The organism is Brachybacterium sp. GPGPB12 (assembly GCF_038396325.1).
GTDB classification, from domain to species: Bacteria; Actinomycetota; Actinomycetes; order Actinomycetales; family Dermabacteraceae; genus Brachybacterium; species Brachybacterium conglomeratum.
Genome location: NZ_CP149573.1, coordinates 684,725 through 742,395 on the forward strand (window position 1 = coordinate 684,725; position 57,671 = coordinate 742,395).

The following is a 57,671-nucleotide window of genomic DNA, read 5'->3' on the forward strand; positions in this document are numbered from 1 at the left end:
GGGCGGTCCGGCCCCTCCCCGAGGCGGCCGGACGCCGAGGCGCCCGCGGCCCAGCCGGCGGCGCCTCCCCGTCGGCGACGGGGCCGCACCACCGCACCGATCCTAGCGGTCCGACGGCACCGGGCGGGGACGCCGCCCGCCGACGCGCCCGCCCCGGAAGGGATCCGCCGTGCACGGGATCAGCCTCCGCCCGGGAGACCCCGCCCACCTCGAGTGGGACGGCGGAGGCCGGTTTGGGACACTGGGCCCGTGCCTGCAGACCGCTTCGACCGCGCGACCCCGCCCGTGGCCCCCACCTCCCCCGGCCTCGTCGTCGACGAGCAGGGACGGGGCACCTTCGCCGTCGCCGCCCCCCGCGCCCGAGCGGTGGACCTGTGCCTCCGCCAGGGCGCCGCCGAGCACCGCCAGAGGTCGCCATTACGACGGGGGCCTGCACTGGGACCACGTCACCGGCATGACCCCCGGCACCCGCTACGGGTCGCGGGTCGACGGCCCGTGGGAACCCGGCGCGGGATGCTCGCCAATCCCCGCAAGCCGCTGCTGGATCCCTGGGCGCGCGGCGTCTCCCACTCCTCCCCTCTGCTGAGCGCCTTCTTCCCCTTCGAGGTCGACGCGATGCTGGACCGCCGGGACGAGGTCCCCCAGCGCAGCGAGGTCGACAGCGGCGACTCCGCCGTGTGGTCCGTGGTGGTCGACGACGCCTTCGACTGGCAGGACGACCTGCGGCCGATGATCGACTGGGACGCGACCGTGCTCTACGAGCCGCACGTCAAGGGCTTCACCCGGTCGCACCCGGAGTCGCCGCCGGAGCGGCGCGGCACCTATGCCGGGCTCGGCCACCCCGCCGTCACCGGCTATCTGCGGGATCTGGGCGTCACCAGCATCGAGTCGCTCCCGATCCACGCCGCGATGGACGAGCCGCACCTGACCCGGCTGGGGCTGACGAACTACTGGGGCTACTCGACCATGTCGTACTTCGCCCCCGAGCCCTCCCTCGCCACCGCCGCCGCCCAGCAGGCCGGCGCCCAGGCGGTGCTCGAGGAGGTCAAGACCATGGTGCGCCGCCTGCACGAGGCCGGCTTCGAGGTGATCCTCGACGTGGTCTACAACCACACCGCCGAGGGCGGCGGCGACGGCCCCTCCCTCTCGCTGCGCGGCCTGGACAACCTCGAGTACTACTGGACCGACCACGGCGTCCCCCAGGACGTCACCGGCACCGGCGGCACCCTCGACCCCCGTTCCGTGCACACGATGGATCTGGTCCTCGCCTCCCTGCGCTACTGGGTGCAGGAGGTGCACGTGGACGGGTTCCGCTTCGACCTCGCCACCACGCTCGGCCGCGACGACCGCGGCTTCCGCGCCGACCATCCGCTGCTGCGCGCGATCGTCACCGACCCCGTGCCGCGGGACGTGAAGCTCATCGCCGAGCCGTGGGACGTGGGCACCGGCGGCTGGCAGACGGGGAACTTCCCCGCCCCCTTCGCCGAGTGGAACGACGCCTTCCGCGACGACGTGCGCGCCTTCTGGCTGGCCGACCGCGCCGCCCGCGAGCGCACCGGGGAGCCGGGGATCGGCGGGGTCCGCGACCTCGCCACGCGCCTGGCCGGCTCCTCGGACATGTTCACCCGACAGGACCCGCCGGGCCTGCCCGAGGGGCGCGGCCTGCGCGCCCCCTGGGCCTCGATCAACTACGTCACCGCCCACGACGGCTTCACCCTGCGCGACCTCACCGCCTACGAGTCCAAGCACAATGAGGCCAACGGCGAGGACAACCGCGACGGCACCTCGGACAACCGCTCCTTCCACCACGGGCACGAGGGCGAGCTCCCGCCCGGCGACCCGCGCCGCGAGGAGATCGAGGCCGCCCGCCGGCGCACCGCCCGCGGCGTGCTGGCCACGCCGCTGCTGGCGTCGGGCACCCCGATGCTCACCGCGGGCGACGAGCGGGGCCGCACCCAGCACGGCAACAACAACGCCTACTGCCAGGACAACGAGATCTCCTGGGTCGACTGGCGCCGCACCGCGGCGGCGGAGAGGTCGCGCGCGACCGTGGTGCGCCTGCTCCCAGCGCGCGGCGAGCACCCCCAGCCGCGGGCCCCGCACTTCCTGCGCCCGGCGGACCCGGAGCGGCTCGACGCCGGACAGATCGCCTGGTTCGACGCGACCGGGGCGCCGATGGCGCACGAGGAGTGGATGGACCCCACCCGGCACGTGCTGGTCATGTCGCGCCCGGCGGTCCACGGCCGCGAGGGCGCCGAGCACCTGCTGGTGATCCTCTCCGGCGCCGCGGAGCCGACCGAGGTGCGCCTGCCGGATGCCCCCTGGCCGCAGGGCGCGGCGAAGGTGCCGCTGGACACGGCGCTGGAGTCCCCCGAGGACCTGCCGCCCGGACCGGTCGGTGACCGCACGGTCACCGTCGCGCCCGGCGGCGTCGTGGTGCTCGGCATCGCTCCCTGAGTCACGCCGCCCCTCCCCGAGCGGCTATCGTGAGGTCAGTCACCGCGATCGTCGCAGAGCGCCCTGTGACCAGGGAGCGCTCAGGCAGGAGAGGCCATGTCCGAGACCACTTTCCGCACGGGGCTGGACGCCGGGATCGGCCGCATCCCGATCATGGACGTGCGGCCCGTCGTCGACGGCGGGAGGTTCCCCGCCCGATGCGTCGAGGGCGAGACCGTCGCGGTGCGCGTCAACTCCTTCCGCGAGGGCCATGACGCGATGGGCGTGCGGCTGGTGCTGGTCTCCCCCACCGGGGTCGAGACCCGTCGGCCGCTGCGCTCGACGAACCCGGGGCTGGACCTGTGGGAGGCCACGATCCGGCCCGACGAGCTGGGCACCTGGACCTTCCGGATCGAGTCCTTCTCCGCCCCGTACGACACCTGGGCCCATGTGGCCGAGGTGAAGATCCCCGCCGGCGTCGACCCGGAGCTGACCTGCGACGAGGGCGTGCTCGTGCTCGAGCGGGTGCTCGCCGAGATCGCCGAGGGCACGCGACCGGCCTCCGACGGGCCGGTGGTCTCCGCCGCGCTCGAGTCGCTGCGCTCCCCCGGCCTGCCGGTCACCGCCCGGATCGCCCCGGCACTCGCCGCCGACCTGCGCGGCATCCTCGCCGAGCGGCCGGCGCGCGATGGCGTCACCGTCGCCGGCCCCTTCCGCCTCGAGGTGCGGCGCCGCCGCGCCCTGTACGGCTCCTGGTACGAGTTCTTCCCCCGCTCCGAGGGTGCGCACTTCGACCCCGAGCACGGCTGGACCTCCGGCACGCTGCGCTCCGCCGCCCGCTCCCTGGACCGGATCGCGCAGATGGGCTTCGACGTCGCCTACCTGACCCCGATCCACCCCATCGGCTCCACCTTCCGCAAGGGGCGCAACAACACCCTGGAGCCGCGGCCGGGCGATCCCGGCTCGCCCTACGCGATCGGCTCGCCCGCGGGCGGCCACGACGCGATCCACCCCGACCTCGGCACGATCGAGGACTTCGACGCCTTCGTCGCCCGGGCGAAGGAGCTCGGCCTCGAGGTCGCCCTCGACATCGCCCTGCAGTGCTCCCCCGACCACCCGTGGGTGCAGGAGCACCCCGAGTGGTTCGTGGTGCGGGCCGACGGCACCATCGCCTACGCCGAGAACCCGCCGAAGAAGTACCAGGACATCTACCCCCTCAGCTTCGACACGGACTACGAGGGGCTCTACGCCGCGATCCGCGACGTGCTCGAGCACTGGGTCAGGCACGGCGTGACCCTCTTCCGCGTCGACAACCCGCACACCAAGCCGGTGCGCTTCTGGGAGGAGCCGCTGGCGGAGTTCGCGGAGAAGCACCCCGAGGTGATCTTCCTGGCCGAGGCGTTCACCCGGCCGACGATGATGCACACCCTGGGCAAGGTCGGCTACCACCAGTCCTACACCTACTTCACCTGGCGCGAGAGCGCCGAGGAGCCGCAGGAGTACCTCGAGGAGCTGGTCGAGGCGGCGCCCTACATGCGCCCGAGCTTCTGGCCCACCACCCACGACATCCTCACCCCGTACATGAGCTCCGGCGGGCGGCGCGCCTTCGTGCTGCGCGCGATCCTCGCCGCCACGCTCGTGCCGACCTGGGGGATCTACTCCGGCTACGAGCTGGTCGAGGACGTCCCCCGGCCCGGCGCGCAGGAGCAGATCGACAACGAGAAGTACGAGTACAAGCCCCGCGACTACGCCGGCGCGCTCACCCGCGGCGAGAGCCTCGAGCCGCCGCTGGGCACCCTGAACCGGATCCGGCGCGAGCACCGTGCGCCGCAGACTCTCACCACCATCCGCTTCCACGAGGCCGACGACCCGCAGGTGCTGGTCTTCTCCAAGCACCTCGACGCCGATGCGAGCGGCACGGGCCGCCCCGACACGGTGCTGGTCGTCTCCCTGACCGCCCACGACCGCGACGCCTCCACCCGCCTGCACCTCGAGCTCGACGCGCTCGGCGTCGAGGGGAGCTTCGAGGTCGAGGACCTGCTCACCGGCGAGCGGTTCCGCTGGGACCGGGAGCCCTTCGTCATCCTGAGCGCCGCCGACCGGCCCGCCCACGTGCGCGCATCGTCCACCCCGAGGAGAGCTGACATGTCCCACACCACGGAGAGCACCGACCGTCCCGTCCCGGTGATGCCGCTGGGCGAGCACGAGCTCGGCGCGACGGCGACCGGCGACCACCACGAGCCCCATGCCGTGCTCGGCGCCCACGAGTACGAGGGCGGCGTCACGGTGCGCACCCTCAAGCCCTTCGCGAGCGAGGTCGCGGTGCTCCTGCCCGACGGCTCCGCCCACGGGATGGAGCACGAGCACGACGGGATCTGGACCGTCGCCCTGCCGCTCGCGGAGGTCCCCACCTACCGGATACGGGTCACCTGGTCCGCCGGGGAGAACTGGGTGGACCTCGAGGAGCCCTACCGCTTCCTGCCCACGATCGGCGAGCTCGACCTGCACCTGATCCGGGAGGGCCGCCACGAGGAGCTGTGGCGGGCGCTCGGCGCGCACGTGCGCACCGTGGACGGGGTGGAGGGCACCTCGTTCGCCGTCTGGGCGCCGAACGCCCGCGCCGTCCAGGTGATCGGCTCCTTCACCAGCTGGGACGGTCGCCTGCACTCGATGCGCTCGCTGGGCACCTCCGGCGTCTGGGAGCTGTTCGTGCCCGGGGTCGGGGCCGGCGAGGTCTACAAGTTCCGGATCCTCGGGGCCGACGGCACCTGGCGCGAGAAGGCCGACCCGATGGCGCGCGCGGCCGAGGTGCCGCCCGCGACCGGCTCCGTGATCACCGTCAGCGACTTCGAGTGGACCGACGACCACTGGCTCGCCGAGCGCGCCTCGACCGAGGCGGTCTCCTCCCGCATGTCGATCTACGAGGTGCACCTGGCCAGCTGGCGGCCGGGCCTGGGCTACCGGGAGCTGGCCGAGGAGCTCACCGCGTACGTCGCCGAGATGGGCTTCAGCCACGTGGAGTTCATGCCGGTGGCCGAGCACCCCTTCGGGGGGTCCTGGGGCTACCAGGTCACCGGCTACTACGCGCCCACCTCCCGGCTCGGCTCCCCCGACGAGCCGCGCCACCTCATCGACACCCTCCACGGCGCCGGCATCGGCGTGATCATGGACTGGGTGCCGGCCCACTTCCCCAAGGACGAGTGGGCGCTGGGCCGCTTCGACGGCACCCCGCTGTACGAGCACGCCGATCCCCGCCGCGGCGAGCACCCGGACTGGGGCACGTACATCTTCGACACCGGCCGCCACGAGGTGCGCAACTTCCTGGTCGCCAACGCCTGCTACTGGCTCGAGGAGTTCCACGTCGACGGGCCGCGGGTCGACGCCGTCGCCTCGATGCTCTATCTCGACTACTCGCGCGAGGACGGCCAGTGGGTGCCCAACCGCCACGGCGGCCGCGAGGACCTCGAGAACATCGCCTTCCTGCAGGAGACCACTGCGACCGCGTACAAGCGCGCGCCCGGCATCGTGATGATCGCCGAGGAGTCCACGTCCTTCCCGGGCGTCACCCGCCCCACCGAGACCGGCGGCCTCGGCTTCGGGTTCAAGTGGAACATGGGCTGGATGCACGACACCCTGCAGTACCTGGGCCAGGACCCGATCCAACGCCAGTACCACCACGGCGAGCTGACCTTCTCGATGGTCTACCAGTACTCGGAGAACTTCATCCTGCCGCTGAGCCACGACGAGGTCGTGCACGGCAAGGGCTCGCTGTCGCGCAAGGCGCCGGGCGACGACTGGCAAGAGGCCGCGACGCTGCGCTCCTATCTCACCTTCCAGTGGACCCATCCGGGCAAGCGGCTGGTGTTCATGGGGATCGAGTTCGCCCAGGGCACCGAGTGGTCCGAGCAGGCCGGGTCGCCGTGGTGGTCGCTGGAGTACCCGCGCACCGCGGGGCGCAGCAGCTGGTGCGCGACCTCAACGCCGTCCAGGCCGAGTTCCCGGCGCTCTACCAGCGGGACCAGGACCCGGGCGGCTTCGAGTGGCTGATCGGCGACGACGCGCGCAGACAACGTGCTCTCCTTCGTCCGACGCGACGAGGCGGGCGATCCTGTGGTCGTGGTCGTGAACTTCTCGCCCGAGCCGTGGCATGAGCACCGCATCCCGCGCCCGAGGGCGGGGACTGGCTCGAGGTGCTGAACTCCGACGCCCCGGTCTACGGCGGCGGCGGGGTCGGGAACCTGGGGCGGGTCCACGCCGAGCCGCTCCCCCAGCACGGGCGCGACCACTCGGTGCGCCTCTCGGTGCCGCCGCTCGGCGCCGTGGTCCTCGCCCCCGCCCGACTGCGCGAGGGCTGAGCCCGAGAGGGTGCGGCCCGCCGCCAGGGTCGCCGCAACGTCATGAGCCGCTGTGCTCCAGGAGTGGAACACAGCGGCTCATGACGTGCGCCGCGGGGCGTCGGCCCGGCGCGGCTCAGTACAGGAGGTTGGCGAGGCGCTTGCGGGCCGGGGCCACGCGGGGGTCGTCGGCCCCGGCGACCTCGAACAGCTCCAGCAGGCGCGTGCGCACCGCGTCCTTGGTCTCCTGGTCCGCACCGCGCGGCTGGTCCAGCAGGCGGGTGAAGGCGTCCTCGACGTGGCCGCCGAGCATGTCGAGATCGGCGACCAGCGGCTGGGCGTCGAGATCGCCGGGGGCGTCGGCCGCGGCTTGACGGGCGGCGGCGAGGTCAGCGCCCTGGGTGCGGCGCATCAGCTCGACGGTGGCGAGGCCGGCCTTCGCCTCGCCGTCGGCGGGGCTCTCCTGGAGCCGCTTGCGGTAGGCGGCGACGGCGGCGTCGAGGTCGCCCCGCTCGATCGCCTCGTAGGCCTCGGCCAGCAGAGGCGGCGGCGGCTCCTCGGGAGCGGCGGCCTGCTCGGCCTCGCCGCCCGGCGGCTCCATCCCCTGCTGGCGGGCGACGTCGACGACCTGGTTCAGCAGGCCGTCGATCTCCGCCTCGGGCGAAGACAGAGTCGACGATCGGCCGCAGCTGGCCCTGCGCGAGGAGGAGCAGCAGCGTGGGCAGCTGCTGGACTCGCAGCGCGGCGGCGACCCGTCGCTGGGTGTCGGCGTCGACGACGGCCAGGGCGCGCGCGCCGCCCTTCGCGTCGACGCCGCGGCGCAGGGCGGCGAGATAGGTGGGGCCCTCGGACACCCGGCCGCTGGTGACCAGCAGGAGGGTCGGGATCTGCTGCGAGTCGGCGATGAGCCGCTCGAGGCCCTGCTCAGTGACGGCGACCTCGTGCGCCGAGGGCTCCCCCGCGTCGGTCGCCCCGGTGCCGCCTGCGGGCCGCTTGAGCGCGGAGAGATCGATGATGCCGTACGGATCGGACACGGAGGTACTCCTTCGACGGGTGCGTGACCCCACCAGTCTAGGGAGTGGCCGCCGGGAGCGGACCCAGGGCCGACGGGACCGGACGCGGATCACGGTGCCGGCGGCGCCGGCTCTCCCGGACGATCACCGCCCGTGGGTCACTCCCCGCTGGCGGCGAGCGCGGTCTGGGTCGCGCCGATCGGCTGGACCTGGCCCCCGGCGTCGGCCGAGGGGATGAAGAGGGCCACGTGGGTGCCGAACTCGCGGACGTACTGCTTGGTGAACTCGCGCGTTCCGATCACCTTGGTGTACTTGTTGTCCTCCGCGTAGCGCATGGTCGCGCCGTCCTTGATCGCGACCTTGCGCGAGGACATCAGCGTCGCCATCACGATCGCGCCGCCGTCCTCCGTGCGCAGGCCCGCGAGCTCGCCGTCCCGCACGGAGTAGGTCTCGCGGATGGTGCCGGCCTCGTCCCACTCCACGCCCTTGTTGAGCTCCTTGCGCTCGGCCTGGATGCGCTTGTGCGTGCCGGTCTGGAAGGGGTTCGCGGCGAGCTTGTCGTCGGGGTCCGCGGCGTCGCCGTCGGTGAGCACCTTCGCGTAGAGCTCGAGCGCCTGCGCCGGGGTCATGACCAGGCCCTCGGCGTCGGCGGTGAGCGCCTCGGAGCCGACCACGGCGTTGGGGACGGTGGGCATGTCCACGCCGACCGCCTGCTGGGCCCAGCCCCAGGCGGTGTAGCCGGACTTCGCGTCCTTCTGCTGCATCGCCAGGAAATACGGCACGCCGTCCTGCACGGAATCCTCGACCAGCGCGATCGCGACGCGCGGGAACTCGGCGCTGACCGAGCTCATGGGCACGATCGTCCCGGCCCCGGGGACCTTGAGGTCCTCGGCCCACTCGGGGGCCTTCTCGATCAGACCGTAGACGGCCTTGCGGAACTCCGCGGCGGAGCCGGAGACGCGCGGGGCGAGCTTCGCGGCGTCCTTCGCCTCGTCGGCCGCGACCACGGCGGCGTTGACCTCGGGCACGATCTCCTCGATCTGCTCGGTGGTCTGCACGGGCGTGGGCTCGGCGAGCCGCTTGCCGGTGGGCGGCGCCGGCGGTGCGGACGGCTCGGAGCCGCAGGCGGCGAGCAGACCGGTGGCGAGCACACCACCGGCTCCGAGCAGGAGGCCACGGCGGCCGACGGGTCGAGTGCTCATCACGGTGTCCTTCCGCGCGGTGCCGCGCGGCCGTCTGGGGGTCATCGTCGCTCCTGGTCCGCGTCGTCGCCGGAGGGGTCCGCGTCCTGGGAGCCGCCGTCGGAGGCGGTGCCGTCGGCGCCGGTCCCCGCGTCGTCGGCCCGGTCGCCGAAGGACCACACGCTCTGCTCGCCGACCTCGCGGGCGCCGGGGGCGTCCAGGGGGCCCTCGGCGCGCGGGGCGTCGGCGCCGTCGGCGTCAGTATCGGCGTCGGCGCGGTCCCGGTCATCGGACAGGCCGCCTGCCGCGGCGCCGGTCGCGGCGCCGCCCGTGGCGAGCGACGTGCGCGCCTCGCTCGAGCGCGCCTCCTGGGGCTCCTCGAGCGGCTCGTCCTCGTCCTCGTCGCCGCGGCGGCCGATCGAGACGACCAGGAGCACCAGACCGATCACGGCGATCGCGGCGCCGCCGGCATAGGCGTAGGGCACCCACTCGTTCTCGTCGTCCACCGGCCAGGTGATCGAAATCTTGTCGGCGCCGGCGGCGGTGCCGTCGGTCACGATCAGCAGGGAGCGGTAGACCTGCTCGTTCTCGCCGTTCTCCGCGGCCCAGAACTCGCCGATGTCCAGGGTGTAGGGGCTGGCGGAGGTGTCCACGGAGCGCCAGAGGTCCGAGCCGGTCGGGTCGGAGATCTCCGCGGCGCCGTCGGGCTCGACGTCCTCGGTGCTCAGCGTGCTCCAGTCGGAGGCGCCGGTGACGCGGGTGTGGTGGACGCCCTCGAGATAGGCGTCGATGTCGCTGTTCGAGGCGGTGATCACGGAGACGTCGGAGGCGCCCTCGATCACGACCTTCCCCTCCTCGCCGCCCACGTAGAGCACGCCCGGGTCGATCACGACGGCGGGACCCGGATCCTCCAGGGTCGCCGTGGCGGTGGTCTCGGGCTCGGGGGCCCAGGTGGTCTCGCCCAGACGGCCGAGCACGAGCCCGATCAGTCCGATCAGGACCAGCAGGACGGCCAGGAGTCGTTGCACGGTGGATTGCTCCTTCGATGGGGGCCGCCAGGCCCCGGACACGGGACCGCTCCACGATACGAGCACGGCGCGTCGGCGACCAGGCCCCCGTGAGCATGGGCACCTGGGGTGAAGCACCTCTCACACCCCTCTCATCGCCCTCTCATCGGCGCCGGGCCGCTCCCCCGTCGCACCTCTCGGACCGCCCCGCCGGGTCGACTAGAGGCCCGCCACAGGTGTCGTACCCTGTCGGGGTGCGTCTCGTCGTTGCCCGCTGCTCCGTCGACTACACCGGTCGACTCACCGCCCACCTGCCGCTCGCTCCCCGTCTGCTGATCGTCAAGGCCGACGGAAGCGTGCTCGTGCACTCCGACGGCGGCGGCTACAAGCCCCTGAACTGGATGAGCCCGCCCTGCACGCTGACCACCTCGCGCCGTGACGACGCCGAGGCGGAGTCCGATCCCGAGGGCGACTGGATCGAGCAGTGGGACGTGGTCCACGACAAGTCCGGCGATCGCCTCCGGGTGCGGTCGCACGAGGTGCTCGAGGACTCCTCCCACGAGCTCGGCGTCGACCCCGGCCTGCAGAAGGACGGCGTGGAGGCGCATCTGCAGGCGCCGCTGGCCGAGAACATCGAGACGCTCGGCGACGGCTGGTCGCTGGTGCGCCGTGAGTACTTCACCGCGATCGGCCCCGTGGACATCCTCGCCCGCGACGAGAACGGCGGCACCGTCGCGATCGAGATCAAGCGCCGCGGCGAGATCGACGGCGTCGAGCGACTCACCCGCTATCTCGACCTGCTGAACCGCGACCCGCTGCTCGCCCCCGTGCGCGGCATCTTCGCCGCCCAGGCCATCAAGCCCCAGGCGAAAGTGCTGGCCGGCGACCGCGGCATCGACTGCGTCACCCTCGACTACGACGCCCTGCGCGGCATCGACGACGCGGAGTCGCGCCTGTTCTGAGCCCCGTCCCCTTCGATCCACCCCGGGAGTGCGCATGCCCACCGACGTGCCCGTGCCGACCGACCCCTCCGCGCCACCCGCGGATCTCGCCCTGCGCGGCACCGCCGTGCTCGAGCAGGGGCTGGTCCCCGACGCCCTGGTGCTCTGCGCCGGGGAGCGGATCCTCTGGACCGGCCCCGCCGACCACGCCCCTGCCGAGCTCCTGCCCGGAGGGCACCGCGTCCTCGAGCACGACGGACTGATCCTGCCGGGACTGGTGGACCTGCACTGCCACGGCGGAGGCGGCGCCTCCTTCCCCGACTCCGAGGGCGCCGAGGAGATGCTCGAGGCGGTCCTCGAGCACCGCCAGCACGGCACCACCTCCCTCGTCGCCTCCCTCGTCACCGCCGACGCCGCGACGCGCGCGAGAAGGTCGCCCAGCTCGCCCGTCTCCACCGCGACGGGCAGATCGCCGCGATCCACCTCGAGGGCCCCTTCCTCTCCGAGGCCCGCCGCGGGGCGCAGAACCCCGCCCATCTCACGGACGGAGACCCGGCGCTGGTGCGCGAGCTCGCCGAGATCGCCGGCGGTGCTCTCGCGACGATGACCATCGCCCCCGAGGCCGCCGGGGCCGACGAGGTGATCGACGCGCTCGCGGGCAGCGGTGCCGTCCCCTCCCTGGGGCACACCGACGGCGGCGGCGCGGAGATGATCCGCGCCGTCGACCGCTCGCTCGCGGCGCTGCGTCACCATCGCGGGCGCTCCCCGGCGCCGACCGCGACGCATCTGTTCAACGGCATGCGGCCGATCCACCACCGCGACCCGGGCCCGGCTCTGGCGGCGCTGGATGCCGCCTCGCGCGGGGAGATAATGGTCGAGGTGATCGCCGACGGCGTGCACCTGGATGCGCGCACCGTCGCGCACGTCTTCTCGATCGCCGCCGAGGACCACGTCGTGCTGGTCACCGACGCGATGGCCGCCGCCGGGATGGCCGACGGCCGCTACCGGCTCGGGGCACTCGACGTCACCGTCGAGGGCGGCGTCGCCACGCTCACCGAGGGCGGGGCGATCGCGGGCGGGACCGCGCATCTGGTGGACGTCGCGCCATGCGGTGCTCGAGGCGGGAGTCGACCTGGTTGCCGCGGTCCGCGCGGCCTCGACCGTTCCTGCCCGGGTGCTGGGGGGCGAGGACCACATCGGGGCGCTGGCCGCCGGTCGACGCGCCGATGTGTCGCTGGTGGACCGGGCGCGCGCCCGGTCACGGTGCCGCGGGGCGGCCGGGAGGTCTGAGGTCGGGCCTGCCGGGGGTCCGTCCGGCCGGGTCGTCCGGGCCCGGCGCCGCCTGAGTGCGTTCGGCCCCGCCCCCGACCGCTCGGCTCAGTCCGCGTCGCCGATGACAAGGCCGGTCGGCGCGGCCTCGAGCCAGGAGTTCAGCGCCGCGCCCGGGACGAGGTCGACGATCGCGTGGATCTCGCGACGGTCGAGCAGGGTGAAGGCGAGCAGATAGGCCTCCTGCCCGCCCTCGACACGGGCCGGGAGCCGGCGCCGGTTCACCTCGACGATCTCACCGCGGCGGATCACCACCTCGGGACCGAACCGCACCGAGAACGCACGGAACCAGCGCAGGCGGTCGGTGCCGAAGCGCATCATTCCGTGCCGCCAGCGCTCACCGCCCACGATCCCCCGCCGCCGCAGCGAGCACTCGAAGGCACCGCGGGTGCGCGAGCCCAGCGCCTGGCGCTGGGCGACCAGCAAGCACTGCGAGCGCCACCAGAACGACGAGCATCCCGACCCCCACCAGGAGGATCGGGATGCCCTTGTCGTCCATCTGCGGCGCGCCGCCGATCAGATCCGGTCGGCGTGCGGCGCCTGGGCCTCCGCATCGTCGACGCCGATGGTCACGACGTCGGAGTCCACGGAGACGAAGCCGCCCGACACGGAGCGCTCGTCGACATGGCCGTCCAGGTCGTGGATCCGGATGACGCCGTCGCCGAGGATAGCGAGCGTCGGTCGCATCTGCGGCAGGATGCCCATCGAGCCGTCGATCGCGGGCACGACGACCTGCGAGGCCTGCCCGGTCCAGACGGTCCGGTCGGCGGTGACGAAGGTGACCTCGAGCGCACTCACGCGCCGAGCTCCTTGTCGATGCGGTGCTGGTTCTCCAGCACCATGTCGATGCCGCCCACGTTGAAGAAGGCCGACTCGGTGATGTGGTCGAACTCGCCGTCGCAGATGCCCTTGAAGCCCTCGATGGTGTCCTTCATGGGGACGTCCGAGCCGTCCACGCCGGTGAACTGCTTGGCGAGGTGGGTGTTCTGCGAGAGGAACTGCTGGATGCGGCGTGCGCGCGAGACGATGACCTTGTCCTCCTCGGACAGCTCGTCCACGCCCAGCATCGCGATGATGTCCTGCGGCTCCTTGTTGCGCTGGAGGATCTGCTTCACGCGCACCGCGGTGTCGTAGTGGTCCTGGCCCACGTAACGGGGGTCGAGGATCCGCGAGGTCGAGGCCAGCGGGTCGATCGCCGGGTAGAGGCCGCGCGAGGCGATCTCTCGCGAGAGCTCCGTGGTGGCGTCGAGGTGGGCGAAGGTCGTCGCCGGGGCCGGGTCGGTGTAGTCGTCGGCCGGGACGTAGATCGCCTGCATCGAGGTGATCGAGTGGCCGCGGGTCGAGGTGATGCGCTCCTGGAGCACGCCCATCTCGTCGGCCAGGTTCGGCTGGTAGCCCACCGCGGAGGGCATGCGGCCCAGCAGGGTGGAGACCTCGGAGCCCGCCTGGGTGAAGCGGAAGATGTTGTCGATGAACAGCAGACGTCCTGCGCCTGCTCGTCGCGGAAGTACTCGGCCATGGTCAGGGCCGAGAGCGCGACGCGCAGACGGGTGCCCGGCGGCTCGTCCATCTGGCCGAAGACCAGGGCGGTCTTCTCGATGACGCCGGACTCGGTCATCTCCTCGATGAGGTCCCAGCCCTCACGGGTGCGCTCGCCGACGCCCGCGAAGACCGACACGCCGTCGTGGTTGTTGGCCACGCGGTAGATCATCTCCTGGATGAGCACCGTCTTGCCCACGCCCGCGCCGCCGAACAGGCCAATCTTGCCGCCCTTGACGTACGGGGTGAGCAGGTCGATCGACTTGATGCCGGTCTCGAACATCTGGGTGGCCGACTCGAGCTGGTCGAAGTTCGGGGCCTGGCGGTGGATGGGCCAGCGCTCGGAGATCTGCGGCTGATCGGCGGGCTTGTTCAGCGGCGTGCCGATCACGTCGAACACGGTGCCGAGGGTCGCATCGCCCACCGGCACCGAGATCGGGGCGCCGGTGTCGGTCACGGCCTGACCGCGGACCACGCCGTCGGTGGGCTTCAGCGCGATGCCGCGGACCATGCCGTCGCCGAGGTGCTGGGCGGTCTCGAGGGTCAGGGTCGACGCCTCGAGGCCCGAGCCGGTGTCCTCGATCTGGATGGTCAGCGCGTTGTACAGGTCCGGGATGTTCCCCGGCGGGAACTCGATGTCGACGACGGCGCCGGTGACGCGCGCGACGCGCCCGGTGGCGGTCGGCGCCGAGGCGACGGGGGCCTGGCTGTCAGTGGTGGTGGTCATGTGTTCTCTCCATGTCGAGCCGACGCTGGGGCGGGGTCGGCCACAATGTGTCGGCGGATGTCTCAGCGTTCGGTGCGGCCGGATCCCGAGAGCGCGTCGGCGCCGCCGACGATCTCCGTGATCTCCTGGGTGATCTCCGCCTGGCGGGCGGAGTTCGCCAGCCGGGTGAACTTGTCGATCTGCGTCTGGGCGTTGTCGGTCGCGGTCTTCATCGCACGCGCGTGGAGGCGTGCTCGGAGGCCATCGCCTGCAGCAGGATGTTGGTGATGCGCGAGCGGATGTACCGCGGCAGCAGCTCCTCGATCACCGAGTCCGCGTCGGGCACGAACTCGTAGAGCGGGAACGTCGGGGTGTCCTGCTCCTCCCCCGCCTCGACCAGGCCCATCGGCACCATGCGGACGGACGAGGTGCGCTGGAGGAAGCGGCTCTCGAAGCGGGTGCCGACCACGTACATCTCGTCGAGGTGGACCGACGGGTCCTCGCTCAGGAGGTCCTCGGTCAGCGCCGCGGCGATCTCCCGCCCGAGCTCCGGGATCTCGTTCTCCTTGTACGGCGTCCACGCGCGGTGCGGGGGCCGGTTGCGGAACCGGTAGTACGACTCGCCCTTGAGGCCGACGACGTACATCACGGGGGTCTTGCCCTCGTCGCGCGCGTGTTGGCCAGGCGCTCGGCGGCCCGGATCACGTTATGCGAGTAGGGGCCGGTCATGCCTCGGTCCGCGGTGATCATCAGGATCCCGACGCGGCCGGTCTCGTTCCGCTCGCTCTCCAGGAACGGGTGCGAGATCTCCGTGGAGTGCGTCGCCACCGAGCCGATCGCGCGGGTGAGCGCCTCGGCGTACGGCGTGGTCGCCTCCACCCTGGCGTGCGCCTTGGCGATGCGCGAGGCCGCGACCATCTCCTTGGCCTTGAAGATCTTCTTCATCCCCTGGGCGGAGCGGATCCTCTGCTTGTATACCCTCTGCTGGGCTCCCATTGCTCTCCTCGTGCGAGATCGGTGCGTGGCCGGCGGGTGCCGCCGCCCCGTGCGGGACGGCGGCGGCTCGCATCAGCCTCGGACGATCTGCTCCTGCTCGATCTCGCCGGCGTCCATGCGCCTGCTCTCGTCGGTGCGCGCGGCGCTCTCGCCCTTGCCGGCCAGGAAGTCCTGCTTGACCTGGTCGAGGATGCTCGAGAGCTCCTCCTCGGTCGAGGACTCGAACTTGCCGGTGGTGCGGATGGCCTCGAGCACGCCGCCGTTGTGGCGCAGGTGCTCCAGCGGCTGGGCCTCGAAGTCGCGGACGTCCTCGACCTCGACGTCGTCGAACTTGCCCTTGGTGCCCGCCCAGATCGAGACGACCTGCTCCTCCATCGGGAAGGGCGAGTACTGCGACTGCTTGAGCGGCTCCATCAGGCGAGCGCCGCGGTGCAGGCCGCTGCTTCGAGGCCGCGTCCAGGTCGGAGGCGAACATCGCGAAGGCCTCGAGGTCACGGAACTGCGCGAGCGAGAGCTTCAGGGTGCCCGAGACCGCCTTCATCGCCTTCGTCTGCGCGGAGCCGCCGACGCGTGAGACCGAGATGCCGACGTCGACCGCCGGGCGCTGGTTCGCGTTGAACAGGTCCGACTGCAGGAAGCACTGGCCGTCGGTGATCGAGATGACGTTGGTCGGGATGTACGCCGAGACGTCGTTCGCCTTGGTCTCGATGATCGGCAGGCCGGTCATCGAGCCGCCGCCCATCTCGTCGCTGAGCTTCGCGCGGCCTCGAGGAGGCGGGAGTGCAGGTAGAACACGTCGCCGGGGTACGCCTCACGGCCCGGCGGGCGGCGCAGCAGCAGCGACACGGCGCGGTAGGCCTCCGCCTGCTTCGAGAGGTCGTCGAAGACGATCAGGACGTGCTTGCCCTCGTACATCCAGTGCTGGCCGATGGCCGAGCCGGTGTAGGGGGCGATGTACTTGAAGCCCGCGGGGTCCGAGGCGGGGGCGGCGACGATCGTGGTGTACTCCATCGCGCCGGCCTCCTCGAGGGTGGCGCGCACGGAGGCGATGGTCGAGCCCTTCTGGCCGACGGCGACGTAGATGCAGCGGACCTGCTTCGAGGGGTCGCCGGACTCCCAGTTGGCCTTCTGGTTCAGGATCGTGTCGATGCCGATCGCGGTCTTGCCGGTCTGGCGGTCGCCGATGATCAGCTGACGCTGGCCGCGGCCGATCGGGGTCATCGCGTCGATGGCCTTCAGACCGGTCTGCATCGGCTCCTTGACGGCCTTGCGCCGCATGACGCCGGGCGCCTGCGGCTCGAGGGCGCGGCGGCCGACGGTCTCGATCTCGCCGAGCCCGTCGATCGGGGCGCCGACCGGGTCCACGACGCGGCCGAGGTAGCCGTCGCCGACGGGGACCGAGAGCACCTGGCCGGTGCGGCGGACCTGCTGGCCCTCCTCGATGCCGCTGAACTCGCCGAGGACGACGACGCCGACCTCGCGCGGCTCGAGGTTCAGGGCGAGGCCGAGCGTGCCGTCCTCGAAGCGGACGAGCTCGTTGGCCATGACGTTCGGGAGGCCCTCGACGCGCGCGATGCCGTCGGCGGCCTCGCTGACGCGGCCGACCTCCTCGCGCTCGGTGGCGCCTGCCTGGTAGCTGGACACTGCGCTGTCCAGGGCGTTCCGGATCTCCTCCGGGCTGATCGTGAGCTCCGCCATCTCTTCGCTTCGCTTCCTCTCGGTCTCCCCGTGACGGGGATGGTCTGGTAAGTGCTGGGGACGCCGCGGCGTCGTGGTCTGGGTCAGGCCACGAGCGAGGACCGGGCCCGCGAGAGCCTGGCCAGCACGGTGGCGTCGTAGAGGTCGTCGCCGACCTGGATCCGGAGACCGCCCACGACCTCGGGGTCGTGCTGGAGGTTCATCTGCACCTCGCGGCCGTAGATCGAGGCGAGGACCGCCCCGAGCCGTGCCTCTTTGCGTCTCGTCGAGCGGGACCGCGCTGTGCACCGTCGCGAAGGCGCGACGACGGCGGTCCGAGGCGAAGCGGGCGAACTCCTCGATCCGGCGGGCGGGCTTGGTCTCCGTGCGACGTCCCACCGCGCGGGCCGCGAGCGCGACCGTGAGGCGGTGGGTGCGACCCTCCAGCGACCGCGTGAGGAGCGCCGCGCGCTGCGAGGGGTTCTCCCGCGCGTCGTCGAGGGCCGTGGTGAGCTCACCGCTGCCATCGATCATGCGCGCGACCTCGAACTGCTCCGACTCGACCTGCTCGAGCACGCCCTCGGCATGCGCCTGCTGGAGCGGCCGCCGAGACGCCGAGCGACTCGAGGGCATCGAGGATGTCCTCCTGCTCGGACCAGCGCCGGCGGACGACCTCGAGGGCGAGCTCGAGGGCGCGGGGGCCGACACGACCGCCGAACAGCGCGCGCACGGTCTGCTCCTTCACCGCGACGGGGCGGCCCGGATCGGACAGGGTGCGCACGAGCTGGTTGCTGGAATCGATGGCGTCGGCCACCGAGAACAGCTCCTGGGCGTCGGTCTCCGGCGCGCGCCGTCGGCCGCGAAGGCGGCCTCGGCCTGGCGGAGCACCTCGGCGAAGGAGGTGGAGGAGGTTCCTCGCATCACGGGTCCTTATCGGGTGGTGGTCTGGCTCGACTCGAGGTCGTCCAGGAACCGGTCGATCACACGGCGGGAGCGCTCGTCGTCGGTGAGGGACTCCCCGACGATCTTCGAGGCGAGGTCGCTGGCGAGGGTTCCCACCTCGCCGCGCGGCTCGGCCGCGGCGGAGATCCGCTCGGCGCTCAGCCGCTGACGACCCGCGGTGAGCACGCGCTCGCTCTCGGACTCGGCGCGGGAGCGCGCCTCGTCGATGATCTTCTGACCATCGGCACGAGCCTTCTCGCGGATGGACGCCGCCTCCTGGCGTGCCGCCGCGAGCTCCTGCTCCTGATCGCTCTTGAGCTGGTCGACCTGCTCCTGGACCTTCTCCGCGTTGCGGAGCCCGCCCTCGATCTTCTCTGCGCGCTCGTCCAGCACCGCGGTGAGCCGCGGCAGGATGAACTTCATGAAGACCAGCGCGAAGATCACCAGGAAGATGAGCGACCAGACGATCTCCTGGGGCATGGGGACCAGAAGGCGCCAGCTGGGTACCGTCTGCTCTCCTTCGGCAAGAATCATGGGGTGAGCCTCAGCCGAAGAGCAGGCCGGTGACGATGGCCAGCAGCGTCAGGATCTCGGTGAAGGCGATACCGATGAACATGGTGGACTGGAGCTGGCCGCGGAGCTCGGGCTGGCGGGCGGTCGCCTCGGCGGTCTTGCCGACGATGATGCCGATGCCGATGCCGGGGCCGATGGCAGCGAGGCCGTAGCCGATCGACGCGACGTTGCCGTTGAGCTCAGAGAGGATCATCGGGTCCACAGGGGGTTTCCTTTCGTTGTGCCGCCCGGGCGGGCGGCGGACAGGTCAGTCGGGGGGTTCGTGGGTCGGGGGCAGGTCAGTGCTCGTCCGAGGTGGCCATCTGGATGTACACCGCGGCGAGGATCGTGAAGATGAAGGCCTGCGGCGCGGCGACGAAGATCTCGAAGCCGTAGATGCCGATCGCCAGCGCGCCGGCGAAGGGCGAGACCGCCACCAGCCAGGAGCCCGAGAAGAGCAGGCCGTGGGTCAGGCCGATGAACACCACCAGCATGATGTGGCCGGCGACCATGTTCGCGAGCAGTCGGATCGTGAGCGATGCCCAGCGGATCAGCACCACCTGCAGGAACTCGATCGGGATGAGCAAGCAGATAGATGGGCTTGGGCGGCCCGGGCGGGGCGGTCTCGTGCTTGAGGTAGCCCGCGATGCCGCGCTTCTTCACGCCGGCGCTCACATAGACCACGAAGGTCCACAGGGCCAGCAGCAGTGGGAGACCGATCACCGAGGTGCCGGCGAGGTTCATGCCCGGGATGACGCCGGAGATGTTCATCGTCAGGATGAAGAAGAACAGCGTGATGAGGAAGGGCGCGAACTGCTTGCCGTGCCGCAGTCCCAGCGTGTTCTTGATGATCGAGCCGTTCACGAACTCGATGAGGAGCTCGACGATGCTCTGGGAGCGGCCCGGGACGAGCTTCGCGCGGGAGGCGATGATGCACAGCACGATCAGCACGACGGCGATCATGATCAGGCGCACCAGCTGGACGCGGTTGAACTCGAACGGGGTGCCCGCGAAGAGGATCGCGTCGGGGAAGAACTCGTCCAGCGTCGGGATGTGGAAGAGCGAATCGCCCTCGGCGTGCGGCGTGGGGCTGAGGTCTGCGGTGTTCAGCTCGATCTCCCGTGGTCTGGGGCCGACAGCTCTGTGGCGGCCTCGATGTCATTCTCGATCTTGCCGACCCGGTTGCGGCCACCATTGCCTGCAGCGATGGACGACGCCGCGGCGTCCCGGGTGGTCGATCAGTGGTCGGGCCTCACGTGGTTATGCACCGTGATCAGCGCTCGAGCACCTCCGAAAGCATAACAGAGGATCATTCCCCGGCAGGGGCGTCAGGAGCGGTCCGAGGTGTCGTCGACGGGGGCCACGTCGAGGGGCTGGCGGGTCCTCAGAAGCACGCTCGCCTCGACGAGCATGGCCGAGACGCCACCGACCAGCAGTGCGATCCCGATCCACGGCGCGGACAGCGCCTCCTGACCCCTGACAAGGAGTAGGACCAGGATCACAACGAACATCTTGACCGCCCAGGAGCCCAGCACGGTCGCCGCCATCGTCACGGGGGTCATCCGCGGTCCGGCGAAGGCGATCGCGACGGTGGGGAGCACGATCACCAGCGTCAGCGCGGTGCCGACGAGGGCCCCGTACAGGGCCGCGTCCTCCGGACGGGTCGCGGCGAGGGCGAGCACGACGCCGTCGGCCAGAAGGCCGACGCCGGCGGCGATCAGCGTCGCGCGCCGCATGGAGCGGTCGCTCGCGGCGCGCCGCGGGGAGCGCGGGCTCGAGGAGGCGGGGGTCTCAGGCTGAGCGGGCATCGGAGTCCTTCCGGTGGCGGCCGGGCCGCCATCTGAGCGGGTCGAAGGTGAGCAGGACGGCCAGGAGCATCCCGATCGCCCAGAAGATCCCGACCACGTGCCGCGGGGCCATCAGCGGCGCAGCAGGCCCACGCAGATCACGATCGTCCAGGTGTACATGATCAGCACCGCGGTGCGCTTGGAGTGGCCCAGGCCCAGCAGGCGGTGGTGCAGGTGCGCCTTGTCGGCGTGGAAGGGGGACTTCCCCGAGCCGATCCGTCGGACCACGGCGAGGCCGAAGTCGAGGATGGGGATCACCATCACGCCGATGGGCGCAGGATCGGCAGGAACTGGCCGAAGAAGTCCGCGCCGGAGAGGGTCGCGGGGTCGACCTGGCCGGTGACCGCGATGGTGGAGGCCGCGAGCAAGAGGCCCAGCGCAAGATCGAGCCCGAGTCCCCCATGAAGATCCGGGCTCGGGTGAGGTTGTGCGGCAGGAAGCCCAGACAGGCCCCGATCATCACGGCGGTCAGCGGCGCGGCGAGCGAGGAGTAGTCGGAGGCCGAGGTGTCGCGCGTGAGCATGTACGCGTAGTAGAAGAAGGCGGAGCCGCCGATCGCCATCACCCCGGCGGCGAGGCCGTCCAGGCCGTCGACGAAGTTCACGGCGTTCATGCTGACCACCACCACGAGGACCGTGAGGATCAGCGCCGCGCGCCCCGACAGGACGGTCATGCCGTTGATCGGGAGGGTCACCAGGCTCACCCCTTGCCAGGCGAGCAGCAGCGCGGCGAGCACCTGGCCGGCGAGCTTGGTCATCCAGTCGAGGTCCCAGCGGTCGTCGGCCGCGCCGAGCAGGCACACCAGCGCCGCGGCGGAGAGGATCGCCCAGGGCTGGCGGGAGTCGTGGAAGAGTCCTTCGAGGAAGGGCACGTTGCTCGCGATCAGCATCGCGGCGACCACGCCGGCGAGCATCGCCAGCCCTCCCAGGCGCGGGGTGACGGCGTCGTGGACGTCGCGCTCCCGCACCGCGGTCATCGCCCCGGCGCGCCGGGCCAGCGGCCGCACCGCGGGCGTCACCAGGAAGGTGACCGCCGCCGCGAGCAGCAGCAGGAACAGGTAGATCCTCACCCGGGCATGTGCTCCGGGCGGGCGGGGCCGTCGTCCGGCCGGTCCTCCGGCGCGGGGGCCGTCGACCCGGAGGTCGAGGGCTCGGAGGCCGGGGACCCGGAATCCGAGGATCCGGGGGTCGAGGGCTCAGCCGTCGAGGGCTCGGAGGTGGAGGGCGCGACGTCCGACGGCGCGGCGGCGTCCTCGCCGGGAGCGGCCAGCGGCGTCTCGGCCGGGCCCTGCGGGACGCTCTCGAGCTCGGGCTCGGAAGGCAGGTCGAGGACGGAGGGGGTGTCCCCGTCGGCCGCGCCGGCGGGCGCGGCGTCGGAGGCGCCCTGGGTGCTCTCGGCACTCTCGGGCGAGGTCCCGGCCTCGCCGTCCTCGCGTTGCTCCCCTGCCGCGTCCTCGGCCTCCTCCTCGGAGGGCTCGGGCTCGGGGGCGGTGAAGATGTCGCCGACCACGTCGATGATCTGTCGCTTCGTGATGGCGCCCTCCCGCACGATCTCGGCGGGCGTGACGGTGGCGTCGAGGATCGTGGAGCTCGCGCCGATCCGGGCGGCGCCCCCGTCGAGGTACACCTCGACCGCGTCGCCGAGCTGGGTCGCGGCGTCGAGCACGGAGGTCGCCGCCGGCTTGCCGTGGCGGTTCGCGCTGGAGACGGCGAGCGGGCCGGTGCGGCGCAGCGGCTCGAGGGCGGTCTCGTCCTCCGGCATGCGCGGCGCGACGGTGCCGCGGGTCTCGCCCAGGTCCCAGGTGAGCGAGGGCTGAGCGGTGAGGATGATGGTCAGCGCACCGGGCCAGAGCGCCTCGGCGAGGTCCTCGACGTACTCGGGCAGGTCGGTCGCCAGCGCCATCAGCACGGCGCGGTCGCCGATCAGCACGGGCGGCGGGGTGTCGCGGCCGCGGCCCTTCGCCTCGAGCAGGTCCTGCACGGCCTGCGGGGTGAACGCATCGGCGCCGATCCCGTACACGGTGTCGGTCGGCAGGACGATGAGTCCACCGCCCCGCACGGCGTCGACGGCGGCGGCGAGGGCGTCCTCGCGGGTCTCTGGGTTCTGGGTGTCGTGCACGCTCACCGTGACAGTCTCCCATGTCCGTCCTGCGACTCCGATGCACGACGGCGCGCGATCAGGAAGCGGTCGCGTCCGGTGAGGTCGGGGGCCGTGAGGATCCCCTCGAAGCCGCCGTGGTCACGGGCGAGGGCGCGCGTCGCCTCGCCCTGCACGTCGGCGTGCTCCATCACGAGCAGGCCGCCGGGTCGCAGCGACCGCGCCGCCCAGGCCACGACGGCGCGCGGGACCTCGAGACCGTCCTCTCCCCCGCCGAAGAGGGCGCGGTGAGGGTCGTGCGCGAGGACCTCGGGGTCCTGGGGCACGGCGCCGGCGGGGATGTAGGGCGGGTTCGAGAGGACGGCGTCGACGGGGGCCGCCGCGGCGAGCTCCGGGACCTCCCCCAGCAGGTCGGCGTGCGGCACCCGGCCGCGGCCGGGACCGGCGAGCTCGAGGTTCTCGGCGGCGAGCTCCGCGGCGGCGCCGTCGACCTCCACCGCCAGCACGCGGGCGCCGGGCGACTCGTCGAGCACGGCCGCGCCGAGCGCGCCGCCGCCGGTGCAGAGGTCCACGATCTGCTCGAGCGGCCAGCTCGCGTGCTCGCGCAGCAGGTCCAGGGCGAGCTCCGTCTCCGGACGCGGGATGAACACGCCGGGGCGCACCCGCAGCTCGAGGCGGCGGAACGGGCGCCGCCGAGGATCAGCCGCAGCGGCTCGCGCGCCTCGCGCCGTGCGGTCGAGGCCTCGAGGCGCGCGTCGAAGTCCTCCGGTAGCTCGTCGAGCAGGACGAGCGGCCGGCCCGTGCGTGCGGCGTGGGCGATCAGCGCCCGGGCGTCGACGCTCGGCGAGGGGACGCCCGCCTCGCCGAGGCGCGCGGTGGTCCCGGCGAGGGCGGCGCGCAGGCGGAGGCGCGTCCGTCCTCCGGGGGTCCCTCCCCCGGGAGCCTCTCCACCCGGTGCCGGGCCGCCGGGGCTCCCGCCGTCGGCCCGGGTCTGCTCGGCACCCTCCGCCGTGCCGTTCACGCCGGGCCCTCCGTGCCCTCGCGGGCCGCCTCGGCCAGCCGGGCCTCGCGCTCGGCGCGGCGGGAGGAGTCGATCAGCTCGCCGAGGTCGCCGGCGAGGACCTGCGCGAGGTTGTTCGCCTTGTAGCCGGTGCGGTGGTCGGCGACCCGCGACTCGGGGAAGTTGTAGGTGCGGATCCGCTCGCTGCGGTCGACGGTGCGCACCTGGGAGCGGCGCGCGGCGGAGGAGGCCGCCTCCTGCTCGGCGCGGCGCGCGTCCAGCGACCGGGTGCGCAGGATCCGCAGGGCCTGTTCGCGGTTCTGCAGCTGGCTCTTCTGGTCCTGGCAGGAGACCACCAGTCCCGTGGGCACGTGCGTTATCCGCACGGCGGAGTCGGTGGTGTTCACGCTCTGGCCGCCGGGGCCGGAGGATCGGAAGACGTCGATGCGCAGGTTCGCGGGCGCCATCGCCTCGGCCAGCGACTCGGACTCGTCGGCCTCGTCCGCCTCGGGCAAGACCAGCACGCCGACGGCGGAGGTGTGGATGCGGCCCTGGGACTCGGTGACCGGGACCCGCTGGACGCGGTGCACCCCGGCCTCGTGCTTGAGGTGCGCGTAGACGCCCTCCCCAGGTGCGCCGGGGCCGCGGGCGGCGATCGCGACGGTGACGTCCTTCAGGCCGCCGAGCTCGGTCTCGGAGGAGGTCAGCACCTCGGTGCGCCAGCCGCGGGCCTCCGCGAAGGAGCGGTACATCCGCAGCATCTCGGCGGCGAACAGCGCGGACTCCTCACCGCCGGCGCCCGCCTTGATCTCCAGGATCACGTCGCGGGGGTCGTCGGGGTCGCGGGGGCGAGCAGGTCCTCGAGGTGCCCGCGCTCGGCCTCGAGGCGCTCGGTGAGCCGGTCGGTCTCGGCGGCGACCTCCTCGTCGTCCTCCCCCAGCTCGGCGAGCTCACGGGCGGTGGCGAGGTCCTCGGCGGTGGAGGACACGCGGTCAGCGGCCTCGAGGATCCCCTCGAGCTCCGCATAGCGTCGGCCGACGCGACGGGCACGGGCCGGGTCGTCGTGCGGCGTCGGGTCCGCCATCGACTCCTGCAGGGAGGCGTGCTCCCGCCGCAGGGTGGCCAGTCGGTCGCCGTCCTCGTGTTCGCTCATCCGTGCTCCTCCCCGATTCCTGCAGATCCCGCCTGCACGCGACGACGCCGGTGCACGCCCTGGGGCGCGCACCGGCGTCGGAGACCTGCTGTGCGTGGATCAGGCCGCGCAGGCGGCCGTGACCCTCGCCGCTGACACTCCGGTCAGGAGTTCTTCTTGCCGTAGCGGGCCTGGAAGCGGGCGACGCGACCGCCGGTGTCCAGGATCTTCTGCTTGCCGGTGTAGAAGGGGTGGCACGCGGAGCAGACCTCGGTGCTGATGACGCCGTCGGTCTTGGTGCCGCGGGTGGTGAACGTGTTGCCGCAGGTGCAGGTCACCTGGGTCTCGACGTATGCGGGGTGGATGTCAGCCTTCATGTCTCTCCTTGCTCGGGGTCGCTGGGTCGGTGCCCGGCGGGCGCCGTGAACCAGAACCGAGGTCACAGTCTGCCACGCCGGGGCGGGGCGGGGCGAGGGCTCGCGGTGCGGCGTGCGCAACATCGCAGCGGCCGGGGGCGGATGCGCCCGTCGGGCGCGGGGCCCCGCCCTGCGGCCCCGCCCGCGGGCGGATGCAGTCCCGCCCGCGGGGCGCTCAGGTCGACTCGCGCACCACGAGCCGGTAGTCGACCCGGCGGTGGGCCTCCTCGCCCCGCGGCGGCACGGTCCCCTCGAGCATCCCGGCGACCAGCTCGACGGCCTCCCGCGCGACGCGGTCGATGTCCAGGGCGAGCGTGGTCAGCTCGGGGGACACCAGGGTCGAGATCTCGAGGCCGTCCACCCCGGTCACGCGCACCCGGGAGGGTACCTCGATGCCGGAGCGGCGCAGGGCGCGCGGCATTCGCACGGCGAGCTCGTCGTTGAAGGCGACCAGCGCGTCGGTGCCCCCGGCGAGGAGCTCCGGCGGCGCCTCCTCGTGCCCCTCGTGGGGGTGGACGGTGCGCACGGGCACCTCCCCGCCCGGGGCGAGGCCGGACAGGGCGCCGACGAGGGCGCGGGTGCGCTGGTCGGTCTCCTGCGTGCCGTGGTCGAGCACGACGGGGCGCCGCACGCCCCGCTCCCGCAGGTGCTCGGCGAGGTCCACCATCGCCTCCGTGCGCGGCGGCTCGAGCACGCCGGCCTGGTCGATCTGCTCGGGCGTGCCGTCGACCTGCACGATCGGCATACCGCCGCCGCGGATCCCGGCGGTCGCCACGCCGTAGCCGACCAGCGCGTCCACGCGACGCGAGAGGTCCGCGGCGACCTTCTCGGGCGCGGGGCGTCGACCGCCTCGGCCAGGACGACGTTCCAGCCGTGCGGGGCGCAGGCGCGCACCACGGCGGCGCCGAGCTCGGCGTAGTAGGTGTTCGAGAGCCGACCGACGACGAGGCCGAGCGTCGTCGGCCCCTGCTCGACCAGTCCCCGCCCGAAACGGGAGGGGCGATAGTTCAGCTCCTTCGCGGCCTCGAGCACTCGCTCGCGGGTCTCGGCGCTGATCCCGGACATGTCGTTGAGCGCCCGCGAGACCGTCTGCCGGGAGACCCCGGCGCGGGCGGCGACGTCGATGATCGTCGCCCGCCGCTCCTGCCTGCTCATCGCGAGGGAGCGCGCAGGTCGAGCCAGGCCATCTCCTGGGCGCTGAGCTCGACGCCGAGGCCGAGTGTCGAGGAGCGCATCTCGGCGATGCTTTGCGCGGCCCGAACAGGGCGAAGGTCGGGAACTGCTGGTGCAAGACGAAGGCGAGCGCGATCGCGGTGGCGGGCACCCCGCGCTCGGCACCGAGCTCCTCGGCCCGGGCGAGGCGCTCGAAGTTCTCGTCGCTGTAGTAGCGGCGCACAAGCTCCGCGTCGGAGCGGTCCTCCGGGTGGGCGCGGCCGGTGAAGAAGCCGCGCGCCTGCGAGGACCAGGGCAGCAGGGCGATGCCGCGGTCGGTGAGCCATTCCTTGGAGGCCGGATCGGTGGCGTGGACGCATCCCTCCCACGGCACGTCCAGCGCCTCGGCGAGGCCGAAGTGGTTCGAGAGGATCGTGAAGCCGGTGCGGCCGTTGGCCTTCGCGTAGGCGTTGGCCTCGTCGACCCGCTCCGGGGTCCAGTTCGAGCCGCCGTAGGCGCGGATCCGGCCGGCGCGCAGGTGCTCATCCATGACGTCCACGAACTCGCCGACGGGGATGTCGGTGTTGTCGCGGTGCATCATGTACAGGTCCGCGTAGTCGGTGCCCTGCCGCTCGAGGGACTCCTCGAGCTGGCGGGTGAGGGACTCGGGATCGCAGTACGGGGTGTGCGCGCCCTTGGTGATCATCACGACGTCCTCGCGCACGCCGCGATTGCGGACCCACTGCCCCACGAGCTTCTCGATGTACCCGCCGCCGTAGATGAAGGCGGTGTCGAAGGTGGTGCCGCCCATCTCGAAGAAGGCGTCGAACATCGCCGAGGCGTGGGCGAGGTTCATCTGGTTGTCGCAGCCCATCACGAGGCGGGAGACCTGCTTGTCCACGCCGGGGATGCCGCCGTAGGCCATGGGGACCCCGGCGCCGGTGGGCACGCTGGCGGCCTGCAGCGGCCGGCCGGTGAGGGTGGGGATGTCGGCGGTGTCGGCCTCGAAGGGGAAGCGCAGGGAGAGCTCCTCGCGCCAGGCGTCCAGGGCCCGTGCCTGGCCGAGGGAGTTCTCGGCGGTGAGCTCGGGGACCTCGGAGCCGTCGCGGGCGGCGAGGGCGAGCGCATCGGCCTCCAGCGCGTAGGCGGAGGCGCGAGGGATCTCGATACGGCGCGGTTCCTTCCCCACCACGTCGAGCTCGATGACCTGCTCCTCTGTGAGTCCCCACGGATCGGCCAGGCGGATCACGCCGCGGGAGCCGGTGATCGTGGCGGACTGCGGGTCCGCCAGGCGCACGCCGGTGCGCAGGGAGGCGGTGGCGCCGCCGGGGAAGGTCAGCTGGGCGGTGGCCCATTCGTCGACCCCGGTCTCCCCGATCGTGCCGCGGCCGGTGAGCGAGGACGGCTCGAGGTAGGGACGGCCCGCGGCGGCGCCGGCCACGAAGCGGGCCAGGGACAGCGGGTAGCGACCCACGTCGAGGATGCCGCCGCCGGCGGTGGCGGTGTCGAACAGGCGGCCGCCGCGGGAGCCGGTGTCGAAGGCGAAGGAGGCGTCGACGTGGACGAGCTCGCCGATCGCGCCCTCGGCCACGAGCTCGAGGACCCGCACGGTCTGCGGGTGGAAGCGGTACATGTACGCCTCGAGCGAAGACCTTCCCGGAGCGGGCGGCGAGGTCGAGCAGCGCCATGGTGGTGCCGGAGTTCGGGGTCAGCGGCTTCTCGACGAGCACGTGCTTGCCGGCCTCGAGGGCGGCGGCGGCGAGGCGGGCGTGGCCGGTGTGCACGGTGGAGACGTAGACGGCGTCGACCTCGTCGCTGGCGAGGACCTGCTCGTAGTCGCCCACGAGCGCGGGCCCCTCGAGCGGGAACTCCTCCGCGAAGGCGCGGGCCCGCTCGGGCGAGCTGCCGCCGACGGCGACGAGGACGCCATGCTCCGAGTCGGGCGGCCTGGGAGGCGAAGCGGCGGGCGATCGCCCCGGGGCCGAGGACGGCCCAGCGGAACGGGGTGGAGGAGGTGCTCATGGGGCGGGATCCTTCGATGGGGGCGGGCGTCGTCGGCCGTGGACGCCCGGCGACGCGACCTGGAGGGCCCGCTCGTCGTGAACGTTCACTTTCCCTTACGGTAGCCGCTCCGACGACCGGTCACAAGCGCTTCCCCGGAGCTCGCCTGGATCGGATGCGCCCGTCCCCGCCGGGACGGCGCGCCCCGGACCCGACTCCCACGCACGGACGGGCCGGGACCGCTGCGCAGGGCAGCGGGTCCCGGCCCGTCCGTCGGCCGTGGCGGCGCGGGATCAGTCGCCGCTGCGCGCCCCCACGCTCGGGGTGTTCTTCTGGACCGTCATGAGGAACTCGGTGTTGGACTGGGTCTTCTTGACCCGCTCCAGCAGCAGCTCGAGCGCCTGCTGCTGCTCGAGGGCGCCGAGGACCCGGCGCGGCTTCCACATGATCGACAGTTCGTCCTTGCCCATCAGCACCTCCTCGCGGCGGGTGCCGGAGGCGTTGACGTCCACCGCCGGGAAGATCCGCTTGTCGGCGAGGTGGCGGGACAGGCGCGACTCCATGTTGCCGGTGCCCTTGAACTCCTCGAAGATCACCTCGTCCATCTTCGAGCCGGTCTCGACCAGCGCCGAGGCGAGGATCGTGAGCGAGCCGCCGTGCTCGATGTTGCGCGCCGCGCCGAAGAAGCGCTTGGGCGGGTACAGCGCCGAGGCGTCCACACCGCCGGAGAGGATCCGACCGGAGGCCGGGGCCGCGAGGTTGTAGGCGCGGGAGAGGCGGGTGAGCGAGTCCAGCAACACCACGACGTCCTTGCCCAGCTCCACCAGGCGCTTCGCGCGCTCGATCGCGAGCTCGGCGACGATGGTGTGGTCCGAGGCGGGGCGGTCGAAGGTCGAGGCGATGACCTCGCCCTTGACCGTGCGCCGCATGTCGGTGACCTCCTCGGGGCGCTCGTCGACGAGCACGACCATGAGGTGGACCTCGGGGTTGTTCGCGGTGATCGCGTTGGCGATCTGTCGCATGATGATCGTCTTGCCGGCCTTCGGGGGCGCGACGATGAGGCCGCGCTGACCCTTGCCGATCGGCGAGACGAGGTCGATGATCCGCGGTGCGACGGAGTTCTGCGCGGTCTCCAGGCGCAGTCGCTCGTCCGGGTACAGCGGGGTGAGCTTGGAGAAGTCCACCCGCTGGCGGGCCCGCTCGACGGGCATGCCGCTGACGGTGTCGACCTGCACGAGCGCGGCGAACTTGCTCTGATTCTGACCGCCCTTGCCGCGGCGGTTGCGGCCGCCGCCGTGGTGCTGGACCTGCTCGACGTCTTGCTCCTCGCCCTCGCGGGGCGCCTTGACCTGGCCGGTCACGGCATCGCCCTTGCGCAGGCCGTACTTGCGGACCTGGTTCATCGTCACGTGGACGTCGCTCGGGCCGGGCAGGTAGCCGGTGGTGCGCACGTAGGCGTGGTTGTCGCGGATGTCGAGGATGCCCGCGATGGTCATCAGCTCGTCGCCCTCGCGGACCTCGCTGTCGTCCTGCGAGCCCTGACCGCCCTGCTGGTTCTGGCCTCCCTGACCACCCTGCTCGCCGCCGCGGCCACGGCGCTTGCGATCGCGCGAGCGACTGCGGCCGCGCGAGCGGCCGCGGCGGTCCTCGTCGTAGCCGTCGCCGCCCTGGCCGTCCTCTGCTCGCCCGACCGGTCGGGAAGCTCGATGTCCTCGAGGCGGCGGCGCGGGGAGCCGCCCTGCTCGTTCTGCCGACCGCGGTTCTGCTGACCGTCACGATTCTGCTGACCGTCGCGGTTCTGCTGACCGTCGCGGCCCCGGCCGTCGCGCGCTGCTGGTCGCCGCGCTGCTGCTGGTCGCGGCCGCCCTGCTGGTCACGGCCCTGCTGCTCACGGCCCTCTTCGCTCACGGTTCTCTCGCTCGCCTCCCTGCTGATCACGGCTCTGCTGGTCGCGTCCGCCCTGGTCCTGCTGGTCGCCGCGGCGGCCGCGGCCGCCCTGCCGCGTGCCCGAGTCCTCGCGCGCGGCGCGCGCTCAGGCAGGTCGATGCCGAGATCGGGCGCAGTCGCCTCCGGGGCGGAGGCCTCGCGGGAAGTCGCGCGCGAGCGGGAGCGGGTGCGGGGACGCTCGGAGGCCGAATCGGACGAGCCGGCGGCCTCGGGAGCGGAGGAGGCGGCCTCGGCGGGCGCCGAGGCGGCGGACGTCGAAGCGGCCGACGTCGCAGCGGTGGGCTCCGCGGTGGGCGCGGGGGCGCTCTGGGCAGGGGCGGAAGAGCCGGTCGAGGCGGGGACCGCTCCCCCACGGAGCGCTTCGATCAGCTCGCCCTTGCGCAGTCGCCGGGCCCCTTTGATGCCGCGCTCGGCGGCCATTGCCTGCGACTCGGGGAGCTTCTTCGCCGCGAGGTCCGCGCCGGAGGTGGTGTCGTTCACCCGGGTTCCTTCCTGTCGAACCGGCCGCGCCGGTTCATGTCTGGTCTGGATGCCGCTCAGGGCCGGGGAACGTGCCCGGGCGGCGCGGCGGCGGGTCCGTGCAGGGGGCTCGTCCGCGGTGCGGGGCATCCGCGACCGACCTGCCGGTGTGCTTCGGGGTGCGTCGAGGGCGGCGAACGGACCCGTGGGGCATATCGACGAGGAGATGCGGGGACCGTGCGCGGCGCCGCTCGGAGAGACAGCTCAGCGAGCACATCGGGGCGCGGAGGTCTGCGCAGAGGATCCCCTGAGGGGACCATGGTGCAGGGATCAGCGTCGTGCGATGTCGCCTGGACGCAGGGTCAACCTACCACAGGGGCCGAGGGTCGCTCACGCGCCGCCACCTCGGCGATCCGCCAGCCCGCGGGGTCGCGGACGAAGCGGCGCACCAGCGGGGCGAGCTCACGTCGGTCGCCCGCCATCACGAGCACGGAGGGGCCGGCGCCCGAGATCACCGCGGGGTGGCCCTCCTGGCGCAAAGACCCGCATCAGCTCGACGCTCTCGGGCATGCCGGGGGCGCGTCGCTCCTGGTGGAGCCGGTCCTCGGTCGCCTCCATCAGCGGCTCCGGCGACCCGGCCAGGGCGTGGACCAGCGGCGCGGCCCGCGAGGCGTTGAACACGGCGTCGGCGTGCGGCACCTCCGCGGGCAGCAGGCCCCGCGCCCGGTGGGTGGACAGCGTCGCGGTGGGCAGCAGCACCACGGGGCGCAAGACGTCCGCGGCGTGGCGCAGCGGCACCGCCCGCGCGAGAGGGCCCTGCATCCAGGAGAGCACCGGCCCGCCCAGCGGCGCGGGCGCGGCGTTGTCGGGATGGCCCTCGAACTCGGTGGCGAGCTGGAGCACCGTCTCGTCGTCGAGCGCCTCCGGCTCCGAGACCATCCCGCGGGCGAGCAGGAGCCCTGCCACGGTCGCCGCGGCGCTCGAGCCCAGCCCGCGGCCGTGCGGGATCCGGTTCACGGCGTGCAGTGCCAGCCCGCTCTGGGGAGCCCCGGCGTGGTCGAGGCCGCGTCGCAGGGCCCGCACCACCAGGTGCTCCTCGCCATGGGGCACGGAGCCCGCACCCTCTCCGTCGACGGTGATCTCGAGACCGCCGGTGGTCGCCCGGACGCTCAGCTCGTCGCACAGGTCCAGCGCCAGGCCCAGGGTGTCGAAGCCCGGGCCGAGGTTCGCGGAGGTCGCGGGGACCTGCACGGCCACCTGCGTGTGCTGGATCCTCACAGCCCGATGGCCTCCGCGGCCGCTGCGATGTCCACCGGCACCACCGTCGGGGTGAGGTCGTGCTGGGTGAGGGCGGTGTCGGTGTCCTTCAGGCCGTTGCCGGTCACGGTGATCGCGATCGTCGCACCGGCGGGCACCTGCCCGCGCTCGGCCTGCTGCAGCGGCCCGGCCACGCCCGCGGCGGAGGCCGGCTCCACGAAGATCCCCACCTCGGCGGCGAGCGGCTTCTGGGCGTCGAGGATCTGCTGGTCGGAGACCGCGTCGATCAGGCCGCCGGAGTCGTCTCGGGCCTCGACGGCCAGGTGCCAGGAGGCGGGGGCGCCGATGCGGATCGCGGTCGCGATCGTCTCGGGGTCGGTGATCGGGTGTCCGGCGACGAAGGGGGCGGCGCCCGCGGCCTGGAAGCCCCACATCGCCGGCAGCCGAGTCGGTGATCCCCTTCTCGCGGTACTCCTTGTAGCCCATCCAGTAGGCGGAGATGTTCCCGGCGTTGCCGACGGGCAGGACGTGGATGTCGGGGGCGCGGCCCAGGGCGTCGGCGACCTCGAAGGCGGCGGTCTTCTGCCCCTGCGGCCGGAAGGGGTTCACGGAGTTCACCAGCTCGATCGGGTGCTCCGCATCGAGCTTGCGGGCGATCTCGAGGCAGTCGTCGAAGTTGCCGTCGACCTGGATCAGCTTCGCGCCGTGCACCACGGCCTGGGCGAGCTTGCCCGCGGCGATCTTGCCTTGCGGGATCAGCACCGCGCAGGTGATGCCGGCCGCGGTCGCGTAGGCCGCGGCGGAGGCGGAGGTGTTGCCGGTCGACGCGCACACCACTGCGGTCGCGCCGTCGCTGACCGCCCGCGACATCGCCGAGACCATGCCGCGGTCCTTGAAGGAGCCGGTCGGGTTCATGCCCTCGACCTTCACGTGCACCTCGGCGCCGACGCGCTCGGAGAGCGCAGGGGCGGGGACCAGCGGGGTGCCGCCCTCCCCGAGGGTCAGCAGGGTGTCACCCTCCTCGAAGGGCAGGTGCTCGCGGTACTCGGCGAGGACGCCGCGCCACTGATGGGCCATGGGGTCAATCTCCTTCGATGCGGAGGACGGAGTCGATGCTGAGCACGGTCGCGGTCGAGGAGAACATGTCCAGCGACGCGGTCATCGCGCTCTCGAGCGCCCGGTGGGTGCTGATCCCGATGTGGGCGAGGGACTGGGAGCCCTCCTCCCGCGAGTGGAGAAGCTCCTGGTGGATCGTCGAGATCGAGATGCCGTAGCCCGAGAGCGTCCCGGCGATCTCCGCGAGCACGCCGGGACGGTCCTGCACGGTCAGCGAGATGTAGAAGGCGCCGCGCGCGGCTCCTCGAGCGGGATCGACTCGAGCTCCGCGTAGCGGGACTCGCGCGGCCCCACTCCCCCGTGCACGCGGGAGCGCGCCGCGGAGACGACGTCGCCGAGGATCGCGGAGGCGGTCGGCGCCCCGCCGGCGCCCTGGCCGTAGAACATCAGGGAGCCGGCCGCCTCGGCCTCGATGAACACCGCGTTGTACGCCTCGGAGACGGAGGCCAGCGGGTGGGAGTCGGGGATCAGCGCCGGGTAGACGCGGGCGGAGATCCGCTCCCCGTTCTCCTCCTCGACCCGCTCGACGATCGACAGCGCCTTGATCGTGCGGCCCATCCGCCCGGCGGCGGCGATGTCCTGCGCGGAGACGGCCGTGATGCCCTCGCAGTGCACGTCGGCCAGGCGCACCCGGGAGTGGAAGGCCAGCGACGCAAGAATCGACGCTTTCGCCGCGGCGTCGTGGCCCTCGACGTCGGCCGTCGGATCGGCCTCGGCGTAGCCGAGCTCCTGCGCGCTCGCGAGCGCGTCGTCGAAGTCGGCGCCGGTGCGGGTCATGGCGTCGAGGATGAAGTTCGTGGTGCCGTTGACGATGCCCATCACGCGCTGGATCTGGTCCCCGGCGAGGGACTCCCGCACCGGACGGACCAGCGGGATGGCACCGGCGACGGCGGCCTCGAAGGAGAGGTCCACGCCGTGCACGTCCGCGGCCTCGTAGAGAGGAGGCGCCGTCCTGGGCGAGAAGCGCCTTGTTCGCGGTGATCACGCTCGCGCCGTGCTCCATCGCCTCCAGCAAGCAGGGCGCGGGCGGGATCGATGCCGCCCATCACCTCGATCACGAGGTCGGCCTCGCGCACCAGGGCGCCGGGGTCGTCGGTGAGCGGCGCGGCGGGCACGTGCGCGCCGCGGTCCCTGGTCCGGTCGCGCACGGCCACCCCGATGACCTCGAGGCGGGCGCCGATGCGATGGGCGAGCTCGTCCCCCTTTGCGCGATCAGGCGCGAGACCTCGGTGCCGACCGTGCCCGCGCCGAGCACGGCCACGCGCAGGGCGGGGGAGGAGGAGCTGTCCGGGCTCGCCGGAGGCCGCGGGACGGTCTGTGACATCTGCGAAGGGTCCTTCCACAGGGGCCGACGGGCGGGAGGGGCGGGCGTGTGCACTGTAGCCGAGGTGGCCGCGCCCGCGTGACCGCGTCTGAACGCGTGCGTCCTGGTCGGGGCGGGACGGCCGGGCCGTGCGGGTCGCGGGAGGGGCGGGCTCAGCCGACGTCGAGGCCGAGCAGGTCCTCCTCCGTCTCACGACGGATCAGGGTGCGGATCTCCCCGTCCTTCACCGCGATCACGGGCGGTCGCGGGACGTGGTTGTAGTTCGAGGCGAGCGAGTAGCAGTACGCGCCCGTGACCGGGACGGAGACCAGGTCGCCGCGTCGCACGTCGGCGGGGAGGTACTCGTCCTTGACCACGATGTCGCCGCTCTCGCAGTGCTTGCCGACCACGCGCACCACCACGGGTCGCTCCTCGGAGATGCGGCCCGAGAGCAGGCAGGAGTAGTCCGCGTCGTACAGGGCGGTGCGGACGTTGTCGCTCATGCCGCCGTCGACGGAGACGTAGACGCGGTGGTGGGGGCCGCCCAGGCGCACGTCCTTGACGGTGCCGACGGTGTAGAGCGTCTGCGTGGAGGGGCCGGCGATCGCGCGGCCGGGCTCGAAGGAGACGTGGGGTACCTCGAGCTCGAGCTCGTGGCACTGCTTCTCCACGATCCCCGCGATCCCGCTGGCGAGGGCCTCCGGGGTCGAGGGCGTGTGCTGGGTGTTGTACATGACGCCGAAGCCGCCGCCCAGGTCGAGCTGGGTGATCGTGTGGTCGAGCTCGTCGCGCACCTGCGCGACCAGGTCCAGCACGCGCCGGGCCGCGACCTCGAAGCCGCCCGTGTCGAAGATCTGGGAGCCGATGTGGGAGTGCAGGCCGACGAGGTCGAGGTGCTCGGCGGCCAGGACCCGGCGCACGGCCTCGAAGGCCGTGCCGCCGGTGAGGGAGAGCCCGAACTTCTGGTCCTCGTGGGCGGTGGCGATGAACTCGTGCGTGTGCGCCTCCACGCCCGTGGTCACCCGCGACATCACGGCGGCGCGCAGACCGAGCTCGGCGGCGACGGCGTCGACCAGGTCGATCTCGTCCAGGGAGTCCACGACGATCCGGCCCACCCCCGCCTCGAGGGCGCGGCGGATCTCGGCGAGGGACTTGTTGTTGCCGTGCGGCCGCGATCCGCTCGCCGGGGAAGCCGGCGCGCAGGGCGACGGCGAGCTCGCCGCCGGTGCACACGTCCAGCCCCAGTCCGTCCTCCTCGACCCAGCGGGCGACAGCGCCGCACAGGAAGGCCTTGCCCGCGTAGTAGACGTCGGCCCCGGCGAGGGGGCGGAAGGCCTCGGCGAAGGCGTCGCGGAAGGCGCGCGCCCGGTGACGGAAGTCGTCCTCGTCGAGCACGAAGGCGGGAGTGCCGACCTCCTCGGCGATCCGGGCGACGCTCACCCCGCCCACCTCGACCGCGCCGTCCTCGGTGCGGCGGGTGGTGCGGGACCACAGGCCGTCGATCAGGGTGTTGACGTCGCTGGGGTAGGGCGACCACGTGGGGGCCGCGTCGTTGCCGTGGAGGGCACCGGCTTCGTGGGCGCGCATGGGGGCTCCTGGTCCTCGCTGGTCTCCGGGGGAAGAGGTCGCGCCGGCGGCGCCCTGGGATCGTACGAGGGACGGGCGCGGCCCGGCGCGGAGGTCCGCTCCGCGAACACCTCGCCAGGGTCCGCCGGCGGTGGCGCCGGCGGCGGGCCACCGCCCGGTCGGCGTCGTCCTCGCAGGTCCGGAGGAGACCGGGCGCAGCGGCGAGTGTCCTGGTGAGAGCGTCGTGCCCCCATACAGCTCTGCCGCGCGTGAGGGATCGCACTTGATAGGCTCACCGTGTCGGCGCGGGAGCCGCCACGGCCCGTCCTCGGACGCCCGACGCATGCGCTCCTCGCCCAGCCCCGAACCCAGCGAAGGAGTCACGGTGTCCACCACGCCCGTCCCCGACCACTCCCCGGCCACGAGCTCGTCGTCGTCGCCAACCGCCTGCCCGTCGATTCCCGCACCCTCCCCGACGGCGCCACCGAATGGGTCACCAGCCCCGGCGGCCTCGTCACCGCGATGGAGTCGGTGATGCGCACCGTCGACTCCGGCGCCTGGGTCGGCTGGGCCGGAGCGCCCGGCGAGGCGCCGGACCCCTTCGAGGCCGACGGGATGAGCCTGTACCCGGTGCGGCTCGAGCAGGAGGACGTCGAGCGCTACTACGAGGGCTACTCCAACGCCACGCTCTGGCCGCTGTACCACGACGTGATCGTCGACCCCGTCTTCCACCGCACCTGGTGGGACTCGTACCTCTCGGCCAATCAGCGCTTCGCCGAGGCGGCCGCACCGGTCGCCGCCCGCGGCGGCACGATCTGGGTGCACGACTACCAGCTGCGGCTCGTCCCCCGGCTGATCCGGGAGAAGCGGCCCGACGTGCGGATCGGGTTCTTCAACCACATCCCCTTCCCCTCCGTGGAGCTGTTCTCCCAGCCGCCCAAGCGCAACTCGATCCTGCGCGGGTCGCTCGGCGCGGACCTGCTCGGCTTCCAGCGCGAGAGCGACACCCTGAACTTCGTCGCCGCGGTGCGGAAGCCGCTGGGCTACCACGTGGAGGGCACCACGATCTCGGTGCCCGGCCTCGGCGCGGCGCCGCGGCGCGAGGTCGAGGCGCGCACCTTCCCGATCTCGATCGACTCCGCCGCCGTCTCCGCGCTCACCGAGGATCCCGAGATCCGGGAGCGGGCCGCGCGCCTGCGGCACGACCTCGGCGATCCCGACAAGATCGTGCTCGGGGTGGACCGCCTGGACTACACCAAGGGCATCCGACACCGTCTGAAGGCCTGGGGCGAGCTCCTGGACGACGGGTCCATCGACCCGCACGACACGGTGATGATCCAGGTCGCCACCCCGTCCCGCGAGAGGGTCGAGGCCTACCGGCGCCTGCGCGACGAGGTCGAGCTCACCGTCGGCCGCATCAACGGCGAGCACGCGCCGCTGGGCCGGCCTGCCGTCTCCTACCAGCACCATTCCTTCGACCGGCGCGAGATGACCGCGATGTACATGGCCGCGGACGTGGTGCTGGTGACCGCGCCGCGTGACGGGATGAACCTCGTCGCCAAGGAGTACGTCGCCTCCCGCCCGGACCTCCACGGCGTGCTCGTGCTCAGCGAGTTCGCGGGCGCGGCCGACGAGCCGCGGGCGGCCGTGCTGGTGAACCCCCATGACATCGACGAGCTGAAGTCCGCGATCCTGCGCGCCCTGGCGATGCCCGAGGAGGAGCAGGAGGAGGCGATGCGCTCCCTGCGCCACCAGGTGATGGAGAACGACGTGCAGTCCTGGGCGCACGACTTCCTCGAGCACCTCGAGCACGCCGGGCGTGAAGCACAGGCCGCGGTGCGCGTCGTGAGGTCGCGCGGCGACGAGCCCAGCGCGCCCGAGGAGATCGACGAGGCGCGCGCGCCTTCGCCGACGTTCCGCGCCTGCTGATCGCCTCGGACTTCGACGGTGTGCTCGCCCCGATCGTCGAGGACCGCGACGCCGTCCAGCCCGATGCCGAGGCGCTCGGCGCGCCGCGGGACCTGGCCGAGATGCCCGGCGTCGCGGTGGCGCTCGTCTCAGGCCGCGCACTGGAGGATCTGGACCGGCACACGCAGATGCCGAGCTCCGTGGTGCTCGTCGGCTCGCACGGCGCCGAGGTCGGTGCACTGCCGCCGTGGATGCAGGCCGAGGTGCTGGACCGCTCCGCGCTGTCCATGACACCGGAGAAGGAGGAGCCGCTCGCGACGATCACGGCGGAGCTGCGACGCATCTCGCGCGCCCATCCCGGCACGGAGGTCGAGACCAAGCCGACCGCCGCGGTCCTCCACACCCGCAACGCCCGGGGCCGAGGCGGCATCAACGCCACGGAGTCCGCGCTCGAGTACGCCACCACCCTGCCGGACGTGACCGTCACCCCCGGCAAGGAGGTCGTGGAGTTCTCGGTGGTGCACACGTCCAAGGGCGTCGCCGTCGACGCGCTCGCCCGGGCCAGCGCCTCCGACGCGTGGCTCTACCTCGGCGACGACGTGACCGACGAGTCCGTCTTCGCCTCGGCCGAGGAGCAGGACGTCACGCTGAAGGTGGGCGGCGGCGACACCGCGGCGGCCCTGCGCATCGCGGACACCACCGCGGCGCGCGAGGTGCTGCAGCGTCTGCGGGAGCCGCGCGGCGAGCAGGGCTGAGCACCCGGGACGACTCGAGCCGCGTCCCCGATCGGGGACGCGGCTCGGAACTCGGTGCCCGCGACAGGATTCGAACCTACGACCTTCTGCGTCGCCGGTAAGTATAGTGGCTAGTGGGAGCTGACATGGGTAAAACCACAGTTCAAAAGCTCATAGCGGCGGCTACTCGCTGACATCAGTCGCTGGGCCGACCGTACTCCGCGCCGGCAACAGCGTCCGCGTCCGCGGAGAGCAGTGCGTTGATCACGTCTTGGAGCAGGTCGCGCATCAGATCCGGGGATGCTTCGGCCAGGGCTTCACCGAGCAGGCCGGAAGGGTCGACAATGCGGGGAGCGGTCATCGTGATGACTCCGTTCGAGGATTCTGTGGAAGGTTGACTCGAAGGATCACACGGTGGCCGCGCACACGTCCGAGACGATCACGGCGGCCACCGCGCTACACCACTATCGGGGACTCAACTGCCCCGAGACTACCCCCTCAACTGCGAAGAGCCCCTTTCACGTGCCCGACTTGCCGTCTTCGGAGCTGGGCCTTGACACCCCTGCACCGGGTACCCCCGCATCAGTACCGCACCTGCCGCTGGGCAGTCGATGCATCACCTGTCCGAACGGAATCGACCGGCCCCACGCTGATCACTGGTCCCACACCGCCGAAGCACTTCAACCGATCCGTCATTGCAGCATCATCGAGAAGCCGTCCTCGACACCGGCAGGTCCCGGGCCCGCTGACTGTGATGTCTTCGCGCTGGCGGCGTCGGCGGGGAGAGGATTTCGCAGTGAGCAAGACCGCTCTTTCCGGGATCGAGGCGACCACCGAATCCGGCCCGCGGTGCTCGCACGAAACCTTGGGGGCTCCATCGAGCCAGTGGCAATCCGGCCCGTGGTTGCCTCATCATGGAGCGATGACTGCTGAGCGTTGCCGATCCACCGCCGATCCTGCCGAACCCCTTTCCGATGCCGAGTCGCTCATCGGCCTGGTGGTCTCACCATCCCTGAGTGCGGTGCTCGGCCCCGAGGTCACCACCTCGGTGCGCAAGATTTTGGTGCAGCGGTATCCGGGAGTGCGCTGGCAACTGAAGATGGCCGAAGACCGGCTGGTCGATCCACCCACCGAGACCTTGGACCTGCTGGAGGCGGCCCGAAACCACGTGCTGGAGGAGAACTGGGATTTGGCCGTGGTGCTCACCGAGATCCCCCTGAAGACCGGCCGACGTCCGGTGCTCGCCCAGCTCAGCCCCGTGCACGGGGTAGGACTGGTCTCCGTCCCAACCCTGGGAGCCGTGCACGTGCGGCAGAAGGCGCAAGAGACCACCGTGCACGTGGTCGGGCGGCTCCTGGGCTACGACGCTGATGGCGCTCATCGATTTTCCCCAGAGTTGCTCGGTGAAGTTCCCCAGGGTCGCGGGGTTAGGTTAGCGGAGGTTGGTGCCGGTGGTGGCGCGGCGGATTTCTTCGGCGGCGGTGGCGTGGTGACGGAGCCTGTAGGAGGCGCCGTCGAGGGTCACCACGACGGAGCGGTGGAGAAGCCGATCGAGCATCGCGGCGGCGACGGTGGTGTCGCCGAGGATCTCTCCCCAGGCCCCCACGGGCCTGTTCGTGGTGATCACGATCGAGGTCTTCAGGTAGCGCTGGTTGATGACTTGGAACAGTGCTGATGCCGCTTCGGCCGGCAGTGGCAGATAGCCGAGCTCGTCGATGATCAGCAGGGTGGGGCCGGCGAAGAACCGCATCATCGTGGACCATTTGCCCTCGATCGCGGCGCGGTGGCGGCGGGCGGCGAGGTCAGCGGCGGAGGTGAAGTAGACCCGATAGCCAGCATTGACCGCGGCGTGGCCGAGGCCGGTGGCGATGTGGGTTTTACCCACGCCGGGCGGGCCGATGAGCAAGACGTTCGTCGCGTTCTCCAGGAACCGGCAGGTCCCGATCTCTGCGAGGAGGTTGGGGTCGATGCCGGAGGCGGCGTCGTGGTCGAAGTTGCTCAGCGTCGCTCCGGTGGGCAGGTTCGCGAACCGGAACCGGCCCGCGAGGCGACGTTTCTCGGTGGCGCTCACCTCGATCGCCAGTAGCTGCTCCAGGGCGTGGGTGAGGGTCCAGTCTTCGGCCTGGGCTTGGTCCAGGATGCCGGGGAGGGCTTCGGCGGCGTCGGCGAGCTTCAGCTCGTCCAGGTGGCCCTTGAGCCGCTGATAGACGGTCGCGGTAGTGGGTGTGGTGGTCATGTCAGGGTGTTCCTGTTCTTCGCGGCCTGCTCATAGGCGGCCAGGTCGATCACGGTGGCGTTCGGGGCCGGCGGCCCGGTCAAGACCTGGGCAGCGGCCAGCGCCGCAGCACCGGGTGGGATGCGTTCCTTACGGCGGTGGGGCCGTCCCGGCGGGGCCGAGGCCAGCGCGATGGTCTCCAGCGCGGTGACGTGCTGATCGGTGCGCTGGGTGATGCCCAGACCGGGCTCGGCCAGGCGGTGACGAGCAACCGCAGCGCCGGAGGTGGTGGTGATCTCGATGTGGTCCTTGCCGAGGTGCTGGTGAACATTGACCGTGGCCATCGCGAGTTCGGGTGGGACGGAGTATCGGTTGCCGCGCCAGTGGATCAGCGCTTGCCGCGAGACAGTCCGGTGTTCGGTCACCACCACCGGGAACGCCATCGGCGGTAGTGGCCGGAGACGCTCTTGAGCACGCATCTGGGCGGCGGTCGTGGTCCCGGTCGGGCTCTCGCGGCGCCTGCCGTCCTGCCGGGCCGCGAACTGTTCGAGGGAGGTCTGGGCCTGCTCGGCCGTGATCTCGTCGGGCAGGGTTCGCCACCAGCGTTGGGCGGCGGTGTGGTTGTTCTTCTCGACCACGCCCTTGCGGTTGCCTGAGCGGGGTCGGCAGGCGACGGCCTGGACTCCGTGGTGCTTCGCGAACGCGGAGAACATCGCGGTCAGGTCCCCGGTGGCGGGGTCCAGCACGGTCCGCATCCGATCGAACCGCCACACCCTGGTCAGCCCTCCGAGGAGGGAAAGCACGGTCGTCATCGCGGCCAGCAGGTGGGGCAGGTCCATCGAGGGCGCGATCGCGGCCCGCCAGACGCCGGAGTGGGCGAGCGAGCCGACCAGCAGGAACGCTCGCTTCGTGGGGTAGGCCCACTGCTCGGGTGCGTCGGGCGCTCGAGCCAGTCGAACTGAGTCTCCTCCCCGGGCGGATGGTCGATCACCGCGTTGGGACGCTTCGTGACGTGGGCGCAGGCCTGGCAAGCCGGCCGCAACGACCGGTCACGGATCTGCCGGGTCAGGGACTGGTAAGAGCCCTCGAACCCCAGCGGCCGCGGCTCGTCCAGCGGCGTCACGGCCCAGAGGTGAGGATCCTCGATCAGCCTGGCGGTGACGTAGTCGGTGAAGGGCCCGAATGCGTCCGGGACGGCGGGTTTGCGGACGCCCGGTTCGCGGTCGCCGCGGAGGTAGGAACGGATGGTCTTGCGGTCGTGGCCGGTGCGTCGGGCGATCTCGCTGATCGTGATTCCCTGCCGGTGCAGAGCGTGGATGTCCACGGCTGCTCCTCTCTGAGAGCATGAGCGTTGGGCCTCCCTGGAAGGCTGGTGAGTGGTCAGAGACCACCAGCATCCAGGGAGGCCCGCCTCATGCGACGGAGCGACCCAGACTGGGGAATTTCGGTGAGCACAACTGGGGAATTTCAGCGAGCGTCATCAACGCCGAAGACCGCAACGCCCAGCGGGATCTTGCTCGAAGAGCCCACCAGCTGTCCACCGATCTCGACGAACGCCCGGACGACAACGTCGTGCAGTTCACGGCCCGAGTGCTGAGCGGCAACGTGCGGTTGCTGCTGGGCATGATCCGCGCCAACCAGCCTTGGGCCTTCGTGGCCCGGCTCTCCCGGGCGATGGTCGTGGCGGCGGCCACCGGCATGCTGACATTGGTGGCCTCGGACCTATGGGTACTGGCCATGGACTACGGGCCGGTGCGCCTGGCCCTGCTGGCGGTGATGGCGATCGGGGCGGTGAGTGCCACCCTGGTCCTGGGAGCCGGCTTGTGGGAGCGCCCACGGCGGCGAGCCCAACGTGAGCAGGTGATCCTGTTCAATTTGGCCACCACCGCGACCGTGGCCATCGGGGTTGTGGTGTTCTACCTCGTCTTATTCATCCTGTCCTGGGCCGGCGCGCTGCTGCTCATCGACGAGCAGGTACTGGCCGATGTCGCCGGTCACCCAGTGAACGCTTTGGACTACGCGAAGATCAGCTGGCTCACCGCCAGCCTGGCCACCGTGGGCGGAGCACTAGGAGCTGGACTGGAGGACGAAGATGTGGTGCGCGCCGCCGCCTACACCCGGTCCAGCACCTGACACAGCCCCAGCACAGAAGAAACTGAATCGGCCCAGGTTTGATGCCGCCGCTGTTTGAGTCCGAGAGGATGGACAGCATGCCGAAGAAGATTGAATCGGCCCAGGTTCTCTGCCGCTACTTTGTGGGTGCGGGCTCTCGGGTGAGGGCCTCGTTGTGCGGCGTCTCGAACTCTATCGGGGTGAGCATCCCGAGGGAGCCGTGGAGGCGGCGGTTATTGTACCAGTCGACCCAGCCGGCGGTCGCGAACTCGACGTCCGCGAGGTTCCGGTAGGGGCCGGCGTGGAAGACGGTGGTGCGGATGCACTCGGTCTTGTAGAGCCCGTTGATCGTCTCCATCAGCGCGTTGTCCAAGGCGTCGCCGACAGTCCCGATCGACGGGGCGATGCCCTCGAGGGCGAGGTGCTCGGTCAGTCGAATGGCGGCGTACTGGGTGGATTCAATCGGTGGATGCAACACCCTCTTGCTCGAGTGACTGTAGTCGCTCGGCGAACACCTCAGCTGGAGACTTCCAGCCGAGGACCTTCCGGGGACGATTGTTGACTGCCAGCGCGACCGCTTCGAGGTCCTGCACAGTCCAGCGTGAGAGATCGGTACCCTTCGGGAAGTACTGACGTAGCGACCCGTTCGTGTTCTCGTTCGTGGGCCTCTGCCACGGCGAGTGGGGATCGGCGAAGAACACCTTCGTGCCCGTCTCCACAGTGAACTGCGCATGCCCAGACAGCTCCTTGCCGCGGTCCCAGGTCAGCGTCTTGCGCAACTGCTGCGGCAGGGTCGTCATCGAGGCAGTCAAAGCAGCGTTCATCGCCACAGCGCCGTAGCCGGCCAGGGCGGGACCGTTCTTGACCCGCGGTGTCTGCCCGTAGCCGTCCAGCCGAGGCAGGTGCACCAGCAACGTGGCTCGGCTCTTGCGCTCAATGACGGTACCGATCGCGGACCGGTTCGTGCCGATGATCAGGTCACCTTCCCAGTGTCCTGGCACGGCGCGGTCAGCGGCTTCGGCGGGGCGTTCACTGAGGACCACATCCTCGGTCACGTGCCCTTGAGGCTTGTTCTTCGACCGGGCTCGGGGCGCCCGCAGAGATCGGCCGGTGCGCAGGCAGGCGACCAGTTCTCGCTTGAGCGCGCCCCGGCCCTCGATGAACAGGGACTGGTAGATCGCCTCGTGACTGATACGCATGGACTCATCCTCGGGGTAGTCGATCTCAAGCCGGTGTGAGATCTGCTCCGGACTCCACGCCGTGACCCACCGCCGGTCGGCCCGGCGTGGCTTCGACCTGCCCTTCCACGCCGGTACGTCCGGCCCGGCCACGATCGACCCATCTGGATGGCACACATCGCCGCTGAGCCGGTCCTGGACGTAGTTCCGTAGTTTCGGGTTCGCGACCAGCTTCGCGGTCTTCGGCCTCCGCGCCATCAGCTCCGCCTTCCACTGCGCGACCGAGGCCCGGTACTCCAGCTTCCCGCCGCGGGTAGCGGCGTTTCGACGCGACTCGCGCGAGATCGTGGCCGGGTCGCGGTTGATCCTGCGCGCGATCTCGCGCACGCCCACCTGCTGAGCGTGCAGGACAGCGATCTCCTCCCGCTCAGGAAACGACAGATAACGTCCGCCAGGCTCGGTGAGTTCGATCGTCCTCATGCCGCCACCTTGTCGGAACCAGCGTGCCCCGACGGTCGCAGACACGCCCACCTTCCCGGCGCGTCCTCCGAGGAGCGTCCCGTCGCTATCTCTTTCCAGAACCTGCGTTCGATGCTTTGCGGCGCGTCTTCGGGGCGCCTGGCGAGATCATCGCCGACCGGCCCGTGAGTTCCTTCAGCCATCCAGCTGGTCGTCCCATCAACACCCTCCTCGACCTGAGGTGTTGCGTCCACCAGTTGAATCCACCCTGAGTCCCAGCGTCGCTGTGATGGATCAGGTTCCCTGGTGAGACGGGGTTTCCTTCCCTCTCGCGTTGCCACAGCGCGATTCGCAGCGGGGTCATGACCAGGTCGACCTGCTTCGAGGTGGAGGCGTGCCAGCCGACGATCCGCTGGGCGAAAACATCCACGACGAACGCGACGTAGACGAACACCGCCCAGGTGCGGACGTAGGTGAAGTCGGTGACCCACACCCGGTTCGGAGCAGGGGCGGTGAAATCACGATTCAGCAGGTCACCGGCTCGCTTCCCGTCCGGGCCAGGGATCGTGGTGCGGACCTTCTTCACCCGCCGGATGCCCTCGAGTCCAAGGGTCCGCATCGCCCGGTCCACCGCCCCGCGGGACGTGCCTGCGAGGCCTTCCTGGCGGCGGAGCGGCGCGACCCACTTCCTACGTCCGTAGCGGCCCTCGGGCGTCATATGGACCTGCTCGGTGGCGGGGTTGATGGTCCAGGCGAGGTCGCGGATCTTGTCCTCGACCAGGGCGTCTGTGACGGTGCGGGCCGCGATACGGACCGGGCTCTTCCAGGCCCGGTAGGTGCGTGCAGCGATCTTCAGGCCCTGCTGGCGCAGGACGCGGAGGATCGGCTCGACTGCATAGCCCTCGGTGCGCATCTCGTCGACGAACGCGCAGATCAACGGTTGCGGGGGGTCGAGCTCCCCCGCGAAGAAAATTGAAGCCCGACGAAGGATCTCATTGTCCTCGCGAAGCCGCTTGTTCTCTGCTTTCAGGCGCTTGACCTCGGCAGACTCCTCGGTCGTGATGCCGGGGCGGGTCCGGTCGTCGACCTCGGCCTGCGCGAGCCAGCGCCGCACGGACTCCCGCGAGACGCCTTCCTGCCGAGCGACCGCGGTGACGGCGGCGGTCAAGGTGGGGTACTCCTGGAGGTGCTCCCTGACGAGCCGCACGCACCTCGCGCGCAGCTGGGGATCGATCTTCTTCGGCATGCTGTCCATCCTCTCGGACTCAAACAGCGGCGGCATCAAACCTGGGCCGATTCACCTATTGCGTACCTCAGTGCGTACCTGTCCGCTCTGTCCAGGCATGAAGAAGGCCCCTGATCGGCGTTTCCGCTGACCAGGGGCCTTATCTGGTGCCCGCGACAGGATTCGAACCTACGACCTTCTGCTCCGGAGGCAGACGCTCTATCCACTGAGCTACGCGGGCGGACTCCAGGAGTCTAGCAACACCTGGGGGCGGTCGAGCACGTCGGCGGCGCGAGCGACCGAGGGTGTGAGAGGGACCTCACCGCAGCGGCGGGAGCTGGGCCCCGTGGAGCACGGCCGAGGGGTCCGCGGCGATGGAGAGGCCGCTGGGCGCGGCGCCGGAGCGCACCAGCAGGTCGCCGACCGCGGCGATCATCGCGCCGTTGTCGGTGCACAGCCGCGGCGGCGGGATGCGCGACTCGACCCCGGCGGCGTCGCAGCGCTCCTGGGCGACGGCCCGCAGGCGCGCGTTCGCGGCGACCCCGCCGACGATGACGAGGGTGCCCAGCCCGCGCTCCTGCACGGCGCGCAGCGACTTGGTGACCAGCACGTCGACGACCGCCTGCTCGAAGGAGGCGGCGATGTCCGCGACGGGCACGGGCTCGCCGGCGCGCTCGAGGGTCTCCACGGTGCGGGCCACGGAGGTCTTGAGTCCGGAGAAGGAGAAGGTGAAGGGCGCATCCCCGGGCCGCAGCATGGCACGCGGGAAGGCGAAGGCGCCGGGATCGCCGCCGACCGCGGCACGGGAGATCGCAGGCCCGCCCGGGTAGCCGAGACCCAGCAGGCGGGAGACCTTGTCGAAGGCCTCCCCTGCGGCGTCGTCGAGGGTGTCGCCGAGGTGCTCGATCGGATCGCGCACGAGGTCGCCGACAGCGAGGATCGAGGTGTGCCCGCCGGAGACGATCAGGACGATGGACTGCTCGGGCAGGGGGCCGTGCTCGAGGGTGTCGGCGGCGGCGTGGCCGGCGAGGTGGTGCACCCCGTACAGAGGCTTGTCCAGCGCCCAGGCGATGGACTTCGCGGCGGCGAGCCCCACGTGGACGGCGGTGGCGAGGCCGGGACCGGAGGTCACCGCGACATGGGTGATGTCGCGGGCCTCGACGCCCGCGTCCTCGAGCGCGATCTGCAGGGTGGGTACGACCGCTTCGAGGTGCGCGCGGGCCGCGATCTCGGGGACGACGCCGCCGAACATCGCGTGCTGGGAGGCGCTCGAGGCGAGGCCCTGGCCCAGCAGGGCCCCGTCCGAGACGATCCCGAAGCCGGTCTCGTCGCAGGAGGACTCCACCCCGAGGACGACGGGCGCGCCGGAGGAGGTCACCGCAGCAGCGACATCGGGTCGGAGTAGTTGCCCGCCTCGTCCATCTTCGCGAAGTGGAGGTGGCGACCGGTGGAGCGGCCGGTCGAGCCGACGTAGCCGATGGTGTCGCCCTGGGCGACGGTCGCGCCGACCGAGGTGTTGAAGCCCTGGAGGTGGTAGTAGCCGGTGACGACCCCGTTGCCGTGGTCGATCTTCACGCGATTGCCGGAGGCGTGGTGGTACTCGACGGCGACGACGGTGCCGGACTTGGCGGCCTTGACCGGGGCGCCGCAGGCGGCGCCGAAGTCGACGCCGTCGTGGCCCTTGTAGTAGCCGAGCACCGGGTGGACGCGGCCGCCGTAGCCGGAGGTGATGGCGCCGGAGGAGGGGCGGATGTAGCCGGAGTCGGCGCCGACGACGGCCTCGCCGTCGGCGGAGTCGGTCCCCCCGGCGGAAGCGGTGCCGTCGGCGCCCTCCGCGCCCGCGGCGGCCTCGGTGACGACGGGCTCGGGCTCGGGCACGGAGACCTCGATGCCGGTGCTCTCGACCTCGTCCTCGGCGGGGTCCTCCGCGGCGGCGGGGGCGGTGCGCTCCTCGGAGCGGCTCGCGGCGTCGCCCTCGGCGTCGCGCTCCTCGACGGCGGCCTCGGTGGTCGCGGCCGCGGCGTCGGTCGCGCCGGGCAGGGCCACGGGGGCGATCGCGGCGGCGGCCTGCGGTGCGGCGGCGGGAGCCTGGGCGATCGGCTCGGCCGGTGCGGCCTCGTCGGTGCCCGCGGCGGCGGCGGCGAGAGGAGCGGCGATGGTGGCGGTGGCGAGGACGCCGAGGACGCCCGCCTTCACGGCGCCCGCGGGCAGGGCGTGGTCGCGGTGCGTTCCTCCGACCGCACGGTGCTTGCGCACCGTGGCGCGTCCATCAGCGCGATGATTCGCCACCTGAGATCCTCTTCCATTTCGACTGCGGGTCTCGTCCGTGCATCGGTTCCGGCACGACAGCTGTCCCGTGCGCGACGCCGGACGGGGAAGTACGCGCCGCTGAACAACGTCGACCAACCTAGGTGCAGGTCAGCGCGTCGGGCGAGCGAGGCGACCGGGTCATTGCCAAGTTTTTGCCATGTAGGCTGAAAGGTGGGGAGATCTTGACGGGAGCGGCTCCCGGGAGGGGTGCGCGTCACTCCTGCGGGCCGTTCCGGGCCTGCGATGCGGACTCGCCCGGGTCCCGCGCGCCCCTCCGGGGAGCGTTCCGGCAGGCGCCGTGGGAGTTCTGTGCAGGAGTCGTGGGGCGCCCTCCGCCTCCGTGTTCGTCCGGGGGACGCCGTCTAGAGTGACCCCCATGTCGATCCCGGACCGCGACTCAGCCGCCGACCCCTCGCCCGTGCGCGTGGTGGTGATCGAGGACGAGCCCACGATCACCCGCGCGATCGCCGATCGGCTCACCGCGGAGGGCTGGGAGGTCTCCACCGCCCTCGACGGCCCCTCCGGCGTGCGCACCGTCGCCGAGGTGCGCCCGGACCTCGTGGTGCTCGACGTGATGCTCCCCGGCTTCGACGGGCTCGAGGTGTGTCGACGCATCCAGGCCGACGAGCCGGTCCCGGTGCTCATGCTCACCGCGCGCGACGACGAGACCGACATGCTCGTCGGCCTCGGCGTCGGCGCCGACGACTACATGACCAAGCCCTTCTCCATCCGCGAGCTCGTCGCCCGGCTGAAGGCGCTCGCTGCGCCGGGTGCGCCGCGCGGGCCCGCCCGCACCGGGCGAGACGGAGAAGCAGGAGGCGCCGCAGTTCGGCGACCTCGTGATCGACCGCGCCGGCCGACGGGTGATGCGCGCCGGGGTGCCCGCCCATCTCACGCCCACCGAGTTCGACCTGCTGCTGTGCCTGGCCCACGCGCCCGGCACCGTGCTCACCCGCGAGCGACTGCTCGCCGACGTGTGGGACTGGGTCGACGCGACCGGCACCCGCACCGTCGACTCCCACGTCAAGGCGGCGCGCCGCAAGCTCGGCGCGGATCTCGTGCGCACCGTGCACGGCGTCGGCTACGCGCTCGAGATCCCGGAGGATCCCGAGCAGGACGCCCCGGCCGCCGGCTCCGAGGGCGCCGTGACGGACCTGCACTCGATGCCCACCCCGCACGAGCCGACCTCGGACTCGTGAGCGGGCCCCGCCCCGGAGGCGTGGAGGCCGCCGCGCGCACGCCCGCCGCCGGGTCCCCGAGCGGCTCGACGTGCGCCCGCTGGACCGCTTCCGCTCCTTCAAGGTCAAGCTCGGGATCCTGGTGGGCGTGAGCGTGACCGTCGCGGCGTCGCTGACGCAGGTGAGCATCCGCGCCGGGATCGAGCCTCTGCTGTCCCTGCCGCTGGTCGTGATCGCCGCGCTGGTCTCCACCCAGCCGCTCGCCCGGGGCATGACCTCCCCTCTGCGGCAGATGACCGCGGCCGCCCAGGCGATGGCGCGCGGGGACTACAGCGGACCGGTGCGCGCCACGAGCCGCGACGAGGTGGGGCGACTGGCCGAGGCCTTCTCCGTCATGGCCGCCGAGCTCGAGCAGACCGACCGCACCCGCCGGGACCTCGTCGCGAACGTCTCCCACGAGCGCGCACGCCCGTCGCGGGCCTGCGCGCCCAGCTGGAGAACCTCGTCGACGGCGTCACCGAGCCGGATCCTGCCGCGCTCGAGGTGGCCCTGACCGAGACCGAGCGGCTCTCCCAGCTCGTCGACCACCTGCTGGACCTCTCCCGGCTGGACGCCGGGGTGATCCATCTCGACCTCGAGGGGGTCGAGCTGACCCCCTTCCTCCACGAGGTCGTGGACGCCGCCGCCCTCGCCGCCGGCGGGCGAGACGTGCGCTGGATCGTCGACGTCGACCCGCCGGACCTCTCCGTCGCGGCCGACGCCGCCCGGCTCCACCAGGTGATCCACAACCTGCTGGAGAACGCCGCCCGCCACTCCCCCGCCGGCGGACGCATCCACATCCGTGCCTCCCGCACCGGGGAGGACGACGGCGTGCGGATCGACGTCGACGACGAGGGCCCCGGCATCGCGCGCGAGGACCGCGACCGGGTCTTCGAGCGCTTCCAGCGCGGCGGGGCCGCGGACTCCTCCGGCGGGACGGGCCTGGGGCTGGCCATCGCGCGCTGGGCGGTGGGCCTGCACGGAGGCACGATCGAGGTGCTGGACGACCCCCGCAGCACCGGAGCGCAGGAGGGTCGCTCCTCCCTGATCCGGGTCGTGATCCCCGATCACGGCCCGGTGGCGTGATGTCCCCCACCACCGGCGTCCCGTCTTGCGCGCGACCTGCGCCGCGGCGCGCACCGGAACCCGCGGGCCGTTACGCTGGGACCATCCGTATCTCTCGATTGTGAGAAGGCTGGCGATCTCAGAGTGTCACAGCAGACACAGGACTCCGATTCCGCGGAGTTCGGCCCCAATCAGTGGCTCGTGGACGCGCTCCGCGAGCAGTGGCGGGAGGACCCCTCGAGCGTCGACCCCAGCTGGGCGGAGCACTTCGCCTCCACCAGCTCGGCACGCACCGAGGCCCCCGACGCTCCCGGCCCGACCCCGCAGACCTCCGAGGCGGCGACGACGCCGCCCGTGGCGGCTCCTCCCTCGACCCCCGATGCGGCGCCCGCCCCCGACGACACCGCGGACGAGGCGTCCACGCCGGACGCCTCCACCCCCGCTCCGGCCCCGTCGCCGACGCCCGCTCCCTCCTCCCCGGCCGCCCCGTCGGCCGCCTCAACGCCCGCGAAGGAATCCCCCGCCGTGAACGACGCCACCTCGACGCCCGCCCCGAGGACACCCGCGGTCTCCACGACCTCCGACCGTCCGGCCAAGGTCCCCACGACCACCGCGCAGATCCCCGCGGTCGAGCCGCACGAGCCGGAGCCCACGAAGCCGCGCGCGGCCCGGCCGCCGCCGTGGTGCGGAACATGGACGAATCCCTGACCGTCCCGACCGCGACCTCTGTGCGCGACGTGCCGGTCAAGCTCCTGTTCGACAACCGCATCGTGATCAACAACCACCTCAAGCGCCACCGCGCGGGCAAGGTCTCCTTCACCCACCTGATCGGCTGGGCGATGGTCGAGGCGGTCACCGAGATCACCGACATGAACAACGGCTTCGACGTCGACGAGAAGGGCAAGCCGCTCCTGCTCAAGCGCCAGGACGTCAACTTCGGCCTCGCCATCGACATGCCCCGCCCCGACGGCTCCCGCGGCCTCGTGGTGCCGAACATCAAGGCGGCGCGGCGCTTCGACTTCCGCGGCTTCTGGAAGGCCTACGAGGAGGTCGTCAAGAAGGCCCGTGCCGGCAAGCTGACGATGGACGACTTCACCGGCACCACCGTCTCGCTGACCAACCCCGGCGGCATCGGCACCGTCCACTCGATCCCCCGCCTGATGAAGGGCCAGGGCGTCATCGTGGGCGTCGGCGCGATGGACTACCCCGCCCAGTTCCAGGGCGCGAGCCCGGCGACCCTCGCCGAGCTCGCCGTCTCGAAGGTCATGACGATGACCTCGACCTATGACCACCGCATCATCCAGGGCGCCGCCTCGGGCGAGTTCCTCAAGCGGATGGCGGACAAGCCGCTGGGCAAGGACGGCTTCTACGACCGCGTCTTCGCCTCGCTGCGCCTGCCCTACCAGCCCGTGCGCTGGGTGCCGGACAACCCCTTCCGCCTCACCACCTCGGAGCGCCTGGCCCGGGTGATGGACCTGATCCACTCCTTCCGCGTGCGCGGCCACCTCATGGCGGACACCGATCCGCTGCAGTACAAGGTGCGCAACCATCCGGACCTCGACGTGGAGACCTACGGCCTGACGCTGTGGGACCTCGACCGCACCTTCCCGACCCGCGGCGTGGGCGGCAAGGACCAGATGACGCCGCGGGACATCCTCGGCGTCTTTCGCGCGACGCGTACTGCCGCACCATCGGCGTGGAGTACATGCACATCTCCGACCCGGAGGAGCGCGCCTGGATCCAGCACAGGATGGAGACCCCCCGCGAGCCCTTCGACAAGGCAGAGCTGACCCACATCATGGACCGCCTCAACGCCGCCGAGGCGTTCGAGACCTTCCTGCAGACGAAGTTCGTCGGCCAGAAGCGGTTCTCCCTCGAGGGCGGGGAGGCCGTCATCCCGATGCTCGACACGGTGTCGCACGGCGCCGCCCACGAGGGTCTGGACGAGGTGGCCATCGGCATGTCGCACCGCGGGCGCCTGAACGTCCTCTCCAACCTCGCCGGCAAGAGCTACGGCCAGATCTTCCAGGAGTTCGAGGGCAACTACGGCGAGAAGCTCGGCTCCGGTGACGTGAAGTACCACCTGGGCACCGAGGGCACCTACACCTCCCACGACGGGAAGTCCACCAAGGTGTACCTCGCGGCCAACCCCTCGCACCTCGAGGCCGTCAACCCCGTCCTCGAGGGCATCGTCCGCGCCAAGCAGGACCGCCTCGAGCGCCCCGAGGAGTTCCCCGTCGCCGCCGGTGCTCCTCCACGGCGACGCGGCCTTCGCCGGCCAGGGCGTGGTCACGGAGACGCTGAACCTCTCCGAGTGCGCGGATACCGCACCGGCGGCACGATCCACGTGATCATCAACAACCAGATCGGCTTCACCACGGCGCCGGACTCCTCGCGCTCGTCCTTCTACTCCACGGACGTCGCGAAGTCGACCCAGTCGCCGATCTTCCACGTCAACGGCGACGATCCCGAGGCCTGCGTGCGGGTCGCCGAGATCGCCTTCGAGTACCGCCAGAAGTTCCACCGCGACGTGGTCATCGACATGGTCTGCTACCGCCGCCGCGGCCACAACGAGGGCGACGACCCCTCGATGACCCAGCCGGAGATGTACAAGCTCATCAACGAGAAGGCCTCCACCCGCAAGCAGTACATGGAGACCCTCGTCGAGCGCGGCGACCTCACCGAGGAGGAGACCGAGGGCCTGGTGCGCAACTTCCAGGAGCACCTCGACGAGGCCTTCGCCTCGACCCGTTCCGACGCCGCCTCCGCGAAGCCCGCGGAGGCCAACGTGCAGGGCCTGGACCTGCCGGAGGCGCGAAGAGGGCGGCGACGCGCCCGAACAGGCCGTCACCGCGGTCGACGCGTCGGTCGTGGCGCGGATCGGGCAGGCGCATGCGGAGGTCCCCGAGTCCTTCACCGTCCACCCCAAGCCGCGCCAGGTGCTCGAGCGCCGCACGCAGATGTCCTCGCGGGGCGGGATCGACTGGGCCTACGGCGAGTCGCTCGCTTTCGGCTCCCTGCTGATGCAGGGCCACCGGGTGCGCCTGGCCGGCCAGGACTCGCGCCGCGGCACCTTCGTGCGGCGTCACAGCGTGCTGATCGACCACGAGAGCGGCGACACCTGGACCCCGCTGTCCTATCTCAGTGACGACCAGGCACGCTTCAACGTCTACGACTCCTCGCTCTCGGAGTTCGCGGCGCTGGGCTTCGAGTACGGCTACTCCGTGGAGAGTCCGAACTCGCTGGTGCTGTGGGAGGCGCAGTTCGGCGACTTCGTCAACGGCGCCCAGACGATCATCGACGAGTTCATCTCCGCCTCCGAGCAGAAGTGGGGCCAGAACTCGAGCGTGGTCATGCTCGCCGCCGCACGGCTACGAGGGCCAGGGGCCGGACCACTCCTCCGCCCGCATCGAGCGCTTCCTGCAGCTGTGCGCGGAGGAGAACATGCGGGTCGCGGCGCCGTCCACCCCGGCGAGCTACTTCCACCTGCTGCGCAGGCAGGCGCTCACCGAGCCGCGCAAGCCGCTGATCGTCTTCACCCCGAAGTCGATCTTTGCGCAACAAGGCGGCCGTCAGCGCGGTCGAGGACTTCACCTCCGGCACCTTCGAGCCGGTCCTGCCGGACACGACCGTGGACCCGGCCGGCGTGCGCCGCGTCGCCGCTCGCCTCGGGCAAGGTGTACTGGGACCTCGTGGCGCGCCGCGAGAAGCTCGGGGCGACGGACACCGCGATCGTCCGCGTCGAGCGGCTCTACCCGCTGCCCGAGGCGCAGCTGCGCACCACGCTGGACGCCTACCCCGATGCTCCGCTGGTGTGGGTCCAGGAGGAGCCGCAGAACCAGGGTGCCTGGAGCTTCATGGCGATGAACTTCCCCGTCGAGGTGGGGCGCACCCTGCGGGTCGTGGCCCGTCCGGCCTCGGCCTCCCCGGCCACCGGCTCGACCGCCGTCCACAAGGCCGAGCAGGAGGATCTGCTCACCCGCGCCTTCGAGGCCTGAGCGACCCGCGGCGCGGGCCACGGGTTCGCCCGTGGCCCGCGCCGCCGTTAGAGTGAACCGACCCCGTCCCCTGCCAGGAGGTCCCGGTGCAGACCGTGCCCACTTCGCCCGTCCCGGATCCGGGCTCCCGGATCCGGATCATCGCGCTCGGCGACGAGCTCCTCGCCGGCATCGGCGACGCCCGAGCGCTGGGCTGGCTGGGCCGGGCCGTGGCCAGCGAGCAGGGTGCCGACTGCCGCATCGACGTGTTCTCCGCGGCGGCGCCGGGCGAGACCTCCGCGGAGCTGGCCGAGCGCTGGGACGCCGACGTCAAGCGTCGCTTCTCCGAGCAGGGCCGCGCCGACGGCTCCGTCGACCACCGGGTGGTGCTCGCGATGGGCCGCGCCGACGTCGAGGCCGGGATCTCCCTGGCCCGCTCGCGCCTGAACCTCGCCAAGATCCTCGACGGCCTCGAGCGTCTGCGGATCCCCGCCTTCGTGGTGGGCCCCGCCCCGAGCCGCGACCCGGCCACCACCGCAGGGGTGCGCGAGCTCTCCGGTGCCTTCGAGGACGTCTGCGCGCGGCGCCGCATCCCCTACGTCGACACCGTCGGCGGACTGGTGGGCCACGACCAGTGGGAGAGCGACCTCGCCCGCTCGGCCGGCGACCACCCCGGCCAGACCGGCTACGGCCTCATCGCCTGGCTGGTGCCGCACAGCGGCTTCGGATCCTGGCTCGGCACCTCCCGCTGACCCCGTCGGGTGGGTCGACTCAGCGGCAGGTTCGGACCGGTATCTCTGCTTGACACCGGTCCGAACCTGCCGCTCGGTCTCTTCGCGCGAGGAAGCGGCCGGCCGGCCCGGGGCGCGGGCGGGTGAGGTCCGACTCAGGTGCTGAGAGGGGCTCGGACGGGGCTCCGCGCAAAGCCTCCGATATGGCATGATCGACGGGTTCATTCCGGGTGAAGGAAGGAGAGCGTGATGAGCAAGCGAGGACGCAAGCGCAAGGCTCGCCGCAAGAACAGCGCGAATCGCGGCAAGCGGCCCAACAGCTGACCGCGCCGTCGCCGATGGCGACATGCCGAAGGGCTCCTCCCGATGGGAGGAGCCCTTCGCCATGCTCGGGGACGGAGCCGACGCCCCGCGGCTCAGCCCGGGGGCAGGGTGCGGCGGGTGGTCGTCGAACGGGTGACTCGCACCGTGGAGCCGTCAGCCCCGGTGGTCGTGCTCGTGCTGGTGGCGGTCACCGTGATGGTGCGGCACGTGTCGGCGATGCGGGCCCGCAGGTCGGAGGGGGCGCGGTCCGCGCAGCCTGCGGCGCACCAGCTCCTTCAGCCGGCGCAGGCGCTCCCACTCGTCGGCGCACTCGGGGCAGTCGTCGGTGTGGCGGCGCATCCGCTCGACGGTCTCGCGGGGGAGCTCGCCGTCGAGCGCCTCCTCGAGCCCGAAGCTCATGTCGCGCGTCGAGCCGGTCGCCGTCTCGCGCGTCGAGGTCTCGCGCATCGCGCGGTCGTCCTGGGTCATCGCTCCTCCTCCCGGTCCGCGGTGTCGGCTCCGGTGTCGTCGGCGGCGTCCCCCGCCGAGGGTCGCGCACGCAGGAAGCCCGTGCGCCGGGCATGATCGGTGAGCTTCTCGCGCAACTGGCGCCGCCCGCGATGGAGCCGGGACATGACCGTGCCGATCGGCGTGTCCATGATCTCGGCGATCTCCTTGTAGGCGAAGCCCTCGACGTCGGCGAGGTACACCGCCATGCGGTAGTCCTCTCGCAGCTCGGACAGTGCGTCCTTGACCGCGGAGTCCGGCAGGTGGTCCAGCGCCTCGGCCTCCGCCGAGCGCAGGCCCGTGCTCGAGTGGCTCGAGACCTCCGCGAGCCGCCAGTCCTCGACCGCGTCGGTCCAGGCCTCCTTGGGGCGGCGCTGCCGCTTGCGGTAGCTCGAGATGTAGCTGTTGGTCATGATGCGGTACAGCCACGCCCGCATGTTCGTGCCCGGGGTGAAGCGGTCCTGAGCGCGGAACGCCTTGACGAAGGTGTCCTGGACCAGGTCCTCGGCGTCGTGCGGGTTGCGGGTCATCCGCGCCGCGCCGCCGTAGAGGGAGTCCAGGTGCGAGAGCGCCTCGGTCTCGAAGTCGAAGTCCGCCGCGGGATCGGGTCGCTCCGCGGAGGGCAGGCCGGTCCCGTGGTCGGAGGTGGGCTGTGTCTGCGTCATCATCCCCAAACCTACGCCACCCGGGATCGCGGGGGCGCGCTCCAGCAGTCCGGTCGTCATGCGCCGCTCCCTCCCCGGCACCCGCCGGCGTGATCGACCGTCCCGTCGGGGCTCCGACGGGGGCGCGGAACCGTGTCCGCACCGTCCGGTGCAACGCGTTGGGCATGGGGGATGTTCCTCGGGCGGTAGTGTGGGTGGCGGTGATCTTCCCGACAGGGCTGATCACCGGACCGTCGACACCTGCTCAGAACGTGAGGACACCATGGCCCTGGTCCGCCGAATCGCACGACCGCTGCTCGCCGCCCCCTTCGTCTTCGAGGGCGTGCGCACCGCGCTCCGCCCCGAGCGCGAGATCGACGTCTACCCGCAGGCCTTCGACGCGGTCGACTCGGCGCTGTCCAAGAGCTCTGCGCCGAGCTTCGTCGACTCCCGCGCCGTGGTGCGCGCCGCCGGCGTCGTCGCCGCGGGCGCCGGCGTCCTCTACGCGACCAACCGCGCGCCCCGCGCCGCCGCCGCGGCCCTGCTCGTGACCACCTCCGTCGGCTGGGCCGGCCGGAAGAAGGTCTGGGAGTCGCGCGGCGAGGAGCTCGTCGCCGAGGTGCAGTCCATCCTCACCGACGCCGGCCTGCTGGGCGGCGTGCTCCTGGCCGTCGTCGACCACGACGGCCGCCCCTCACTCGGCTACCGGGCGAACAAGTTCGTCGAGCGCGACCAGAAGAAGGCCGCGCAGAAGCGGCGCGAGCTCGAGAAGAAGGCCGGGAAGGTGGAGAAGAAGGCCAAGGGCACCGTCTCCACCGCCCAGAAGCGACTCGCCGGCCAGCACGGCTGATCTCCGTGGGTTCCGAGGTGCTGTGGAACGCACCGGTCGCCGACCAGCCGGTCGACGCCCTGGTGCGGGTCCCCGGGTCGAAGTCCCTCACCGCACGCTGGATGTTGCTCGCCGCCGCGGCGAGCGAGCCGTCCACGCCGCGCGGCGCGCTCGTCTCCCGCGACACGCGGCTGATGCGCGATGCGCTCGAGCGGCTCGGCGCAGTGCTGGAGGTGCGCGACGGAGGCCGCACGTCTCCCCGATCCCGCCGGCCTGCGAGCACCCCGCCGAGCCGATCGAGATCCACACCG

The 57,671-nt window shown here is 71.9% G+C and carries 37 protein-coding genes, 1 tRNA gene and 26 pseudogenes (2 of these 64 running past the window's edge); 18 read left to right on the top strand and 46 right to left on the bottom strand.

Features of this window, described 5'->3' with window-relative positions:
- From glgX to glgB, 3 genes and pseudogenes are all read left to right on the top strand, one after another.
- A protein-coding gene (gene glgX, locus WKH84_RS03770; protein WP_341856766.1) for a glycogen debranching protein GlgX crosses the window boundary here: on the top strand, positions 1–2,457 show its 3' portion. 51 nt of this gene lie to the left of the window's left edge; only the last 2,457 of its 2,508 coding nucleotides appear in the window; the start codon falls outside the window, past its left edge; the stop codon is at positions 2,455–2,457.
- A gap of 153 nt (positions 2,458–2,610) precedes the next feature.
- Positions 2,611–4,491: pseudogene (locus tag WKH84_RS03775) on the top strand (alpha-1,4-glucan--maltose-1-phosphate maltosyltransferase); the annotation flags it as partial.
- Positions 4,492–4,581: 90 nt separating this feature from the next.
- Positions 4,582–6,791: pseudogene (glgB, locus tag WKH84_RS03780) on the top strand (1,4-alpha-glucan branching protein GlgB).
- A gap of 115 nt (positions 6,792–6,906) precedes the next feature.
- On the opposite strand, the gene WKH84_RS03785 reads toward glgB, so the two are convergent.
- The 4 genes from WKH84_RS03785 to WKH84_RS03800 all read right to left on the bottom strand — a co-directional run bounded on the left by WKH84_RS03785 (position 6,907) and on the right by WKH84_RS03800 (position 9,992).
- Entirely contained in the window at positions 6,907–7,182 is a 276-nt protein-coding gene (locus tag WKH84_RS03785) for a tetratricopeptide repeat protein (RefSeq protein WP_341855662.1), read from the bottom strand.
- Positions 7,160–7,804, bottom strand: a complete 645-nt coding sequence (locus WKH84_RS03790) for a hypothetical protein (protein WP_341855663.1) — start codon at positions 7,802–7,804, stop codon at positions 7,160–7,162. The genes WKH84_RS03785 and WKH84_RS03790 overlap by 23 nt, the downstream gene beginning before the upstream one ends.
- A 137-nt stretch (positions 7,805–7,941) precedes the next feature.
- Complete coding sequence (locus WKH84_RS03795) at positions 7,942–8,985, bottom strand: hypothetical protein (RefSeq protein ID WP_341855664.1); 1,044 nt, start codon at positions 8,983–8,985, stop codon at positions 7,942–7,944.
- Between the two features lie 41 nt (positions 8,986–9,026).
- Positions 9,027–9,992: a hypothetical protein gene (locus tag WKH84_RS03800; RefSeq protein ID WP_341855665.1), complete on the bottom strand. Its 966-nt coding sequence runs from the start codon at positions 9,990–9,992 to the stop codon at positions 9,027–9,029.
- Positions 9,993–10,225: 233 nt separating this feature from the next.
- Here WKH84_RS03800 and nucS point away from each other — a divergent pair, with 233 nt between their 5' ends.
- Genes nucS through WKH84_RS03820 form a run of 4 tightly spaced genes read left to right on the top strand, consistent with a single transcriptional unit; the run spans position 10,226 to position 12,419 of the window.
- Positions 10,226–10,933: an endonuclease NucS gene (nucS, locus tag WKH84_RS03805; RefSeq protein ID WP_341855666.1), complete on the top strand. Its 708-nt coding sequence runs from the start codon at positions 10,226–10,228 to the stop codon at positions 10,931–10,933.
- Between the two features lie 34 nt (positions 10,934–10,967).
- The gene (locus WKH84_RS03810; RefSeq protein ID WP_341855667.1) at positions 10,968–11,519 is read left to right on the top strand and encodes a hypothetical protein; all 552 of its coding nucleotides are present in this window, start codon (positions 10,968–10,970) and stop codon (positions 11,517–11,519) included.
- Positions 11,474–12,202 carry a hypothetical protein gene (locus tag WKH84_RS03815; RefSeq protein WP_341855668.1) on the top strand — a complete coding sequence of 243 codons (729 nt, stop codon included), beginning with the start codon at positions 11,474–11,476 and terminating at the stop codon, positions 12,200–12,202. The genes WKH84_RS03810 and WKH84_RS03815 overlap by 46 nt, the downstream gene beginning before the upstream one ends.
- Positions 12,087–12,419: a hypothetical protein gene (locus WKH84_RS03820; RefSeq protein ID WP_341855669.1), complete on the top strand. Its 333-nt coding sequence runs from the start codon at positions 12,087–12,089 to the stop codon at positions 12,417–12,419. The genes WKH84_RS03815 and WKH84_RS03820 overlap by 116 nt, the downstream gene beginning before the upstream one ends.
- On the opposite strand, the pseudogene WKH84_RS03825 reads toward WKH84_RS03820, so the two are convergent.
- The 24 genes and pseudogenes from WKH84_RS03825 to rho form a co-directional block, all read right to left on the bottom strand.
- Positions 12,374–12,667: pseudogene (locus tag WKH84_RS03825) on the bottom strand (DUF2550 family protein); the annotation flags it as partial. The gene WKH84_RS03820 and the pseudogene WKH84_RS03825 overlap by 46 nt on opposite strands.
- Positions 12,668–12,757: 90 nt before the next feature.
- The gene (locus WKH84_RS03830) at positions 12,758–13,039 is read right to left on the bottom strand and encodes a F0F1 ATP synthase subunit epsilon (protein WP_341855670.1); all 282 of its coding nucleotides are present in this window, start codon (positions 13,037–13,039) and stop codon (positions 12,758–12,760) included.
- Positions 13,036–14,507 (bottom strand): annotated as a pseudogene (gene atpD, locus WKH84_RS03835) (F0F1 ATP synthase subunit beta). Before atpD ends, WKH84_RS03830 begins: the two are co-directional and overlap by 4 nt.
- 62 nt (positions 14,508–14,569) lie before the next feature.
- Positions 14,570–15,482 (bottom strand): annotated as a pseudogene (locus WKH84_RS03840) (F0F1 ATP synthase subunit gamma).
- 72 nt (positions 15,483–15,554) lie between these two features.
- Positions 15,555–17,180: pseudogene (atpA, locus tag WKH84_RS03845) on the bottom strand (F0F1 ATP synthase subunit alpha).
- A gap of 83 nt (positions 17,181–17,263) precedes the next feature.
- Positions 17,264–17,383 carry a F0F1 ATP synthase subunit delta gene (locus tag WKH84_RS03850; RefSeq protein WP_341856767.1) on the bottom strand — a complete coding sequence of 40 codons (120 nt, stop codon included), beginning with the start codon at positions 17,381–17,383 and terminating at the stop codon, positions 17,264–17,266.
- Positions 17,384–17,492: 109 nt separating this feature from the next.
- A pseudogene (locus WKH84_RS03855) lies at positions 17,493–17,792 on the bottom strand (hypothetical protein); the annotation flags it as partial.
- Complete coding sequence (locus WKH84_RS03860; RefSeq protein WP_341855671.1) at positions 17,674–17,973, bottom strand: hypothetical protein; 300 nt, start codon at positions 17,971–17,973, stop codon at positions 17,674–17,676. The gene WKH84_RS03860 and the pseudogene WKH84_RS03855, both read right to left, overlap by 119 nt.
- A gap of 116 nt (positions 17,974–18,089) precedes the next feature.
- Positions 18,090–18,635 carry a F0F1 ATP synthase subunit B gene (locus tag WKH84_RS03865; protein ID WP_341855672.1) on the bottom strand — a complete coding sequence of 182 codons (546 nt, stop codon included), beginning with the start codon at positions 18,633–18,635 and terminating at the stop codon, positions 18,090–18,092.
- A gap of 10 nt (positions 18,636–18,645) precedes the next feature.
- Entirely contained in the window at positions 18,646–18,876 is a 231-nt protein-coding gene (gene atpE / locus WKH84_RS03870) for an ATP synthase F0 subunit C (RefSeq protein WP_062950299.1), read from the bottom strand.
- A gap of 76 nt (positions 18,877–18,952) precedes the next feature.
- On the bottom strand, positions 18,953–19,240 hold the full coding sequence (locus WKH84_RS03875) for a F0F1 ATP synthase subunit A (protein WP_341855673.1): 288 nt from the start codon (positions 19,238–19,240) through the stop codon (positions 18,953–18,955).
- Between the two features lie 58 nt (positions 19,241–19,298).
- Positions 19,299–19,616 (bottom strand): annotated as a pseudogene (locus WKH84_RS03880) (F0F1 ATP synthase subunit A); the annotation flags it as partial.
- A gap of 365 nt (positions 19,617–19,981) precedes the next feature.
- Positions 19,982–20,461 (bottom strand): hypothetical protein, encoded by a 480-nt coding sequence (locus tag WKH84_RS03885; protein WP_341855674.1) that lies wholly within the window; start codon positions 20,459–20,461, stop codon positions 19,982–19,984.
- Positions 20,445–21,569, bottom strand: a pseudogene (locus WKH84_RS03890) (MraY family glycosyltransferase). The gene WKH84_RS03885 and the pseudogene WKH84_RS03890 overlap by 17 nt, the downstream one beginning before the upstream one ends.
- Positions 21,566–22,624 carry an L-threonylcarbamoyladenylate synthase gene (locus WKH84_RS03895; protein WP_341855675.1) on the bottom strand — a complete coding sequence of 353 codons (1,059 nt, stop codon included), beginning with the start codon at positions 22,622–22,624 and terminating at the stop codon, positions 21,566–21,568. The pseudogene WKH84_RS03890 and the gene WKH84_RS03895 overlap by 4 nt, the downstream one beginning before the upstream one ends.
- Complete coding sequence (locus tag WKH84_RS03900) at positions 22,621–23,259, bottom strand: HemK/PrmC family methyltransferase (RefSeq protein ID WP_341855676.1); 639 nt, start codon at positions 23,257–23,259, stop codon at positions 22,621–22,623. Before WKH84_RS03900 ends, WKH84_RS03895 begins: the two co-directional genes overlap by 4 nt.
- Before the next feature lie 89 nt (positions 23,260–23,348).
- Positions 23,349–23,618 (bottom strand): annotated as a pseudogene (locus WKH84_RS03905) (peptide chain release factor N(5)-glutamine methyltransferase); the annotation flags it as partial.
- Positions 23,615–24,750: pseudogene (prfA, locus tag WKH84_RS03910) on the bottom strand (peptide chain release factor 1). The pseudogenes prfA and WKH84_RS03905, both read right to left, overlap by 4 nt.
- 143 nt (positions 24,751–24,893) lie before the next feature.
- The gene (gene rpmE, locus WKH84_RS03915) at positions 24,894–25,106 is read right to left on the bottom strand and encodes a 50S ribosomal protein L31 (protein WP_341855677.1); all 213 of its coding nucleotides are present in this window, start codon (positions 25,104–25,106) and stop codon (positions 24,894–24,896) included.
- A 214-nt stretch (positions 25,107–25,320) separates the two neighbouring features.
- Positions 25,321–25,890 carry a substrate-binding domain-containing protein gene (locus WKH84_RS03920; protein WP_341856768.1) on the bottom strand — a complete coding sequence of 190 codons (570 nt, stop codon included), beginning with the start codon at positions 25,888–25,890 and terminating at the stop codon, positions 25,321–25,323.
- A gap of 308 nt (positions 25,891–26,198) precedes the next feature.
- A pseudogene (locus tag WKH84_RS03925) lies at positions 26,199–26,300 on the bottom strand (LacI family DNA-binding transcriptional regulator); the annotation flags it as partial.
- 148 nt (positions 26,301–26,448) lie between these two features.
- Positions 26,449–27,930: pseudogene (locus WKH84_RS03930) on the bottom strand (aldo/keto reductase); the annotation flags it as partial.
- A gap of 70 nt (positions 27,931–28,000) precedes the next feature.
- Positions 28,001–28,162 (bottom strand): annotated as a pseudogene (locus tag WKH84_RS03935) (Gfo/Idh/MocA family oxidoreductase); the annotation flags it as partial.
- A gap of 429 nt (positions 28,163–28,591) precedes the next feature.
- Entirely contained in the window at positions 28,592–29,794 is a 1,203-nt protein-coding gene (gene rho, locus WKH84_RS03940; RefSeq protein WP_341855678.1) for a transcription termination factor Rho, read from the bottom strand.
- Here rho and WKH84_RS03945 point away from each other — a divergent pair.
- Entirely contained in the window at positions 29,756–30,067 is a 312-nt protein-coding gene (locus tag WKH84_RS03945) for a hypothetical protein (protein ID WP_341855679.1), read from the top strand. The two genes, rho and WKH84_RS03945, sit on opposite strands and share 39 nt — an antisense overlap.
- 580 nt (positions 30,068–30,647) lie before the next feature.
- On the opposite strand, the pseudogene WKH84_RS03950 reads toward WKH84_RS03945, so the two are convergent.
- The 5 genes and pseudogenes from WKH84_RS03950 to lysA form a co-directional block, all read right to left on the bottom strand.
- A pseudogene (locus WKH84_RS03950) lies at positions 30,648–30,854 on the bottom strand (hypothetical protein); the annotation flags it as partial.
- Between the two features lie 312 nt (positions 30,855–31,166).
- Positions 31,167–31,982 (bottom strand): homoserine kinase, encoded by an 816-nt coding sequence (gene thrB, locus WKH84_RS03955; RefSeq protein WP_341855680.1) that lies wholly within the window; start codon positions 31,980–31,982, stop codon positions 31,167–31,169.
- Positions 31,979–33,038, bottom strand: a pseudogene (gene thrC, locus WKH84_RS03960) (threonine synthase). Before thrC ends, thrB begins: the two are co-directional and overlap by 4 nt.
- Before the next feature lie 4 nt (positions 33,039–33,042).
- Positions 33,043–34,401, bottom strand: a pseudogene (locus WKH84_RS03965) (homoserine dehydrogenase).
- A gap of 152 nt (positions 34,402–34,553) precedes the next feature.
- Positions 34,554–35,967 (bottom strand): annotated as a pseudogene (gene lysA / locus WKH84_RS03970) (diaminopimelate decarboxylase).
- 276 nt (positions 35,968–36,243) lie between these two features.
- Here lysA and WKH84_RS03975 point away from each other — a divergent pair.
- A complete protein-coding gene (locus tag WKH84_RS03975) occupies positions 36,244–37,875 on the top strand; it encodes a trehalose-6-phosphate synthase (protein ID WP_341855681.1) in 1,632 nt (543 codons plus the stop codon).
- A gap of 20 nt (positions 37,876–37,895) precedes the next feature.
- Positions 37,896–38,609 (top strand): trehalose-phosphatase, encoded by a 714-nt coding sequence (otsB, locus tag WKH84_RS03980; protein WP_341855682.1) that lies wholly within the window; start codon positions 37,896–37,898, stop codon positions 38,607–38,609.
- Positions 38,610–38,790: 181 nt separating this feature from the next.
- On the opposite strand, the pseudogene WKH84_RS03985 reads toward otsB, so the two are convergent.
- The 5 genes and pseudogenes from WKH84_RS03985 to WKH84_RS04005 form a co-directional block, all read right to left on the bottom strand.
- Positions 38,791–38,949: pseudogene (locus WKH84_RS03985) on the bottom strand (IS256 family transposase); the annotation flags it as partial.
- 642 nt (positions 38,950–39,591) lie between these two features.
- Positions 39,592–39,969 carry a hypothetical protein gene (locus WKH84_RS03990; RefSeq protein ID WP_341855683.1) on the bottom strand — a complete coding sequence of 126 codons (378 nt, stop codon included), beginning with the start codon at positions 39,967–39,969 and terminating at the stop codon, positions 39,592–39,594.
- Positions 39,970–40,020: 51 nt separating this feature from the next.
- Positions 40,021–40,824, bottom strand: a complete 804-nt coding sequence (gene istB / locus WKH84_RS03995; protein WP_341855684.1) for an IS21-like element helper ATPase IstB — start codon at positions 40,822–40,824, stop codon at positions 40,021–40,023.
- Positions 40,821–41,642 (bottom strand): hypothetical protein, encoded by an 822-nt coding sequence (locus WKH84_RS04000; RefSeq protein ID WP_341855685.1) that lies wholly within the window; start codon positions 41,640–41,642, stop codon positions 40,821–40,823. Before WKH84_RS04000 ends, istB begins: the two co-directional genes overlap by 4 nt.
- Positions 41,612–42,127 (bottom strand): hypothetical protein, encoded by a 516-nt coding sequence (locus WKH84_RS04005; RefSeq protein WP_341855686.1) that lies wholly within the window; start codon positions 42,125–42,127, stop codon positions 41,612–41,614. The genes WKH84_RS04000 and WKH84_RS04005 overlap by 31 nt, the downstream gene beginning before the upstream one ends.
- A gap of 158 nt (positions 42,128–42,285) precedes the next feature.
- On the opposite strand from WKH84_RS04005, the pseudogene WKH84_RS04010 reads away from it, so the two are divergent.
- Positions 42,286–42,936 (top strand): annotated as a pseudogene (locus tag WKH84_RS04010) (hypothetical protein); the annotation flags it as partial.
- Positions 42,937–43,051: 115 nt separating this feature from the next.
- On the opposite strand, the pseudogene WKH84_RS04015 reads toward WKH84_RS04010, so the two are convergent.
- The 6 genes and pseudogenes from WKH84_RS04015 to WKH84_RS04040 form a co-directional block, all read right to left on the bottom strand.
- Positions 43,052–43,366: pseudogene (locus WKH84_RS04015) on the bottom strand (integrase core domain-containing protein); the annotation flags it as partial.
- Between the two features lie 7 nt (positions 43,367–43,373).
- Positions 43,374–44,724 (bottom strand): annotated as a pseudogene (locus WKH84_RS04020) (IS30 family transposase).
- Positions 44,725–44,796: 72 nt separating this feature from the next.
- A pseudogene (locus tag WKH84_RS04025) lies at positions 44,797–45,834 on the bottom strand (IS3 family transposase); the annotation flags it as partial.
- Between the two features lie 108 nt (positions 45,835–45,942).
- Positions 45,943–46,018, bottom strand: a tRNA-Arg gene (locus tag WKH84_RS04030).
- A gap of 78 nt (positions 46,019–46,096) precedes the next feature.
- Positions 46,097–47,155, bottom strand: coding sequence for a tRNA (adenosine(37)-N6)-threonylcarbamoyltransferase complex transferase subunit TsaD (tsaD, locus tag WKH84_RS04035; protein ID WP_341855687.1), 1,059 nt, complete (start codon positions 47,153–47,155; stop codon positions 46,097–46,099).
- On the bottom strand, positions 47,152–48,066 hold the full coding sequence (locus tag WKH84_RS04040) for a M23 family metallopeptidase (protein WP_341855688.1): 915 nt from the start codon (positions 48,064–48,066) through the stop codon (positions 47,152–47,154). The genes tsaD and WKH84_RS04040 overlap by 4 nt, the downstream gene beginning before the upstream one ends.
- A 397-nt stretch (positions 48,067–48,463) precedes the next feature.
- Between WKH84_RS04040 and WKH84_RS04045 the strand changes: the two are divergent.
- The 5 genes and pseudogenes from WKH84_RS04045 (at position 48,464) to WKH84_RS04065 (ending at position 55,098) form a co-directional block, all read left to right on the top strand.
- Positions 48,464–49,286 (top strand): annotated as a pseudogene (locus WKH84_RS04045) (response regulator transcription factor).
- A gap of 70 nt (positions 49,287–49,356) precedes the next feature.
- Entirely contained in the window at positions 49,357–49,818 is a 462-nt protein-coding gene (locus WKH84_RS04050; RefSeq protein WP_341855689.1) for a HAMP domain-containing protein, read from the top strand.
- Positions 49,758–50,390 carry an ATP-binding protein gene (locus WKH84_RS04055; protein ID WP_341856769.1) on the top strand — a complete coding sequence of 211 codons (633 nt, stop codon included), beginning with the start codon at positions 49,758–49,760 and terminating at the stop codon, positions 50,388–50,390. The genes WKH84_RS04050 and WKH84_RS04055 overlap by 61 nt, the downstream gene beginning before the upstream one ends.
- Before the next feature lie 123 nt (positions 50,391–50,513).
- A pseudogene (locus WKH84_RS04060) lies at positions 50,514–54,367 on the top strand (multifunctional oxoglutarate decarboxylase/oxoglutarate dehydrogenase thiamine pyrophosphate-binding subunit/dihydrolipoyllysine-residue succinyltransferase subunit).
- Between the two features lie 86 nt (positions 54,368–54,453).
- Complete coding sequence (locus WKH84_RS04065; RefSeq protein WP_341855690.1) at positions 54,454–55,098, top strand: GDSL-type esterase/lipase family protein; 645 nt, start codon at positions 54,454–54,456, stop codon at positions 55,096–55,098.
- A gap of 456 nt (positions 55,099–55,554) precedes the next feature.
- Here WKH84_RS04065 and WKH84_RS04070 read toward each other — a convergent pair whose 3' ends face one another.
- Complete coding sequence (locus WKH84_RS04070) at positions 55,555–55,869, bottom strand: zf-HC2 domain-containing protein (protein ID WP_341855691.1); 315 nt, start codon at positions 55,867–55,869, stop codon at positions 55,555–55,557.
- The gene (locus WKH84_RS04075; RefSeq protein ID WP_341856770.1) at positions 55,866–56,552 is read right to left on the bottom strand and encodes a sigma-70 family RNA polymerase sigma factor; all 687 of its coding nucleotides are present in this window, start codon (positions 56,550–56,552) and stop codon (positions 55,866–55,868) included. Before WKH84_RS04075 ends, WKH84_RS04070 begins: the two co-directional genes overlap by 4 nt.
- Positions 56,553–56,814: 262 nt before the next feature.
- Between WKH84_RS04075 and WKH84_RS04080 the strand changes: the two genes are divergently transcribed.
- Together WKH84_RS04080 and WKH84_RS04085 are read left to right on the top strand one after the other, a co-directional pair.
- Positions 56,815–57,381, top strand: coding sequence for a hypothetical protein (locus WKH84_RS04080; RefSeq protein ID WP_341855692.1), 567 nt, complete (start codon positions 56,815–56,817; stop codon positions 57,379–57,381).
- 101 nt (positions 57,382–57,482) lie between these two features.
- Positions 57,483–57,671, top strand: a pseudogene (locus WKH84_RS04085) (3-phosphoshikimate 1-carboxyvinyltransferase) (its annotated part continues 309 nt past the right edge of the window); the annotation flags it as partial.

What these genes read in the sequence shown, in the direction of transcription:
- WKH84_RS03865 (WP_341855672.1), bottom strand. Translation starts at nt 18,635, where the DNA reads ATGATTCTTGCCGAAGGAGAGCAGACGGTACCCAGCTGGCGCCTTCTG.
- WKH84_RS03795 (WP_341855664.1), bottom strand. Translation starts at nt 8,985, where the DNA reads ATGAGCACTCGACCCGTCGGCCGCCGTGGCCTCCTGCTCGGAGCCGGT.
- WKH84_RS03990 (WP_341855683.1), bottom strand. Translation starts at nt 39,969, where the DNA reads ATGAGCGCCATCAGCGTCGTAGCCCAGGAGCCGCCCGACCACGTGCAC.
- rho (WP_341855678.1), bottom strand. Translation starts at nt 29,794, where the DNA reads ATGACCATCGCGGGCATCCTCGACATCCGCGACAACCACGCCTACGTG.
- WKH84_RS04075 (WP_341856770.1), bottom strand. Translation starts at nt 56,552, where the DNA reads ATGACGCAGACACAGCCCACCTCCGACCACGGGACCGGCCTGCCCTCC.
- WKH84_RS03885 (WP_341855674.1), bottom strand. Translation starts at nt 20,461, where the DNA reads ATGCCCGCTCAGCCTGAGACCCCCGCCTCCTCGAGCCCGCGCTCCCCG.
- WKH84_RS03785 (WP_341855662.1), bottom strand. Translation starts at nt 7,182, where the DNA reads ATGCGCCGCACCCAGGGCGCTGACCTCGCCGCCGCCCGTCAAGCCGCG.
- WKH84_RS04000 (WP_341855685.1), bottom strand. Translation starts at nt 41,642, where the DNA reads ATGGACCTGCCCCACCTGCTGGCCGCGATGACGACCGTGCTTTCCCTC.
- WKH84_RS04070 (WP_341855691.1), bottom strand. Translation starts at nt 55,869, where the DNA reads ATGACCCAGGACGACCGCGCGATGCGCGAGACCTCGACGCGCGAGACG.
- istB (WP_341855684.1), bottom strand. Translation starts at nt 40,824, where the DNA reads ATGACCACCACACCCACTACCGCGACCGTCTATCAGCGGCTCAAGGGC.
- WKH84_RS04080 (WP_341855692.1), top strand. Translation starts at nt 56,815, where the DNA reads ATGGCCCTGGTCCGCCGAATCGCACGACCGCTGCTCGCCGCCCCCTTC.
- WKH84_RS03920 (WP_341856768.1), bottom strand. Translation starts at nt 25,890, where the DNA reads ATGCCGATCGTGCAGGTCGACGGCACGCCCGAGCAGATCGACCAGGCC.
- rpmE (WP_341855677.1), bottom strand. Translation starts at nt 25,106, where the DNA reads ATGAAGGCTGACATCCACCCCGCATACGTCGAGACCCAGGTGACCTGC.
- WKH84_RS03850 (WP_341856767.1), bottom strand. Translation starts at nt 17,383, where the DNA reads ATGAACCTCCAGCACGACCCCGAGGTCGTGGGCGGTCTCCGGATCCAG.
- WKH84_RS03810 (WP_341855667.1), top strand. Translation starts at nt 10,968, where the DNA reads ATGCCCACCGACGTGCCCGTGCCGACCGACCCCTCCGCGCCACCCGCG.